Annotated in this window: 45 protein-coding genes and 2 pseudogenes (1 of these 47 only partly in view); 38 read left to right on the top strand and 9 right to left on the bottom strand. The window is 73.3% G+C overall.

Going from position 1 to position 57,671, the window contains the following annotated elements; genetic code table 11:
• Positions 1 to 958: the 5' portion of a molybdopterin-dependent oxidoreductase gene (locus AXF14_RS08870; RefSeq protein WP_236755452.1), read on the bottom strand. 617 nt of this gene lie to the left of the window's left edge; the window shows 958 of its 1,575 coding nt (coding positions 1–958); it begins with the start codon at positions 956 to 958; the stop codon falls past the left edge of the window.
• 469 nt (positions 959 to 1,427) lie between these two features.
• Between AXF14_RS08870 and AXF14_RS08875 the strand changes: the two genes are divergently transcribed.
• Genes AXF14_RS08875 through AXF14_RS08885 form a run of 3 tightly spaced genes read left to right on the top strand, consistent with a single transcriptional unit; the run spans position 1,428 to position 5,631 of the window.
• Complete coding sequence (locus AXF14_RS08875; protein WP_067942607.1) at positions 1,428 to 3,770, top strand: nitric-oxide reductase large subunit; 2,343 nt, start codon at positions 1,428 to 1,430, stop codon at positions 3,768 to 3,770.
• Entirely contained in the window at positions 3,770 to 4,693 is a 924-nt protein-coding gene (locus AXF14_RS08880) for a hypothetical protein (RefSeq protein ID WP_067942615.1), read from the top strand. Before AXF14_RS08875 ends, AXF14_RS08880 begins: the two co-directional genes overlap by 1 nt.
• Positions 4,690 to 5,631 (top strand): slipin family protein, encoded by a 942-nt coding sequence (locus AXF14_RS08885; RefSeq protein ID WP_084355475.1) that lies wholly within the window; start codon positions 4,690 to 4,692, stop codon positions 5,629 to 5,631. The genes AXF14_RS08880 and AXF14_RS08885 overlap by 4 nt, the downstream gene beginning before the upstream one ends.
• 88 nt (positions 5,632 to 5,719) lie before the next feature.
• On the opposite strand, the gene rarD is transcribed toward AXF14_RS08885, so the two are convergent.
• A complete protein-coding gene (gene rarD / locus AXF14_RS08890; RefSeq protein ID WP_084355476.1) occupies positions 5,720 to 6,709 on the bottom strand; it encodes an EamA family transporter RarD in 990 nt (329 codons plus the stop codon).
• Between the two features lie 116 nt (positions 6,710 to 6,825).
• On the opposite strand from rarD, the pseudogene rbfA reads away from it, so the two are divergent.
• From rbfA to AXF14_RS08925, 7 genes and pseudogenes are all read left to right on the top strand, one after another.
• Positions 6,826 to 7,284: pseudogene (rbfA, locus tag AXF14_RS08895) on the top strand (30S ribosome-binding factor RbfA); the annotation flags it as partial.
• A 188-nt stretch (positions 7,285 to 7,472) separates the two neighbouring features.
• The gene (truB, locus tag AXF14_RS08900) at positions 7,473 to 8,531 is read left to right on the top strand and encodes a tRNA pseudouridine(55) synthase TruB (RefSeq protein ID WP_067942617.1); all 1,059 of its coding nucleotides are present in this window, start codon (positions 7,473 to 7,475) and stop codon (positions 8,529 to 8,531) included.
• A gap of 100 nt (positions 8,532 to 8,631) precedes the next feature.
• Positions 8,632 to 9,081: a hypothetical protein gene (locus AXF14_RS08905; RefSeq protein WP_084355478.1), complete on the top strand. Its 450-nt coding sequence runs from the start codon at positions 8,632 to 8,634 to the stop codon at positions 9,079 to 9,081.
• Between the two features lie 28 nt (positions 9,082 to 9,109).
• Positions 9,110 to 10,150 (top strand): bifunctional riboflavin kinase/FAD synthetase, encoded by a 1,041-nt coding sequence (locus AXF14_RS08910; protein WP_067942619.1) that lies wholly within the window; start codon positions 9,110 to 9,112, stop codon positions 10,148 to 10,150.
• A gap of 181 nt (positions 10,151 to 10,331) precedes the next feature.
• Entirely contained in the window at positions 10,332 to 10,601 is a 270-nt protein-coding gene (gene rpsO, locus AXF14_RS08915) for a 30S ribosomal protein S15 (RefSeq protein WP_067942621.1), read from the top strand.
• A gap of 514 nt (positions 10,602 to 11,115) precedes the next feature.
• On the top strand, positions 11,116 to 13,494 hold the full coding sequence (locus tag AXF14_RS08920; protein WP_067942623.1) for a polyribonucleotide nucleotidyltransferase: 2,379 nt from the start codon (positions 11,116 to 11,118) through the stop codon (positions 13,492 to 13,494).
• Between the two features lie 172 nt (positions 13,495 to 13,666).
• A complete protein-coding gene (locus AXF14_RS08925; RefSeq protein WP_067942626.1) occupies positions 13,667 to 15,070 on the top strand; it encodes a M16 family metallopeptidase in 1,404 nt (467 codons plus the stop codon).
• A 36-nt stretch (positions 15,071 to 15,106) separates the two neighbouring features.
• Here AXF14_RS08925 and AXF14_RS08930 read toward each other — a convergent pair whose 3' ends face one another.
• Positions 15,107 to 15,403 carry a hypothetical protein gene (locus AXF14_RS08930; protein WP_067942628.1) on the bottom strand — a complete coding sequence of 99 codons (297 nt, stop codon included), beginning with the start codon at positions 15,401 to 15,403 and terminating at the stop codon, positions 15,107 to 15,109.
• Positions 15,404 to 16,895: 1,492 nt separating this feature from the next.
• Between AXF14_RS08930 and AXF14_RS14500 the strand changes: the two are divergent.
• Together AXF14_RS14500 and dapB are read left to right on the top strand one after the other, a co-directional pair.
• Positions 16,896 to 17,372 (top strand): annotated as a pseudogene (locus tag AXF14_RS14500) (YbhB/YbcL family Raf kinase inhibitor-like protein).
• Between the two features lie 173 nt (positions 17,373 to 17,545).
• Positions 17,546 to 18,298 carry a 4-hydroxy-tetrahydrodipicolinate reductase gene (dapB, locus tag AXF14_RS08940; protein WP_067942630.1) on the top strand — a complete coding sequence of 251 codons (753 nt, stop codon included), beginning with the start codon at positions 17,546 to 17,548 and terminating at the stop codon, positions 18,296 to 18,298.
• A 151-nt stretch (positions 18,299 to 18,449) separates the two neighbouring features.
• Here the strand turns inward: dapB and AXF14_RS08945 are convergent, their stop codons facing one another.
• On the bottom strand, positions 18,450 to 19,211 hold the full coding sequence (locus tag AXF14_RS08945; protein WP_084355479.1) for a GNAT family N-acetyltransferase: 762 nt from the start codon (positions 19,209 to 19,211) through the stop codon (positions 18,450 to 18,452).
• Positions 19,212 to 19,392: 181 nt separating this feature from the next.
• Here AXF14_RS08945 and dapA point away from each other — a divergent pair, with 181 nt between their 5' ends.
• Positions 19,393 to 20,289, top strand: a complete 897-nt coding sequence (dapA, locus tag AXF14_RS08950; RefSeq protein WP_067942632.1) for a 4-hydroxy-tetrahydrodipicolinate synthase — start codon at positions 19,393 to 19,395, stop codon at positions 20,287 to 20,289.
• 138 nt (positions 20,290 to 20,427) lie between these two features.
• On the opposite strand, the gene AXF14_RS08955 is transcribed toward dapA, so the two are convergent.
• The 3 genes from AXF14_RS08955 to AXF14_RS08965 form a co-directional block, all read right to left on the bottom strand.
• Entirely contained in the window at positions 20,428 to 22,194 is a 1,767-nt protein-coding gene (locus AXF14_RS08955) for an AMP-binding protein (RefSeq protein WP_067942634.1), read from the bottom strand.
• Between the two features lie 153 nt (positions 22,195 to 22,347).
• Positions 22,348 to 24,318, bottom strand: a complete 1,971-nt coding sequence (locus AXF14_RS08960) for an AMP-binding protein (RefSeq protein ID WP_084355480.1) — start codon at positions 24,316 to 24,318, stop codon at positions 22,348 to 22,350.
• Positions 24,319 to 24,433: 115 nt separating this feature from the next.
• A complete protein-coding gene (locus AXF14_RS08965) occupies positions 24,434 to 27,058 on the bottom strand; it encodes a HelD family protein (protein WP_067942636.1) in 2,625 nt (874 codons plus the stop codon).
• 278 nt (positions 27,059 to 27,336) lie between these two features.
• Here AXF14_RS08965 and AXF14_RS08970 point away from each other — a divergent pair, with 278 nt between their 5' ends.
• Both AXF14_RS08970 and AXF14_RS08975 read left to right on the top strand, forming a co-directional pair.
• On the top strand, positions 27,337 to 28,287 hold the full coding sequence (locus AXF14_RS08970) for a PAC2 family protein (RefSeq protein WP_067942638.1): 951 nt from the start codon (positions 27,337 to 27,339) through the stop codon (positions 28,285 to 28,287).
• A complete protein-coding gene (locus AXF14_RS08975; protein ID WP_067942640.1) occupies positions 28,284 to 29,588 on the top strand; it encodes an MFS transporter in 1,305 nt (434 codons plus the stop codon). The genes AXF14_RS08970 and AXF14_RS08975 overlap by 4 nt, the downstream gene beginning before the upstream one ends.
• An 83-nt stretch (positions 29,589 to 29,671) precedes the next feature.
• On the opposite strand, the gene AXF14_RS08980 is transcribed toward AXF14_RS08975, so the two are convergent.
• A complete protein-coding gene (locus tag AXF14_RS08980) occupies positions 29,672 to 30,439 on the bottom strand; it encodes a spermidine synthase (RefSeq protein ID WP_067944268.1) in 768 nt (255 codons plus the stop codon).
• A gap of 174 nt (positions 30,440 to 30,613) precedes the next feature.
• Here AXF14_RS08980 and dinB point away from each other — a divergent pair, with 174 nt between their 5' ends.
• From dinB to AXF14_RS09090, 22 genes are all read left to right on the top strand, one after another.
• Positions 30,614 to 31,879, top strand: coding sequence for a DNA polymerase IV (gene dinB, locus AXF14_RS08985; RefSeq protein WP_067942641.1), 1,266 nt, complete (start codon positions 30,614 to 30,616; stop codon positions 31,877 to 31,879).
• A gap of 121 nt (positions 31,880 to 32,000) precedes the next feature.
• Positions 32,001 to 32,381, top strand: coding sequence for a DUF3040 domain-containing protein (locus tag AXF14_RS08990; protein WP_067942643.1), 381 nt, complete (start codon positions 32,001 to 32,003; stop codon positions 32,379 to 32,381).
• Between the two features lie 286 nt (positions 32,382 to 32,667).
• The gene (mraZ, locus tag AXF14_RS08995) at positions 32,668 to 33,099 is read left to right on the top strand and encodes a division/cell wall cluster transcriptional repressor MraZ (protein WP_067942645.1); all 432 of its coding nucleotides are present in this window, start codon (positions 32,668 to 32,670) and stop codon (positions 33,097 to 33,099) included.
• A gap of 226 nt (positions 33,100 to 33,325) precedes the next feature.
• Positions 33,326 to 34,444, top strand: coding sequence for a 16S rRNA (cytosine(1402)-N(4))-methyltransferase RsmH (gene rsmH, locus AXF14_RS09000; RefSeq protein ID WP_084355481.1), 1,119 nt, complete (start codon positions 33,326 to 33,328; stop codon positions 34,442 to 34,444).
• Positions 34,441 to 34,929 carry a cell division protein FtsL gene (gene ftsL, locus AXF14_RS14505; protein WP_067942648.1) on the top strand — a complete coding sequence of 163 codons (489 nt, stop codon included), beginning with the start codon at positions 34,441 to 34,443 and terminating at the stop codon, positions 34,927 to 34,929. Before rsmH ends, ftsL begins: the two co-directional genes overlap by 4 nt.
• Before the next feature lie 6 nt (positions 34,930 to 34,935).
• Positions 34,936 to 36,768 (top strand): peptidoglycan D,D-transpeptidase FtsI family protein, encoded by a 1,833-nt coding sequence (locus tag AXF14_RS09010; RefSeq protein WP_067942649.1) that lies wholly within the window; start codon positions 34,936 to 34,938, stop codon positions 36,766 to 36,768.
• A gap of 109 nt (positions 36,769 to 36,877) precedes the next feature.
• On the top strand, positions 36,878 to 38,503 hold the full coding sequence (locus AXF14_RS09015; protein ID WP_067942650.1) for a UDP-N-acetylmuramoyl-L-alanyl-D-glutamate--2,6-diaminopimelate ligase: 1,626 nt from the start codon (positions 36,878 to 36,880) through the stop codon (positions 38,501 to 38,503).
• Entirely contained in the window at positions 38,500 to 40,017 is a 1,518-nt protein-coding gene (locus AXF14_RS09020) for a UDP-N-acetylmuramoyl-tripeptide--D-alanyl-D-alanine ligase (protein WP_067942652.1), read from the top strand. Before AXF14_RS09015 ends, AXF14_RS09020 begins: the two co-directional genes overlap by 4 nt.
• Positions 40,014 to 41,102, top strand: a complete 1,089-nt coding sequence (gene mraY / locus AXF14_RS09025) for a phospho-N-acetylmuramoyl-pentapeptide-transferase (protein ID WP_067942654.1) — start codon at positions 40,014 to 40,016, stop codon at positions 41,100 to 41,102. The genes AXF14_RS09020 and mraY overlap by 4 nt, the downstream gene beginning before the upstream one ends.
• A 320-nt stretch (positions 41,103 to 41,422) precedes the next feature.
• Positions 41,423 to 42,937, top strand: a complete 1,515-nt coding sequence (murD, locus tag AXF14_RS09030; protein WP_067942655.1) for a UDP-N-acetylmuramoyl-L-alanine--D-glutamate ligase — start codon at positions 41,423 to 41,425, stop codon at positions 42,935 to 42,937.
• Between the two features lie 218 nt (positions 42,938 to 43,155).
• Complete coding sequence (locus tag AXF14_RS09035) at positions 43,156 to 44,367, top strand: FtsW/RodA/SpoVE family cell cycle protein (RefSeq protein WP_236755460.1); 1,212 nt, start codon at positions 43,156 to 43,158, stop codon at positions 44,365 to 44,367.
• Positions 44,360 to 45,604, top strand: a complete 1,245-nt coding sequence (locus AXF14_RS09040; protein WP_067942657.1) for a UDP-N-acetylglucosamine--N-acetylmuramyl-(pentapeptide) pyrophosphoryl-undecaprenol N-acetylglucosamine transferase — start codon at positions 44,360 to 44,362, stop codon at positions 45,602 to 45,604. The genes AXF14_RS09035 and AXF14_RS09040 overlap by 8 nt, the downstream gene beginning before the upstream one ends.
• 83 nt (positions 45,605 to 45,687) lie before the next feature.
• The gene (gene murC, locus AXF14_RS09045; protein ID WP_150118537.1) at positions 45,688 to 47,103 is read left to right on the top strand and encodes a UDP-N-acetylmuramate--L-alanine ligase; all 1,416 of its coding nucleotides are present in this window, start codon (positions 45,688 to 45,690) and stop codon (positions 47,101 to 47,103) included.
• Entirely contained in the window at positions 47,100 to 48,260 is a 1,161-nt protein-coding gene (locus AXF14_RS09050; protein WP_084355483.1) for a cell division protein FtsQ/DivIB, read from the top strand. Before murC ends, AXF14_RS09050 begins: the two co-directional genes overlap by 4 nt.
• Positions 48,261 to 48,505: 245 nt before the next feature.
• Positions 48,506 to 49,822, top strand: coding sequence for a cell division protein FtsZ (gene ftsZ / locus AXF14_RS09055; protein WP_067942661.1), 1,317 nt, complete (start codon positions 48,506 to 48,508; stop codon positions 49,820 to 49,822).
• 90 nt (positions 49,823 to 49,912) lie between these two features.
• Complete coding sequence (locus AXF14_RS09060) at positions 49,913 to 50,749, top strand: purine nucleoside phosphorylase YfiH/LACC1 family protein (RefSeq protein WP_067942663.1); 837 nt, start codon at positions 49,913 to 49,915, stop codon at positions 50,747 to 50,749.
• Between the two features lie 188 nt (positions 50,750 to 50,937).
• On the top strand, positions 50,938 to 51,438 hold the full coding sequence (locus AXF14_RS09065) for a cell division protein SepF (RefSeq protein ID WP_067942665.1): 501 nt from the start codon (positions 50,938 to 50,940) through the stop codon (positions 51,436 to 51,438).
• Positions 51,439 to 51,453: 15 nt separating this feature from the next.
• Entirely contained in the window at positions 51,454 to 51,759 is a 306-nt protein-coding gene (locus AXF14_RS09070; protein WP_067942667.1) for a YggT family protein, read from the top strand.
• A gap of 207 nt (positions 51,760 to 51,966) precedes the next feature.
• Positions 51,967 to 52,662 (top strand): DivIVA domain-containing protein, encoded by a 696-nt coding sequence (locus tag AXF14_RS09075; RefSeq protein ID WP_067942669.1) that lies wholly within the window; start codon positions 51,967 to 51,969, stop codon positions 52,660 to 52,662.
• Between the two features lie 134 nt (positions 52,663 to 52,796).
• Positions 52,797 to 53,966, top strand: coding sequence for a signal peptidase II (gene lspA, locus AXF14_RS14905; RefSeq protein ID WP_417861866.1), 1,170 nt, complete (start codon positions 52,797 to 52,799; stop codon positions 53,964 to 53,966).
• Positions 53,963 to 54,883 carry an RluA family pseudouridine synthase gene (locus AXF14_RS09085; RefSeq protein ID WP_067942671.1) on the top strand — a complete coding sequence of 307 codons (921 nt, stop codon included), beginning with the start codon at positions 53,963 to 53,965 and terminating at the stop codon, positions 54,881 to 54,883. Before lspA ends, AXF14_RS09085 begins: the two co-directional genes overlap by 4 nt.
• A 191-nt stretch (positions 54,884 to 55,074) precedes the next feature.
• Positions 55,075 to 55,701: a GNAT family N-acetyltransferase gene (locus AXF14_RS09090; RefSeq protein ID WP_067942680.1), complete on the top strand. Its 627-nt coding sequence runs from the start codon at positions 55,075 to 55,077 to the stop codon at positions 55,699 to 55,701.
• On the opposite strand, the gene AXF14_RS13710 is transcribed toward AXF14_RS09090, so the two are convergent.
• Positions 55,698 to 56,546, bottom strand: a complete 849-nt coding sequence (locus AXF14_RS13710) for a hypothetical protein (protein WP_150118459.1) — start codon at positions 56,544 to 56,546, stop codon at positions 55,698 to 55,700. The two genes, AXF14_RS09090 and AXF14_RS13710, sit on opposite strands and share 4 nt — an antisense overlap.
• 100 nt (positions 56,547 to 56,646) lie before the next feature.
• Between AXF14_RS13710 and AXF14_RS09100 the strand changes: the two genes are divergently transcribed.
• Entirely contained in the window at positions 56,647 to 57,597 is a 951-nt protein-coding gene (locus AXF14_RS09100; RefSeq protein WP_067942684.1) for a 2-dehydropantoate 2-reductase, read from the top strand.
• Positions 57,598 to 57,671: the final 74 nt, after the last annotated feature.

Consider the following 57,671-nt stretch of genomic DNA (forward strand, 5'->3'; position numbering starts at 1 on the left):
TGGTGCGCTGGGTGGAGGAGAAGTGGTCGATCGTCAGCTTCTTGACGGGGCGGGTGGCGCCCCAGAGGACCCGCTGGCTGCGGCGCAGGTCGGAGAGCGTCCAGTAGGACTGGGCGATCCAGAGGGCCACGACGATCGCGACGGTGATGAGGACGATCGCGAGGGCCGAGCCCGCCCTGGCCGGGTCATAGTGGCCGTACACGATGTGCGTGAGGTTGTGGTCGCGGTGCACGACGAACACGAGGACGACGTGGACCAGGGCGAAGCCGAGGTAGATGACCAGGCCGAGGAAGTGCAGCGAGCGCGCCGTCTGACGGTTGTGCAGCATCTTCGCGTACCAGGGGAAGCGGCCGATGACGGCCGGGGACATGGCCGGACCGGTGATCATCATGAGCGGGGCGGCGATGAAGATGATGGCGAAGTAGGCGAGCTGCTGGAGCCCGTCGTACGGGGTGAAGTCGCACAGGGACGGGGCCTGCAGGTGCAGGTAGGTGAGCAGCGAGTGCCAGGCGTCGGGGAAGATGCTCCAGCTCGTCGGGACCAGGCGTCCGGCGAGGCCGAAGCCGATGAGGCAGCCGACGTAGATGAAGCCGTTGAGCATCCACAGCGTGGTGGCGATGCCGTGCCACGCGCGTCCCAGGCCGATCTTGGCGTGGCCGGGCAGGGCGATGAGGGGGGAGAGGTCGCGCTGGTCGTCGCGCGCCGTGAAGGCGCCCTCCTCCCACGGCACCTTGTCCTTGGTGAAGCGGATCCACTCGGAGCCCGGCGCGCACTGGTCGTTGAAGTACAGACGCGGGTGCGAGGCGAGGATCTCGATGCCGGAGCGGATGAGCATGCCCATGAGGATGAAGTTCACGAGGTGCGTGAAGCGGATCCACATGGGGAAGGTGTTCGTGTCGACGCACTGCTCCGCGGCGTCGGCCGCGGCCTGTGCGGCGTGGATGAGAAGGGGGGACACCGTCGTTCCTTCGGGGGAGGGGACCCGCCGGGGAGGCCGGTCCGTGGATGGCTCGAATTCTACCGATGGTCGCCGGTAAATTCTGGGGATCCGTGCAAGGGGCGTGCTGGCAGTGTGACACGACCGTGCATCTCGCGACCTTCTGACACCTGCATTGGGACCATCGTCCTGTCGTCCTCGCCGCATGCCGATGCGCGGCGCGGCGTCGACGTCGTCAGAGGCGGCCGGGGCGGGTGCGAACCGGCACGCTGGGACGATTCTGTGCGCCTTCCGTGCCGTAATTCCTGGCCGAGAGCGCTGTGCGCCCCCGTTCGACGTGATTAGATACGGATCAGTTCGGGGGAATTACCGGTGCGACGACGCCGCTCGGCCCTCGGCCGCCGTGAGCCGTCGCTCGCGGTCGAGACCATCGCGTTACCTTGGTCCCGACACCCCTGTCACGTCCCTTCCCCCACGGAGGTATCTCCCAATGTCAACCGTCGCTCAGACCGACGGGGCGCCGGGCCGCACCCAGCGCCTCATCGGGAAGGGCTGGATCCAGGCGGTCGCCCTCGTCATGCTCTTCGGCTTCACGGTCATGGGCATGCTCGCGTGGCGCACCTACTCGGACTCCATGCCCCAGCCCGAGAAGGTCGTCACCGAGTCCGGTGAGACCGTCTTCACCACCCAGGACATCACCAAGGGCCAGGAGATCTTCCAGGCCCGCGGCCTCATGGAGTACGGCACGATCGTCGGCCACGGCGGCTACCTCGGCCCGGACTTCACCGCCCAGTACCTCCGCATGGAGGCACTGTCCGTCGAGAAGCAGCTCGAGCAGGCCGGAGACGCCAACGCCGCCGAGAGCATGAAGACCATGCTCCGGACCAACCGCTACGACGCCGGGACCGGCACGCTGGTCTGGACCGACGAGCAGGTCGAGGCCTACGACCAGGCCGTCGAGTACTACACGAACATGTTCGGGCCCGACGCCCAGAAGAACGGCCTCAAGCCCGACCTCATCACGGACAAGACCGAGCTCGAGCAGGTCACCGCCTTCTTCGGCTGGACCGCCTGGGCCTCCGCCGCCGACCGCCCCGGCAAGGACTACTCGTACACGAACAACTGGCCGGCCGAGCCGCTCGTGGGCAACTCGCCCACCGGCGACCTCATGATCTGGTCCGTCATCTCCCTCATCGTCCTCATCGGCGGCATCGGCATCATGTTCGCCGTCTACGGCCGCTGGAGCGCGAAGATCGGCTGGCACTCCGAGGAGGCCCCGGCCCTGTCCTTCCGCCAGCCCGGCGAGATCGGCCTGACCAGGTCCCAGCGCGTCGTCGCCTGGTTCGTCTTCACCATCGCGGCGCTGTTCGTCGTCCAGACCCTCGTCGGGGCCCTGGCCGAGCACTACCGCGCCGACGTCCTCAGCTTCTTCGGCTTCGACATGGCCAAGTGGATCCCGTACTCGCTGGCCCGCACCTGGCACGTCCAGCTCTCCCTGTTCTGGACCGCCATCGGCCTGCTCGCCGCCGGCCTGTTCATGACGCCCTTCATCGCGCGCCGTGAGCCCAGGAAGCAGCACGTCCTCACGTGGGTCCTGCTCATCGCGGCGGCCGCCGTCGTCGTCCTGTCCTGCCTCGCCGAGGCGGCCTCCGAGCACGGCCTGTCCTGGGCCAAGGGGCCGATCTTCGCCCAGCAGTGGGAGTACCTCGACCTGCCGTTCCTCTTCCAGGTGCTGCTCACCGCGGCCCTGTTCGTGTGGGTCTTCATCATCTACCGCGCCATGCGCGGCCGCCTCAAGAACGAGCACGTCGCCAACATGCCGTGGCTCTTCATGTTCTCCGCGCTGGCCATCCCGGCCTTCTACGCGGTCGGCATGATGGCCCGCACGACGACGCACCTGTCCGTCGCCGAGTTCTGGCGCTTCTGGGTCGTCCACCTCTGGGTGGAGGACTTCCTCGAGCTCTTCACCACGGTCATGGTCGCGTACTTCTTCGTCCTCATGGGCGTCGTCCGCGAGAAGATCGCGCTCGGCATCATCTACATGGACATCATCCTGTACTCGGCCGGCGGCGTCATCGGCACGATGCACCACCTGTACTTCTCCGGCACCCCGGTGGAGAACATGGCCTTCGGCGCCTTCTTCTCCGCGGCGGAGGTCATCCCGCTGACCTTCCTCACCGTGGAGGCCTGGGCCTTCATGCAGCTCGGCGCCAACCGCCAGGGCAAGGAGGCCAAGCCCTTCCCGCACCGCTGGGCCGTCATGTACCTCGTCGCCGTCGGCTTCTGGAACTTCCTCGGCGCCGGCGTCTTCGGCTTCCTCGTCAACCTCCCGATCGTCTCCTACTACGAGATCGGCACTGCCCTGACGGCGAACCACGCGCACGCCTCCATGATGGGCGTCTACGGCTTCATGGCCCTGGGCCTCGGCATGTTCGCGCTGCGCTACCTCATCCCCGAGGACAAGTGGCCCGAGCGCCTCGCCAAGGTCTCGTTCTGGAGCCTCAACATCGGCCTCGCCTGGATGTGCTTCGCGACCCTCTTGCCGCTCGGCATCCTCCAGCTCAACGAGGCCGTCGGCACCGGCTACTTCGAGGCCCGCCAGCTCACCTACATCACGAACCACACGAACACGATCATCGAGTGGGGACGCATGCCGGGCGACCTCATCTTCATCCTCGGCGGTGCCCTGCCGTACCTCTACATCGCCTTCCTCGGCGTCAGGAACTGGCGCCACGGCAGGACGGTGGAGACCTTCGCGGAGGACGCCCTCTACGAGGAGCTCGACACCACGCCCAAGGCGTGGAAGGGCGAGCGTGCGGAGCTGAACGACTGATGCCGGTCCCCGACCTGAGCGTGTGGCTCGTCGCCGTCTACGCACTGGTCCTGCTGGGCGTTGCGTGGCTCGTGGATGTCCTCGGGTCGCGCAGCGCCCGGCGCTCGCTCAACTGGCGCCAGGCCGACTTCGTCTACCACGACGACGTCGACGGGTGGCGGTGCCACGAGGACCAGTGGCTGTGGCCCACGGCCTTCGACCCGGACAAGCGGGTCATCCGCTACGAGGGCGCCCACGCCATCTGCGGGCGCTGCCCGTCGAAGGACACGTGCTCGCCCACCCCGGGGCCCCGCGAGATCACCAAGCCGGTGGACCCGTGGCCCTACTCCGAGGCGGGTCGCTTCCACCGCGGCGTCGCCCTCGTCATCGCCACGGTCGGCTGCTTCCTGTGCCTGTTCCTCATGGTGCTGTTCCGGGGTGCGGCGGACCGCGTCCTCCTGGGCGCGACCTTCGCGCTCATGATCGGCGGGACCTACCCCCTGGCCCGGCACCTGTGGAGCACCCCGGACAACGCTCCGAAGAACCTCCCGCACGTCGGCTCCGCCGAGCGCGTCACCGCCGACGCCGCACGCCGTGCGGGAGCCGCCGCGCCCGTCCCGGTCACCATCGGCGAGCGCCCCAGCGGCTACCGATCCGTGCGCGAGGCCGCCGAGCGCATCGCGCAGGCGAAGACCGAGTCCCGCTCCACCGGGCGGGCCGTCAAGGTCTCCTTCCTGCGCGACGGCGCCGACGCCGATCCGAGCGCCGCCCCGGAGCCCGAGCTCGCGCACCTCGCCGCCGTCCGCTCCCGCAAGAGCCGCTTCGCCGGCCTCAGCGGCACGGCCGGCCAGGCCTCGACGACCGAGGAGCCGCGCCGGTCCTGGGCCTCCGCCTGGAACCCGGCCACCACCACGTCCACCTCCAGCGAGGAGTCCCTCTCATGACCATGCCCGTCGCGCTCATCATCGTGGTGATCGTGCTCATCATCCTGCTGCTCGTCTTCGGTCTGAAGATCGTCAGCCAGTACGAGCGGGGCATCGTCTTCCGGCTCGGCCGCCTCCGGCCGATCGCCCAGCCGGGCCTCCACTTCGTCGTCCCGCTCTTCGAGCGCATGGAGCGCGTCGACACCCGTGTCGTCACGCTGACGATTCCGCCCCAGGAGGTCATCACCGAGGACAACGTGCCGGCGCGCGTCAACGCCGTCGTGCTGTTCAACGTCATCGACCCGGTCAAGGCCGTCATGGAGGTGGAGAACTACGCGATCGCGACCTCCCAGATCGCCCAGACCACGCTGCGCAGCGTCCTGGGGCGCGTCGACCTCGACACGGTCCTCGCGCACCGGTCGGCGCTCAACGCGGACCTGCGCGACATCATCGAGGCCCAGACCCAGCCCTGGGGCGTCGAGGTGAGCGTCGTCGAGATCAAGGACGTCGAGATCCCCGAGCAGATGCAGCGCGCCATGGCGCGTGGCGCAGAGGCCGAGCGCGAGCGCCGGGCCAAGGTCATCAACGCCCACGGCGAGCTCCAGGCCTCCGAGGAGCTCCGCCAGGCGGCTGACACTCTCTCGAAGTCGCCCGCCTCGCTCCAGCTGCGCTACCTGCAGACGCTCCTCGAGCTCGGCGCCGACCAGAACTCGACGGTCGTCTTCCCACTGCCCATGGACCTCATCGGCCCGCTCGTCAAGCGCTTCGTCGGCTCCGACGACGCCGAGGACGCCTCCGCGCAGGGGGACGAGCCCTCCGCCGACCAGCGCGACGCCGTCGCCGAGGCCGAGCGTCTCTCGCAGCCCTCGGCTCCGGCCGACCTGCGCAGCGTCCGCGAGGCGGTCGAGGCCGCGGCCTCGGAGACGAGTCTCCCCGACGAGGAGCGCCCCGCGTTCTGACCCCGGGAGCGCCCCAGGGCGTCACCGACGGCGAGAGGGCCGCAGCACCGTGCAGGTGCTGCGGCCCTCTCGCCGTCCGTGCGAGCGGTCAGGCGCGCTCGCGCACCCTCGGCCGCCGCGCCAGCTGGCCCAGCAGGTCGACGGCGAAGACCGCGACCCCCGCCCACACGAAGCACATGGCGATCCAGCGCGCCGTCGAGATCTCCTCGTGGAAGACGCCCCAGGCGAGGAGGAACTGCATGATCGGCGCGATGTACTGGGACAGGCCGACGACGCTCAGCGGCACGCGTGCCGTGCCCGCCCCGAAGAGCAGGAGCGGGATCGCGGTGAGGGGGCCGGCGAGGAGCAGCAGCACGAGCAGGAGAGGCGAGGCCTCAGGACCCTGCATCGCGCCCGCCCCCGTGGCCTGCAGCCGGCCGAGGTAGACGAGCGCCACGGGTGCGACGACGAGGCTCTCCACGGTCAGCCCGGTGAGAGCGTCGACGCGGCTGCTCACGCGCTTCTTCACGAGCCCGTAGAACCCGAAGGTCAGTGCCAGGCCGAGGGAGACCCAGGGCAGCGAGTGCTGCATCGCCACGAGGATGAGGACGGCCACCGAGGCCAGCGCGATCGAGATCTCCTGGGCGGGTCGGAGCCTCTCGCCGAGGAAGACCGCCGCGAGGGCGACCGTGACGAGCGGGTTGATGAAGTACCCGAGCGCCGCGTCGGCCGTGTGCCCGGCGTTGACGCCGTAGACGTAGATGAGCCAGTTCGCCGTGACGAGGAACCCGGAGACCGTGAGCGTCCCCAGCAGCCGCGGCGTGGTGAGAACGGTCCGCAGCCGGCTCCAGCCGCGGCGGACGGCGACGAGGACGAGGCAGGTGGCCAACGTCCACAGGACCCGGTGCCCGATGATCTCGACGGCACCGGCGGCGTCGAGCAGGCGGAAGAACAGTGGGAAGAAGCCCCACAGCACGTAGCAGCCGACGACCATCGCGAGGCCCGCGCCCGAGCGCGTCTCCGCGGTCGTGGTCCCCGGGGCGCCGCCGGTCGAGGTCTCGGGCCGGTTGTCGGGGGAGGGCGCGGGGGAGTGGGTCATACTGCTTCCGTTCGCGGTCGGGCGAGGGGGATCCTATCGACGCCGCCGCCTCCCTAAGATGGTCCGGCCGCGCCCCGAGACGCGGCAGCCGACGCCCCGAACCCGAGGAGAAACCCATGGCTGACGCCGCTCGCGCCCGCAAGGTCGCCGACCGCATCCACCAGACCGTCGCCCGCCTCCTCCAGGGCAGGATCAAGGACCCGCGCCTCGGCTTCGTCACCGTCACCGACGTCAAGGTCACCGGCGACCTCCAGCACGCCACGATCTTCTACACGGTGTACGGCACGGACCGCGAGCGGCGCGAGTCCGCCGCCGCGCTGCGCTCGGCCACCGGCCTCATCCGCTCCGAGGTCGGCAAGGCCCTCGGCATCCGCCTCACCCCCTCCCTCGAGTTCCAGCTCGACGCCCTGCCCACCCAGGCCAAGACCTTCGAGGACGCCCTCGCCCAGGCCCGCGCCAAGGACGAGGAGATCGCCCGCGCCTCCGAGGGCGCCCAGTACGCCGCCAGCGAGGACCCCTATCGCCACGACGACGAGGACGAGTGGGACGAGGACGACGAGAGCGCCGGCGGCGAGCGCGTGCTGGTGCGTGACGACGCCGAGGACGGCGACACGGCCGAGGACGTCGTCCGCGCCGAGCTGCTCGCCGAGGACGACGTCGTCGGTGACGACGACGAGCGGCTCGCCGAGGGCGTCGAGGACGAGCCGGAGACGGATGACGCCCCAGGCGACGCCGGGGACGTCGACCCCGAGGACTCCGTCCGGTGAGCCGCCCCGAGGTGCCCCGCGGCGCCGTCACCGCCGCCGACGGACTCCTCGTCCTCGACAAGCCGACCGGCCTCACCAGCCACGACCTCGTCGCGCTCACCCGGCGCATGGCGGTCACGCGTAAGGTCGGCCACGCCGGCACCCTCGACCCGATGGCCACCGGCGTCCTCATCCTGGGGATCGGCCGCGCCACCCGCTTCCTCACCTACCTCGTCGGTGCCGACAAGACCTACGAGGCGACCGTCCGCCTCGGCCAGGAGACGCTGACCGAGGACGCCGAGGGCGAGGTGACGGCCGGCGCCGGCTGCGCCGCCCCCGGTGCGCCCGGCTCCCCGCTCGACGGCCTCGACGCCGCCCTCGCCGCCCTCACCGGCGACATCGAGCAGGTCCCGAGCGCCGTCTCCGCCATCAAGGCCGACGGCGTGCGCTCCTACGCGCGCGTCCGCGGGGGCGAGGACGTCGAGCTCCCCGCCCGCCCCGTCACCATCCACGCCCTCACCCCGCTCGACGAGCCGCGCCCCGCCGTCGCCGCCGACGGGACCGCCGTGGTCGACCTGAACCTGCGCGTGACGTGCTCGTCCGGCACCTACGTCCGCGCCCTCGCCCGCGACCTGGGGCGGGCCCTCGGCTGCGGCGGTCACCTCACGGCCCTGCGTCGCACCGCCGTCGGCCCCTTCACCCTCGACGACGCCCGCGCTCTCGAGACCGTCACCGCAGAGGTCGCCGACGGCGCCACCGCGGCGGAGCGCGGCGAGGACCCCGCCGGGCTCGCCACGACACCCCTGGAGGAGGTCGCGCGCCGCTGCTTCGACGCCGTCGCCCTCACCGAGGCGGAGGCGCGCGCCGTCGGCCACGGCCAGCCGCTGCCCGCCGAGCTCCTCGACCGCGCCGAGCGCCTCGACGCCCCCGTCATCCCCAAGCACCTCCGCGGTGCCGACGGCGCCCAGGAGGCGCGCGAGGTCGTCGCGGGGTTCGCCCCCGACGGCGGCCTCGTGGCACTGTTGACCCGCAAGGGCTCTCGAACGAGGCCCCTCCTCGTCCTCGCGCCCGCCTGAACCCGGGCCGGTCCCCGGACCGGACCTCGAGCCCGGCGCCGCACCGACGACCGCCGGCCACAGCCACGACACCCACGCAGCACGACCCCAGGAGACGACGATGAGCGAGCAGACCGACCAGACGCAGCAGACGGAGACCGCCGGCGGCTGCGGGTGCGGCTGCGGCGGTCACGGCGACCAGGGCGCACCGGCCGCCGACGAGCGCGCCGCCGCCCCCGTCGTCGCCCAGCCGCTCGGGGCCGGCTACACCGCACCCGAGCCCGTCACCGCCTCCTCCATGGAGGCCGCCGACCCCACCGGCATCGCCGCGAACGTCATGAGCGTCCTCGCCGACGGCACCGTCCAGGTCGCCGTCCCCGCCGACGGCGACGCCGCCGCGGCCGACGCCTCCGCGGGCGTGGTCCCCGGGCACAAGGCCGGCAACATCCTCGGCCTGCGCGACGTCTCCGCCGCGGGCAACGGCGGCGGCTGCGGCGGGCACGGTCACCACCACCACGACCACGTCCACGGCGAGCAGGCCTCCGGCGGCTGCGCCTGCGGCGCCCACTGACCGGCCGACGGGGACGGGGCGAGCAGGCGTGCAGGTCTGGTACGGGCCCGAGCAGGTGCCACCGACCCTCACGGGAGCGGACGGCACCGGGAGCGTCGTCACCATCGGAGTCTTCGACGGCGTCCACCGCGGCCACCAGGCGATCCTCGGACGGGTCGTCGCACGCGCCCACGAGGTCGACCCCGAGGGCGAGCGCCCGCTCGCCGTGGCCATCACCTTCGACCCGCACCCCGCGCGCGTCCACCGCCCCGATTCCGGGCTCGAGCTCGTCGCCTCCCTCGCCGACCGCCTCGAGGGCCTCGCCGCCGCCGGCCTCGACGCCGTCCTCGTCGTCCACTACACACTCGACTTCGCCGACCAGTCGCCCGAGGACTTCATCCGCACCTGGATCGAGGGGCTCCTCGGCGCCCGCGCCGTCGTCGTCGGCGACGACGTCCGCTTCGGCCGCGGCAACGGGGGCGACGCCGCCACGCTCACCCGCATCGGCGCGCAGGACGGCGTCGACGTCGAGATCGTCTCCGACGTCGTCTCGCCCGAGGGACGCCGCTGGTCCTCGACCTGGGTGCGCGAGCTCCTCGAGGGCGGCGACGTCGCCGGCGCCGCCCGCGTCCTCGGTCACCCGCACCGCCTGCGCGGCACCGTCGTCCACGGGCTGCGCCGTGGCCGCGAGCTCGGCTTCCCGACCGCCAACCTCGACGCCGCGAGCGTCGGAGTCGTGCCTCCCGACGGCGTCTACGCGGGCTGGCTCGTGCGCGAGCCCGGAGCCGGCGAGTCCCGAGGGGCGGGGGAGGAGCGGCTGCCCGCGGCCATCTCCATCGGCACCAACCCGACCTTCGACGACGTCCCGGAGCGGACCGTCGAGGCCTACGTCCTCGGTCGCGCCGACCTCGACCTGTACGGGCAGGTCGTCGCCATCGAGCTCGTCGAGCGGCTGCGCCCGATGCTCGCCTTCGACGGCCTCGAGCCGCTGCTGACCCAGATGGACCAGGACGTGCGCGACGCCGCCCGTGCCCTCGAGGTGCCCGAGCCCGAGCGGCTGCGCGTCCGCCCTGAGGACGTCACCGCCTGAGCCGGGAGCGGACCAGGCGCCGGGTCGTCCTGAGACCGAGCCCACGGCGCTCGGCGCCGTTCCGGCGGTCGGGGCGCGTCCGGACGCTGGTAGGGTTGGCGGGCCGTCGATCGGCCGCGGACGTGTCATGCCCGGGAGAACAAGCCCCGGCGCTCCGCGCAACGAGAAAGAGGAGCAAACCGTGTCGGTTTCCCCCGAGCGCAAGAAGCAGATCATCGCCGAGTACGCCACCCACGAGGGTGACACGGGCTCCCCCGAGGTCCAGGTCGCCGTTCTGTCCGAGCGCATCTCCAACCTCACCGAGCACTTCAAGACCCACACGCACGACCACCACTCGCGCCGCGGTCTCTACCTCCTCATCGGCAAGCGCCGTCGCCTCCTCGACTACCTCATGAAGGAGGACATCGAGCGCTACCGCGCCCTCATCGCCAGGCTCGGCATCCGCCGCTGAGCCCGCGCGAGCGCAGCTCGAGCCCGTCGCCCCGGCCCCGCCTCCCCTGGGAGAGCGGGGTCGGGGCGCGTTCGCGCCCCGGAGCGGCGCCTGCTCGGGGAGTGAGGGCGGGGAGGCCGTGAGTCGGCCGTGGGGCGGGGCGCCGAGGCGGCGAGCGGGGCCGGGCCGCGCGCCCGCGCCGCGTCCCATCTCACGGGGGAGAACGTCCCGGCTCCCGCGAGATCGCGCGCCCCCACGGTAGGATCGCAGGGTCCGCGTCGCGCGTGGGCGCCGGGGTCGCCCCGGGCCGACGGCGCGACCGCAGGGGCAGGGCGCGTCGCCCGCCTCTTGCGCCGCGGACCCGGCGACGGGGAACGACCCCGGCCGCCGGACGGCAGGGCACGTCGGTTTTCGGTGGTGGCCTCCGGAACGGTGCGCGGGCGAGTCGCCCGCACGGGCTGGGCCCGAGCCGCTCCGTGGGCCTCGATCGAAGGCCACGGTCCTGCCCCGATCGACAGAAAGAGACACATCACCGATGTTCCTTGATGACCCTGAGGTCACCGCCGCCGAGGCCGTGATCGACAACGGCTCCTTCGGCAAGCGCGTCGTCCGCTTCGAGACCGGCCGCCTCGCCAAGCAGGCCGCCGGCTCCGCCATGGCCTACCTCGACGGCGAGACCGCCATCCTGTCCGCCACCACCGTGGGCAAGCACCCCAAGGACCAGTTCGACTTCTTCCCGCTCACCGTGGACGTGGAGGAGCGCCAGTACGCCGCCGGCCGCATCCCCGGCTCCTTCTTCCGCCGCGAGGGCCGCGCCGGCACCTCCGCCATCCTGGCCTGCCGCCTCATCGACCGCCCGCTGCGCCCGTCCTTCGTCAAGGGCCTGCGCAACGAGGTCCAGGTCGTCGAGACCGTCCTCGCCATCCACCCCGACGACGCCTACGACGTCCTCGCCATCAACGCGGCCTCGATGTCCACCCAGATCGCCGGCCTGCCCTTCGCCGGCCCGGTCGCCGGCACCCGCCTCGCCCTCATCGACGGGCAGTGGGTCGCCTTCCCGCGCTGGAGCGAGCTCGAGCGCGCCACCTTCAACATGGTCGTCGCGGGCCGCGTCCTCGAGGACGGCGACGTCGCGATCATGATGGTCGAGGCAGGCGCCACCGAGAACGCCTGGGACCTCATCCAGGCGGGCGCGACAGCCCCCACCGAGACGGTCGTGGCCAGCGCCCTCGAGGCCGCCAAGCCGCACATCAAGGCCCTCTGCGAGGCCCAGATGGAGGTCGCCAAGCACGCCTCCAAGCCCACCGCCGAGTTCCCGCTCTACCTCGACTACACCGACGAGCAGTACGACGCCGTCGAGAAGGCCGCTGAGCAGTTCGACCTCGCCGGCGCCATCGCCACCGAGGGCAAGCAGGCCCGCGACATCGCCACGGACGCCGTCCGCGACCAGGTTATCGGTTCCCTCGCCGAGCGCTTCGGAGGTGAGGACGACATCAAGGCCCTCAAGGCGGCCTTCAAGTCCGTCACCAAGAAGCTCGTCCGTCACCGCACCCTCACCGAGGGCATCCGCATGGACGGCCGCGGCCTCAAGGACATCCGTACCCTGGCCGCCGAGGTCGAGGTCCTGCCCCGCGTCCACGGGTCCGCCATCTTCGAGCGCGGCGAGACCCAGATCCTGGGCGTCACCACGCTCAACATGCTGCGCATGGAGCAGCAGATCGACGACCTCTCGCCGATCACGCGCAAGCGCTACATGCACCAGTACGTCTTCCCACCCTTCTCCACCGGCGAGACGGGCCGCGTCGGCGCCCCGAAGCGCCGCGAGGTCGGCCACGGCGCCCTCGCCGAGCGCGCCCTCGTCCCGGTCCTGCCGAGCAAGGACGACTTCCCCTACGCCATCCGTCAGGTCTCCGAGGCCCTCGGCTCCAACGGCTCCACCTCGATGGGCTCGGTCTGCGCCTCCACGCTGTCCATGCTCAACGCGGGCGTGCCGCTCAAGGCCCCCGTGGCGGGCATCGCCATGGGCCTCATGCACGAGGAGATCGACGGCGAGACCAAGTGGGCCACGCTCACCGACATCCTCGGCTCCGAGGACGCCTTCGGCGACATGGACTTCAAGGTCGCCGGTACCCGCGACTTCATCACCGCCCTGCAGCTTGACACCAAGCTCGACGGCCTGCCCAGCGAGATCCTCGCCGGCGCCCTCGGCCAGGCGCGCGACGCCCGCTTCAAGCTGCTCGACCTCATCGACGCCGCCATCGACGGTCCCGACGAGATGGCACCGACGGCTCCTCGCGTCCTCACCGTCCACATCCCGGTGGACAAGATCGGCGAGGTCATCGGCCCCAAGGGCAAGATGATCAACCAGATCCAGGAGGACACCGGCGCGGACCTCACGGTCGAGGACGACGGCACCGTCTACATCGGCGCCTCCGACGGCCCCTCCGCCGAGGCCGCCCGCGACGCCGTCAACGCGATCGCCAACCCGCAGATGCCGGAGATCGGCGAGCGCTTCGTCGGCACAGTCGTCAAGACGACCACCTTCGGCGCCTTCGTCTCCCTCACCCCCGGCAAGGACGGCCTCCTGCACATCTCGCAGATCCGTCGCCTCGTGGGCGGCAAGCGCGTGGAGAACGTCGAGGACGTCCTGGGCGTGGGTGACAAGGTCAACGTCGAGCTGGCCGAGATCGACCAGCGCGGCAAGCTCAGCCTGCACGCCGTCCTCAACGAGGAGCAGCAGGCCGCTGAGGACGAGGCCAGGGCCCACCGCTCCGAGCGCGGCGACGACGAGGGTGAGCGCCGTGAGCGTCGCCCGCGCCGCCGCTCCGGCGAGGGCGAGGACGGGGAGCGCCGTGAGCGCCGCCCGCGCCGTCGCCGCACCCGTACCAACGAGGACTCCTCGGACGCCGAGTGAGGCAGCGCTGACGCAGCCGACCGGGCGCCCTGCGCGCCCGTGAGCAACGGCGGGAGCCGGGGCCACCCCCAGGGGCGGTCCCGGCTCCCGCCGTTCCCGGTCCTCTACGCCGTCGGCGAGGCGTGAGGAGGCCGACGGCGGGCAGCGGGCGCCCGGCCGCTAGGCTCACCAGGTGACCAGCAGCCGCACGACAGACCTCCCCAGCACCTTCGCCGACGAGGGGCGCAGCACCGGCGACTTCGAGGCCTCCTACGACGAGGTCGCGCTCGTCCGCGGGCGCGCCGGCGACCCCGCCACCGAGCTCACCCTCACCGACGACGGCGCCACCCTGCGCCGCTCCGTCCTGCCCGGGGGCGTCCGCGTCATCACAGAGTCCGTCCCCGGCCTTCGCTCCACGGCGCTCGGCACCTGGTTCGGCGTCGGCTCCCGCGACGAGGTCCCCGGCCAGGAGGGCTCGACCCACTTCCTCGAGCACCTCATGTTCAAGGGCACCGCCACCCGCGACGCCCGCGGCATCGCCGAGGCCTTCGACATGATCGGCGGCGAGTCCAACGCCGCCACCTCCAAGGAGCACACCTCCTACTACGCCCGCGTCCAGCGCCGTGACTCCATGGAGGCCCTCGACGTCATCACCGACATGGTGACGTCCTCGCTCCTCACCCCCGCCGAGGTCGAGACCGAGCGCGGCGTCATCGTCTCCGAGCTCGCCGACGCCGCCGACGACCTCCTGGACGTCGCCCAGGACGCCTTCAACCGCGCCGCCTTCGGGGAGGACACGCCGCTCGGTCGGCCCATCGGAGGCACTCCCGAGGCCGTTCGCTCCGTGCCGCGCGACGCCGTCTGGGACCACTACCAGCGCAGCTACGCCTCCGACTCCCTCGTCGTCGCCGTCGCCGGCGCCGTCGACCACGACGAGGTCTGCGACCGGGTCCTCTCCGACCTCGCCGCCGCCGGGTGGGACGCGAGCGCCGACGCCGTGCCGCGACCCCGCCGCTTCGAGACCGTCGGCCTGGACACGCCTCCCGTCCACGACGTCACCGTCGTCCGCGACGCCGAGCAGTCCCACGTCCAACTCGCCTGCCGCGGGATCCCCGTGCGCGACGAGCGACGCTGGGCCATGAGCGTCCTCACCACCATCCTCGGCGGCGGCATGTCCTCCCGCCTCTTCCAGGAGGTCCGCGAGAAGCGGGGCCTGGCCTACACGACCTATGCCTTCGACTCCTCCTACGCCGGCGCCGGCGCCTTCGGCCTCTACGCCGGCTGCGCCCCGGAGGACGTCGAAGAGGTCTGCGCCGTCATGGTCGGCGAGTTCGAGCGCCTCGCCGAGGGCGGCGTGAGCGAGCGCGAGCTCGCCCGGGCCCGCGGCCAGATCCGCGGCGCGATGGTCCTCGGCGGCGAGGACTCCCTCGCTCGCATGGGGCGCCTCGGCCGAGGCGAGGTCGTCACCGGCCGCCTGCGCTCCATGGGGGAGAACCTTCGCCGCCTGGACGCGGTCACCGCCGACGACGTGCGCGCCCTGGCAGCCCAGCTCGCCGCCCAGGAGCGCTGCCGTGTGGTCGTCGGCCCGGGTGCCTGAGGTGAGGGACGGCGAGTACGCGGTGACCGCCCACGGTCAACCTTGTGCCTGCCTTGTTCGAATCCGCTGAGGCTGGAGCACGGCAAGGACGAAGAAGAGGATCGCGCCGATGACCCATGCTGCGACCATGCCCGTGGGATGAGTGAGGGCGACCGCGATCATGACTCCCAGTGCCACGGCGGCAATCGCCTTCAGGGCTGGCAGGCCGGTGGCGACTGCGAGTGCCGTGCTTGTGGCGGAGATTGCGACGGCGATTGTCACCGCTCGTTGCGGGGTATCCCAGTTCAGGTGGACGAGAACCCCGCTCAGGACGGCGATGGCGGCGACCGACAACGACGATACTATGTTTTTTTTCGCCCTTTTTTTGTCGTGTTGCAACGTGGTTCGACGAAGTTTGTTATGCACAAGACTCCCTCCATCCACAATATGCTTTGGTACAGCATTTGTTAACGGTGAGGGCTGCCGGGCACCATACGGCCGCGCAGGCGAGACAGAGCTGCCAAGGTGACCGTGGGTTGCACGTGAGACCGCATGGCCCGCACGCATTGAATACGCAAGTCTTGTTGTAACTTGAGCAGACGCAGGTGTAGCAGGCTCCTTTTTTGCTGCACGTGGACTGGACGCATCCCGATGCTGCCGTTGTTCCGGCTAAGTAAAGCGTTTGTGATGACGCGCTCTGGATGGATGACGTGGTCTGAATTGATGGTGTGCCTTGGGTGAGTGTCAAGGTGCGGTCAGTGCCGGTGCTCGTGGCGAGGAGGTTGAACGTCTCGTTGGCCTTGTTGGGTTGCTCGAATATCATGATGTTGGTCTGAATGTTCGCATCAACCTTTGTGCGGTATACGGCAATCATTACCGTTGACAGATCGACCGCAAGGGCCTGAGTTGTTCCGCCGCCTGTCAGGTCATGGTTCACGAGATGGACGGAATCGTATTCATCTGAACCTGCCAGAATAGAGTTCAGTTCCGTCTCAGTGTCATCTCTGGAAGCATAAACGTGTATCAGTGCGTCATCGCGAGAGAAGGCGCTGTCTAGAAGTTTCCGCAACTCTCCGTCGTGGGCGAGAAGCGGCCTGAGTGCCGCGAGCGCTATGTTCGGTGGCTGTTTGTTAGAATCCTTGATGCTGTGACCGGCCATGACGTCTGATGTAACTCCCGCTGCGGAAGCTGTCGACGTTGTCCCTCCTAGCAGGGCTGCACCTCCGATGATGCCGAAGGCTAGTCGCATGAACGGGCGGCGCATGATCCTGACCTCAGAGAGGCGGGGGGACGATTCGATTCGTAGCTGCCCGAGGTGTGTTGCGAGCCGGGCTGTCATGGTGATACCGACTCTGCGGACAAGTGTCCATCCGAGAGCTAGACCGGTCCACCCCTGCACACATCCTTGTTCAGTGACTTCGACGAGGGTTGGGGTCCAAGGGGCGTCCGGGCCGAGCGCGTCGCGTCGCCAACGAGCCATCGCGGGGTCGTTTAGTGCGATGATGTCGAAGTCTTTCCCCCCTTCTTCCTTCACATCTTGCCGCACCTGGCGCGCCAGGGTTCGGCATGTGCTGCATGACGAGTCGTAGCCGAGGTACAACATTGGAGCTTCCTTGAGTGTGGAACAAGGTGAGAGAAGGATATGCTGGTGATGGTGTGATGGTCGACACCCCGATGAGACTCAGGGCGGATGCTCGGAGGCACGATTTTCGGGGCGCGCGGCGATGATGTCGTTGCTGCTGGTCGACGCGCGTGTTGCTAGGGACTGCCGCTAGGGCGTGGCTATGAACATACGCATTGCAGTGACATGCGTCACCGGGTGCATGGAGGCCGCCGGGGACAGACCATGAACTCGCCTCAGGCCACGCAGTTGACGCTCAGCTCCGACTGCATTGACGACGGCAGCCGCTGCGGAACGCGATACACCGGACGGGGTGAGGACGTCTCGCCGGAGCTGCGGCTGCACGGGCTGGATGCCTGCGCCGAAACCTTGGCCGTCACGCTGGAGGACCTGACCCATCCGCTGTTTGGAACCATGGCGCACTGGGTGGCGTGGAACATCCCCGCGGGAGAACTGATTCCCGAGGCCATCCCGCCGGGTCGAGTCAGTCCCGGCACCGAGATAGTCCAGGGGATCGCCTAGGGCCTGCACCGGTACCGCGGACCGAAGCCTCCACGCGGCACCACCCACACTTACCGCTTCACCGTACATGTACTGGACGACCTCCTCTGGCTCTCAGGCAGGAACCGCCTGGCCGGACTGAAGCGGGCCGTCGCCGGGCACGTCCTCCAGCAGGCCGAGCTGGTCGGCACCTTCGAGTGACCAACGCCTGCTCTCAACCGCGCGCTGTTCTGATGTCCAGATCCGGGACAAACGAGCTTGAGGCACTTACAGGTGGCCTCCAGATCGTTGGAGTCACGCGGTTTCACGACTTGCCGTCAGCGGCGTCTGCGGCGTTTGTCCCGAATTTGGACAACTCTCATTAGGATGCCTGCATGAGTACTGCCGTTGCCGTTGTCGGCGCCGCTGGGCGCATGGGATCCACCGTCTGCCAGGCCGTCGAGGACGCCGAGGGCCTCGAGCTCGTCGCGCGTCTCGACACCGGTGACGAGATCACCTCGGAGACCTTGAACGGCGCCGAGGTCGCGGTCGACTTCACCGTCCCCGACGTCACCGAGGCCAACGTCCACGCCCTCGTCGACGCCGGCGTCGACGTCGTCGTCGGCACCACCGGCTGGAGCGAGGAGTCCTACGGGCGCGTGCGCGAGCACCTCGCTCGCCCCGAGGCCGCCGGTCGGAGCGTCCTCATCGCCCCGAACTTCGCCCTCTCCGCGGTCCTCGTCATGTCTTTCGCGGCGAAGGCGGCCCGCTACTTCGAGTCCGCCGAGGTCATCGAGCTCCACCACCCGAACAAGGTCGACGCCCCCTCGGGCACCGCCGTCGCCACGGCCCAGGGCATCGCCGCCGCCCGCGCCGAGGCCGGCCTCGGCCCGGTCCCGGACGCGACGCGGTCCGACCCCGACGGCGCCCGTGGCGCCGTCGTCAACGGCATCCACGTCCACGCCGTGCGTCTGCGGGGGCTCACCGCCCACGAGGAGGTCGTGCTCGGCAACGAGGGCGAGCAGCTCACCATCCGCACGGACTCCTTCGACCGCGCCAGCTTCATCCCGGGCGTCGTCCTCGCGGTGCGCGAGGTCTCCGGCCGGGGAGGCCTCACGATCGGCCTCGACAAGCTCCTCGACCTCTGAGGCGCGCCGGCTCCTGCACTGAGTTCGGTCAGTCCGCGCGCTGAGTTCGGTCGGCGGTCGTCCGCGGACGGCACTCGTGCGTCGCTCGGGCATGACCGAACCGAGCTCGCGGCGCCGTACGACCGAGCTCCCGGTAGGTGGGCCCGGGCGGTCAGAGGGCCGCGGCCCAGCAGTCCTCGGTGACGCCCTCGCCCACGGGGAGCTCGCGGTACGACTCGGTGCGCTCCAGGCCGCAGGCCGTGAGCAGCCCGGCGACCGACCCGTCGCCGCGCACCGCCCACTGCAGGAGGACCCGTGCCCCGTCCTGCTTGGCGTAGTCCGTCGCCGCGGCCAGCAGCCGGGAGCCGTGCCCCTCGCGCTGGTGCTCAGGGAGGACGCCGAGCGCGGTGATCTCCGCGGCAGGCTCCGGCTCGCGCACGGAGGCGGGCGCGTCAGCCGCCTCCTTCTCGTCGACGGCGCCCTGCGTGGGCGCGAGGGCGACGATGCCGACGACCTCGTCCCCGAGCGTCGCGACGAGGACGTGGTGACGGCTGCTGGGCGGCTCGACGACGGCGCCCTCCCAGCCGGCGGCGAGGACGGGCGCGGAGATCATCGCGGTCACGCCGGCCGGCAGCGGGGCGCCGCCGTGCGCGGCGGCGTGGGCCGCGCCGAGGGAGGCGCGCATCGCGGAGGCGTGAACCGTCCCGATCGCCTCGAGGTCCCCAGACGTCGCCTCGCGGACGAAGCCACCGGCCTCGACCGGGTGCGAGTGCCCGCCCTGGGACTCGAGCCCGCCTCGAGCGGCGGCGGCCAGGCCGGAGGAGAAGTCCGAGTCGAAGACGCTCGGGGCCTCGGGGTCGTGGTGGCCGGCGTGCGGACCGGCGGGGCCGTGGGCGTGCTCGGGGGAGGAGCCGGTGCTCTCGGGAGTCGTCATGGCCGCGAGCCTATCGTCCGGCGCCGGGGCACCGGACGGAGGCCGCGCAGCTGGTGCGAGTGCGTCGTCCGCGCGCGTCCAGGGCGTCGACGCCGTCGTCGGCCGCGGCCTCGTCCCGGGGCCAACGTCCAGCCAGCGGCGACCGCGGGCGCTCCGGCGGCGCCGTCGCTACCCTGTCGTCATGAGCTCACTCCCGGGCAGGTCCTTCGGAAGCGTCGGCGTCGCCATGGTCACGCCCTTCACCCCGGAGGGCGAGATCGACGTCGAGGCCGCCCAGTCCCTCGCCGTCACCCTCGTCGAGGACGGCGCGGACATGATCCTGCTCGCCGGCACCACCGGCGAGGCCCCGACCACGCACCTGCCCGAGAAGCAGACCCTGCTGCGCGAGGTCAAGGACGCCCTCGCCGGGCGCGCCATGCTCGTGGCGGGCGCCGGCTCCAACGACACCGCCCACGCCGTGCGCGTCGGCGTCGGCTCCGAGGCCGCGGGCGCCGAGGGCCTCCTCATCAACGCCCCGTACTACAACCGCCCCAGCCAGGAGGGCGTCTACCGGCACATCATGGCCGTCGTCGAGGCCACCGACCTGCCGGTCATCATCTACGACATCCCCGGCCGCACCGGCGTGCGCATCACCGACGAGACCCTCGCCCGCCTCGCCGAGCACGAGCGCGTCCTCGCGGTCAAGGACGCCACCGGCGACGTCGAGCAGGGCTTCCAGCGCATGGAGGCCACCGGGCTCGAGTACTACTCCGGCGACGACGGCCTCAACTTCGCCTGGCTCGCCCACGGCGCCTCCGGCGTCATCAGCGTCGTCGCCCACGCGGACGCCCACTCCTGGCGCGAGATGGTCCAGGAGGTCGACGAGGGCGACCTCGCCGGCGCCCGCGCCGTCGCGCAGCGCATGCGCCCCCTGACCCGCGCCATCATGGGCGGTGGCCAGGGCGCCGTCATGGCGAAGGAGGCGCTCCTGCTCCAGGGGCGCATCCCCTCGGCCGAGCTGCGGCTCCCGCTCGTGCGCGCGAACGAGGCCGAGGTCGGCGAGCTGCGCCGCGTCCTCAACGCCGCCGGCCTCCTCTGAGCACGAGGGAACGACGCGCCGTCGCGGCCCCCTCGCCCAGGTCGGAGCCAGAGGCGGACGTCCTCGGCAGGGGAAGACTCCGTCGGCGCCACAGTTCGCCGAGTGCGTCGTCCTCCGCGGGGGACCGGCGCCCCTCGCTCAGTCGCGAGCGGTGACGAGGTCGCGGACCTCGCGGCGCGGCGCCTTCCCGATGACGGAGCGCGGCAGCGCGTCGATGACCTCGAGGCGCCGCGGCAGCGCGTAGTGGGGGAGCGTCCGCTCCGCGAAGGCCCGCACGGACTCCAGGGTCACGGAGCCCTGCGTCGCCCCCGGCTCGAGAACCACGGCGGCGACGACGGTCTCCCCGTTCGCGCCCCCGTCCACGCCGACGACGGCGACGTCCGCGACGCCCTCGTGCCCGCGGATCGCGTCCTCCACCTGCGAGGGGTAGACGTTGAAGCCGCCGGTGAGGATGAGCTCGCGCTTGCGGTCCGCCATCCAGAGGAAGGAGTCCTCGCGGCGCACGACGTCCCCGGTGCGCAGCCAGCCGCCCGGCAGCATCGAGGCGGCGGTGGCCTCCTCGTCCCCCCAGTAGCCGACGAAGACCTGCGGGCCGCGCACGAGCAGCTCGCCGGGCTCGCCGTCAGGCACCTCGACCTCGGGGTCCGGTTGCTCGGCGTCCGGGTCGATGATGCGCACGTCGGTCGAGGGGAAGGGCAGGCCGAGGGCGCCGAGGCGCCGGTCGGTGCTCATGGGCGTGCCGGCGACGATGGGGCTCGTCTCGGTCATGCCGTAGCCCTCGATGAACAGGCCGCCGGTCGCCGCCTCCCAGCGGGCCCCGACCTCGGGCGGCATGGGGGAGGCGCCGCAGACGACGTAGCGCAGGGAGGACAGGTTCGTTCCCTGCTTCTCCGCGGCGGCGAGGATCCGCTCGAACATGACGGGCACGCCCACGAAGAAGGTGAGCGGGCGCCGCGCCTGGGCCCGCAGGACCTCGGGCACGTCGAACTTCGGCATCATGACCTGGCTCGCGGCCTTCTGGACGGCGCAGAACAGGTTGAAGGTGAGGCCGAAGGCGTGGAAGAAGGGCAGGAGGCACAGGAAGGACTCCCCGCCCTCGTGGAGCATCGGCACCCAGGCGATGGCCTGGTTCGCGTTCGCCCGCAGGTTGCGGTGGGTGAGCATCGCGGCCTTGGGCGTCCCGGTCGTGCCGCCGGTGTGGAGGAGGACGGCGACGTCGTCGCCGGCGGGGTAGGGCCAGGAGCCGGGGATCCGCTCGGCGCGGGCGACCGCGCGGTCCCAGGAGCGCACGCCGGCGGGCAGGGACTCGGCGCGCATGGAGGAGCGCGTGGCCCGGGCCCGCTTCACGGGCAGGCGCAGGGCGGCGCGGAGCCTGGCGGGCAGCGCCGCAGACATGTCGACGGAGAAGACGGTGCGGCCGGCGAGAGGGTCGACGGCGTCGGCCTCGGGACCGGTGCCGCCCGCGGCGCGAGAGCGCGGGTCGAGGACGAGCTCGACGCCCTTCTCCCAGGCGACGACGACGTCGGCGCCGTGGTTCTCGAGCTGGGCGCGGATCTCCTCCGCGGGGGCGAGGGGGTTGTGCTCGGCGACGATCGCGCCGATGCGCAGCGCCCCGTACATGAGGGCGACGTGCTGGGGGCAGTTCGGCAGGAGGACGGCGACGCGGTCCCCGCGGTGCACGCCGGCGTCGCGCAGCACCTGGGCGGCGCGCTCGGAGGCGGCGAGGAGCTCGGCGTAGGTCGTCGTCGCGCCGAGGAAGTCGATGGCGACGCGCTCGGGGTAGAAGGCGGCGGCGGTCTCGAGGAGCTCGGAGAGCGGGCCCTCGGGGACCTCGATCGTCGCCGGGATGCCGGGCTGGTAGTGCGGGCGCTGGTACTGGGCGGCGTCGTCGCGGGTGGTGGTCACCGGGTGGGCTCCTCGTAGGCGCGGTGGGGCGGCTGGGTGTGTGGTCGTGGCGGTGCGCCGCGGGGTGGCACGGCGTGCGCCGTCGGCCGGTCGGCGCACGGTCGGGACACGCGCCACGCCGACGGCGACGGGCCGTGGCGCGGGGCCGGGCGGTCAGCCCTCGGTGCCGGATGCGGCGTCGTCGGGCTCGGTGCCCGGGGCGGCGTCGTCGGTCGCCGGGGCGGCCTCGCTGGAGCCCGTGGCCCCCTGGCCGGCGATCTCGCCCGCCCGGCCGAGGCGGCCGACGAGGGCCGTCGCGGCGCTCTGGGAGGCCGAGGCGGCGGCGCTCGCGGCACCGGAGGCGGCCTCGCGCGCCGAGAGGAGCTCGTCGCGCACGACGCGGCGCAGCACCTTCCCGATCTGCGAGCGCGGCATCTCGGAGAGGATCTCGACCTGTCGGGGCAGGGAGTAGTGGGACAGGGTCTTCTCGGCCCACTCCCGCACCTGCTCGAGGGTGACGGTCTGGCCCTCCTTGGGGACGATCGCGGCGACGACCCGCTCGTCGCCGGCGTCGCCCTCGCCGCCGGGCAGCCCGACGACGGCGACCTCCTCGACCTGCGGCATGGAGCGCACGGCCGCCTCGACCTCGGTCGGGTAGATGTTGAAGCCGCCCGAGATGATGAGCTCCTTGCGGCGGTCGGCGATGACGTAGAAGCCGTCCTCGGCCTGGCGCACGAGGTCCCCGGTGCGCAGCCACCCGCCGGGCAGCATGACGGCATCGGTCTCGGCCTCGTTCTCCCAGTAGCCGGCGAAGACCTGCGGGCCGCGGACGATGAGCTCGCCGACCTCCCCGCGGGCGACCTCGGCGGCCGGGTCGGAGGACTCCGGGTCGACGAGGCGCACGTCCGTGGACGGGAAGGGCACGCCGAGGGCGCCGGGGCGGCGCTCACGGGAGATCGGGTTGCCGAGGATGATCGGGGCGGTCTCGGTCATGCCGTAGCCCTCGATGATGACGCCGCGGGTCTCCTGCTCCCAGGCCTCGGCGACGGACGTGGGGTTGGCGGCGGCGCCGCACACGGCGATCTTGCAGCTCGACAGGTCCGCGCCGGTCTCGCGGGCGCGCCTGACGATGCGGTCGAACATGACGGGGACGCCGGGGAAGAAGGTCGCCGGGCGGCGCTTCCAGGCCTGGAGGACGAGGTCCCCGCCGAACTTGGGCAGGACCACCTGGGTCGCCGCGATTCCGACGGCGCACAGGAGCGACAGGCTCAGCCCGAAGGCGTGGAAGAAGGGCAGGACGGCGTAGAAGGTCTCCTCGCCGACCTCGCAGGTCTGGGAGGCCCAAGCCAGGCTCATCTCCGCGTCGGCGCGCAGGTTGCGGTGGGTGAGCATGACGGCCTTCGGGGTGCCCGTGGTGCCGCCGGTGTAGAGGAGGACGGCGACGTCGTCGACGCCGGGCAGCGGGAGGTCGGGGTCGACCTCGGGGGTGGCGGCGACCAGGTCGTCCCAGGAGCGCACGCCGGCGGGGACCGGGGCGCGCAGCTCGCGGCGCTGCGTGCGTGCGGCGGCCACGGGCAGGCGCAGCGCGAGGCGGCTGCGCACGGGCAGGCCTCGGGAGAGGTCGACGGACAGGACCCGCAGCCCGTCGAGCCCCGCCTCGCTCATGGACCCGGAGGCGGAGACGAGGCGGTCCAGCGTCTTCTCCCAGGCGATGACGACGCGGCCGTGGTGGATGGCGATCTGCTCGCGGATCTGCGCGGCGGGGGCCAGCGGGTTGTGCTCGGCGACGACGGCGCCGATCCGCCAGGCCGCGTAGGCGAGGACGACGTGCTGGGGACAGTTCGGCAGGATGAGGCCGACGACGTCGCCGGGCTTGACGCCGAGGCGGCGCAGGGCCTCGGCGGCCTTGTCGACGCGGTGCTCGAGCATCCGGTAGGTCGTCGTGGCACCCATGAAGTCGAGGGCGACGCGCTCGGGGATGCGGCGGGCGGAGTCGGCGAGCATCATCGACAGGGGCTCGGTCACCGGCGCGATGACGGCGGGGACGCCCGGTGAGTAGTGGGGGCGCAAGTAGTGCTCGGAGGCGTTCTCGTCCGCGGACGCGGGGGTGTCCTGCGCGGGGCGGGGTGCGCTGGAATCGGTCACGGGTTCCTCATTTCCGACGGCGTCGGTGCGGCCGCGGCGCGGGGCGACGCCGACGCGGCTGGCTACCGACGCAACCGTAACCTACGGTTCCGTAACCTCGCATCGGCGGACGCTGTCAGGAGCCTGTGGCGTCCCGCTCAGACGCCCGGGAACCCGTGCGGGGACGGGCTCGGAGCCCGGCCGGCAGCGGCTCCCGGGAGAGCACCCGCAGACGGCGCGTCGGACGCGTCATCGCCACGTACAGGTCGCCCGGGCTCACCGCCCCGATCCGCGCCGGGTCGAGGAGCACGACGACGTCGAACTCGAGGCCCTTGGACAGGACGGGCCCCATGACGGCGACGCGCGAGCGCAGGACGTCCCCGCCCGGCGCCTCCATCGCGGCGGCCAGCGACGCGTCCTCGCCGAGGAGCCGTGCCGCCTTCGGCGCGTCGGGCGTGATGACGGCGATGCGGCCGCCTCCGGCGCCGACCTCGGCGTCCAGGGCGGAGACCTCCTCGCGGACGGCCGCGCGCAGGGCCTGCGCCCAGGCGCCGTCGTCGGGGGCCGGCGCGTCGTCCCGGGTGACGACGAGGCAGTCAGGCAGGTCCCGCACCGAGCGCACCGGGTAGACCGGCGGCGCGCCGAGACCCGTGACGACCCGGTCCGCCGTCTCCATGATCGTGGCCGGCGTGCGGTAGCAGACCGTGAGGACCTCCTCGCGCAGCGGCGTCGAGGCCGCGCGACGGCTCCGCGGGCTCCGGCCGCCCGCCCGGCCGCCCGGCCGCCCTCCCCGCGCAGGACGCCGGTCCGGGCGGCCCCGCGACGCGGCGTCGTCGGAGTCGTCGGAGGGCGCCGTCCCGAGCTCGGCGAGGACCTCGCCCCACGAGCCAGGAGCCGTCGGCCCCGAGTACTGGGCGAGGTCGCCCACCACCGTGAAGGAGCGCACGGGGCAGCGCCGCGCGAGCGCCCGCCAGGCCATGTCGCCCAGCTCCTGCGCCTCGTCGACGACGACGTGCCCGTAGGTCCACGTCCGGTCCGCCCGCGCCCGCTCCGCGAGCGTGAGGGAGGGGCCCGAGTCCGCGACGCGGTCCGCGAGCATCTCCGCGTTGACCATGCCGCCGCCGAGGTCCTGCGACTCGATGGCCTGGGCCGCGTAGGCGACGAGCTCCTCCCGTCGGCGCGCCTCCAGGCGGGAGCGGCGGGCCTCGGCGTCCTCGCTCGGGCCGAGCAGCTCGGCGAGCTCGTCGATGAGCGGCACGTCCGCCGCCGTCAGCTCAGCCCCCGGACGGCGCTCGAGGAGGGCCCGGTCCGCCGCGGTCAGCTCGGGGGCGAGGCGCTCGAGCAGCGTCGGGCGCGCCCAGAGGCGCTCGAGGAGACCGACGGGCGTCGTCGGCATCCAGCACAGGTTGATCTCGCGGCGGGCGTCGCGCGCGGTGCGCACGTCCTCGCGGATCCAGGCGCGCGTGTCCGCGTCCGAGGCGTCCTGGTTCGTGGCCGCCGCGAACTGGTCCGTGAGCCGCTCCAGCAGCCACAGCACGAAGGTCTCGCGCGCCAGGTTGTGAGGCTTGCCGGAGCGCCGGGCGCGCGCCATCGCCTCGCGCACGTCCTCCGGTCGCAGCTCGAGGCGCGTGCCCTGGACGACGACCTCGCGAGGCCCGTCCGGGACGCGCTGGAGGCCCCGCACCGCGCGGCGCAGGACCTCCGCCCACACGCCGCGCCCCTTGACCTCGGCGACGGTGGCCGGCTCCGAGCCGCGGGCGCGCACGCCCGGCACGAGGTCCGCGATGGTCGTCGCCACGACGCCGGTCTCACCGAGCGAGGGCAGGACCTGCTCGACGTAGCGCAGGAAGGTGCGCGAGGGGCCCACGAGGAGGACGCCGGAGCGCTCGAGGCGGGCCCGCTCGGAGTAGAAGAGGTAGGCGACCCGGTGCAGGGCGACGGCCGTCTTGCCCGTGCCCGGACCGCCCTGGACGACGAGGACGCCCTTGCCGTCGGAGGTGACGATCCGGTCCTGCTCGGCCTGGATCGTCGCGACGATGTCGCCCATGCGGCCGTCGCGCGCGGCGCTCATCGCGGCGATGAGCGCCCCCTCGCCCTGGAGCTCCTCGGCGGAGACCCCGCCGGACCGGGCCGCGCCCGCCGCGCCGTCGGAGGCGACCGACGGGCCGGTGACGGCCGAGGCGTCGATGAGCTCGTCCTCGAGGCCGACGACGGTGCGCCGGCGCGTGTCGATGTGGCGGCGCCGCACGAGGCCGAGCGGGCGCGAGGCCGTCGCCTGGTAGAAGGCGCGTGCCAGCGGGGCGCGCCAGTCGAGGACGACCTCGCGGTGCTGGTCGTCCTGCAGGCCGATGCGGCCGACGTAGTGGCGCCGCCCGCCGTCGGTGACGGGGGAGGGGGCCGGGCGCTCGGCCCCGGGACGCGCACGGTCGGAGGCCTCGGCGACGGCGTCCTCGGCCATGTCCATGCGCCCGAAGACGAGGCGGTCCTCGACGCCCTCGAGCGTCGTGACCTGGTTCGTGTAGTGGACCGCGTAGGCGTCGCGCTCACCACGGGACTGGTGCGTCCCCGTGACGCCCTTGGCCTCCGTGGCGGCCAGCGACCGGCGCGCGGCGGCCAGCTGGCGGTCGAGCTCGCCGTAGGCCGTGTCTACGACCCGCTGCTCGGCGGCGACCTCGCGCTCGCGGACGCTCCCGGCGTCCGGTGCGCCCGCGGCCGCTGCGGCGTCGTCGGGTCGGGACGGTGACTGGCTGGCTGCGCTCACGAGGCCTCACTGGGTCGGGTCCTGGCTGCCCGGCCGGCGGACGGCGCGCCTGGTGTCGCCGTCCGGCCCGATCGGGTCGGTCCATTATTCTCCTGCCCGGGCCCCCGCGCCGACGCCCAGGGCGAACGCCGCCCCGCCGTGACCGGATCGCCGCCGGTGAACGGGGTCGGGAACAGGCGGGTCGCCGCCCGCGTTGGACCGAGCGCGTCCCGTCCCCGACGGGCGCCTGGGGCCGACGGACCGAACGGTCCCTGACACGGAAGGAGGGCCACGCACCGATGACGCCGATGTACACCGTGGAGCACGCCGCGGACGAGCCGGTCTCCCCGCGCGTCCTCATCCACCACCTCGACGGGGCCATGGACGCCGGGCACGCCGGCGCGCTCGCCGTCGAGCAGCTCCTCATGACCCTGCCCCACGAGCGCCTCGCCACCTTCGACGCCGACTCCCTCGTCGACTACCGGGCGCGGCGCCCCACGATGACCTTCTCGACCCACACGTACACGGACGTCGAGATGCCCGAGATCGCCCTCGACCTCCTCCAGGACGACGACGGCGCGGACCTCCTCCTCCTGCACGGCTCCGAGCCCGACTACCGCTGGCACGAGTTCGCCGGCGCCGTCACCCACCTCGCCCTCACCATGGGCGTCACCCAGGCCATCGGCCTGGCCGGGATGCCGATGGCGGTGCCGCACACGCGCCCCACCTACGTCCACCACCACGGCTCGCGCCCCGAGCTCCTGCCCGAGCAGCCCGACTTCTACGGCACCGTCGAGTTCCCCGGCGCCCTCGAGGGCCTCCTCGAGCTGCGCCTGGGCGAGGTCGGCCTCGACTCGCGCGGCCTGACCGCCTCCATCCCGCACTACGTCGCGCGCGACGACTACCCGGCCGGCGCCTCCGCGCTCCTCACCGCCGTCGCCGAGGTCACCGGCCTCGCCCTCCCGCTCGGCGACCTCGAGGCCGCCGCCGCGATCAGCCGTGCCGAGATCGACGCCCAGAGCGCCGACCAGCCCGAGGTCGCCGCGGTCGTCGCCGCCCTCGAGGCCCAGTTCGACGCCTTCGCCCCGCCGCGGGTGGACACCGACCACCTCGCCGAGATGCTCGAGGTCCCCTCCGCCGACGAGATCGGCGCCCGCCTCGAGGCCTTCCTCGAGGCCAACGACCGGCCGGCGGACGCCGACGGCGGCCCGCAGGAGCCCCACCCGCAGGACGGCGACCAGAACCGATGAGCGCGGACGCTGCGGCGGGGCAGTCCCTCACGCTCGACCCCGACCGACGGCCGGGCGGTCGGGCCTGGACCGTCTTCACCATCTCGGTCCTCGTCTACGTCATCGCCGTCGCCGGCCGCACGAGCTTCTCCGTCGCCGTGCCCCTGGCCGGGGACCGCTTCGGCGGGGGATCCGCCGTCCTGGCGCTCTTCGTCGTCCTCCAGCTCGGCGTCTACGCCCTCGCCCAGGTCCCCGTGGGGCTCCTCCTGGACCGCTTCGGCTCGCGCCGAGTCCTCGCGTGCGGCGCCCTCGTCGTCGCCGCCGGGCAGGCGGGCCTCGCCCTGGCCCACTCCCTGCCCACCGCCATCGTCGCCCGCGTCCTCGTCGGCGTCGGGGACGCGACCGCCTTCATCGGCGCCATTCGCCTCATCCCGGCCTGGTTCGCCCTCGGGCGCGTCCCGATCATCACCCAGCTCGTCTCCATCCTCGGCCAGCTGGGGCAGATCGTCTCCGCCTTCCCCTTCCTCTCCCTCCTCCACCGGGGCGGCTGGTCGACGGCCTTCAACGTCATGGGCGGCGTCGGCGTCGGGGCGGCCGTGCTGGGCCTGGCCCTCATCCGCGACAGCGCCGCCCCCGACGGGGGAGGCCACCGTCGTCGCCCGGTCGGCGGGGGCCGGGAGAGCGTCTGGACGACGATGACCGCCGTCGCCCGGCAGCCCGGGACCTGGCTCGGCTTCTTCAGCCACTGGATCGGCATGTTCCCCATGGCGGTCTTCACCCTCATGTGGGGCCTGTCCTGGATGACGGAGGGCATGGGCCTGGCCACCTCGACCGCCTCCTGGGCCATCACCGTCTCCACCGGCGCCGGCGTCCTCGGAGGCCTCCTCGCGGGCACCCTCTCGGTGCGCCTGCCCGGCCACCGCTCGACGATCGTCCTCACCACCGGGCTCGTCTCCCTCGCCGCCTGGACCGTGGCGCTCCTCAGCCCGAGCCACCTCCTGTCCGCCATGGTCGTCGCCTGCGTGTGCGGCGTCACCGGCCCCTTCTCCGGCATCGGCTTCGACTCCGCGCGCTCCTTCAACGAGCCCGGCCGCTGGGGCACCTGCACCGGCATGGTCAACGTCGGCGGCTTCACAGCGACGATCCTCGCCGTCGAGCTCGTCGGCCTCGTCCTCGACGCCACCGGTGGCCGTACCGACGCCGACTTCCGCGTCGCCTTCGCCGCCACCGCCCTCGTCTGGGTCATCGGGATGGGCGGGGTCGCCGTCTCCCGGGCCCTCACGCGCCGTCGGATGCGTGACGGCGCCGTCGCCTCCTTCTGAGGGGGTGGCCCCGTCGGCGGGTGCCGTGGCGGTGCCGGCCGGGAGGCCCCGGGCCCCGGGGGCCGGCGACGCCGGGCCGCTGCTCAGCGCGGGAGCGCCGGGGCGTCCGGACGCCAGGTCCGCACCGGCAGCGGCAGGCGCCGCACCGCCCGCTCGATCTCCTCGAGCTCCTCGGCCGCGAAGGACTCGGGCCGGGCCGCGACGACGAGGTTCCCGTGCCGGCGCCCGCGTGCCACCGCCGCGTCCGCGATGACGACGGCGCCCCCGAAGACACGCCGCACCGCCGCGAGCTCCGCGCCCGCGTCCTCCCTCGGTGCCGAGGCCGTGTTGGCGAGGTAGACCCCGCCCGGAGCCAGCGCCTCCCGGCACGCACGGAGAAACTCCTCCGAGCGGCACGAGACGGGGACCGCCCCGGCGGCGAAGACGTCGCGCACGACGACGTCCCACTCGCCCGGCCGCAGCGTCGGCGCGACCTGCGCCGCGTCGCCCACCCGGATCCGGAGCCTGGGGGAGCGGGGCAGGTCGAACCACTCGCGCACCCGCTGGGCGAGGACCGCGTCGATCTCGACGGCGAGCTGCGTCGACCCCGGACGCGTCGTCTCCCATGCGCGGGCGAGCGCGCAGCCGGCTCCGCCCAGGTGGACGGCCCGCACGGGCCCGGCCCCGGGGCGCAGGACGCCGAGGACGGCGTCCATCTGCTGCTGGTACTCGAAGTCCAGGTGCGCCGGGTCTCGCAGGTCGATCCAGGAGGACTCGGTGCCGTCCAGGAGCAGGAGGATCCCGGTCTCCCGCACCTCGAGCTCGGCCGTCGCGAAGGTCGTGGAAACGGGGCCGACGGGCAGCGCGCTCAGGGACGGCGCGTCCGCCGGGCCCCGGCCCGCTCCCGGTCCGGCGCCCTCGCGCCCCTGCTTGCGTGTCACAGCCGCACGTTAGCCTGTGTCTGCCGCCGAGAGCGCCGACGGGCGCCGCCGACGGACCCCGGCGCCCAGCCGGAGCGGCGACCACGCGCGGGAGGAGGGAGAGCCGTGAGCCGAGCACCACGCGCCGCCGAGGCGCGACGCCCCTGGGGCGAGGACGACTCCGCCACCCCGATCCTCCACGTCGACATGGACGCCTTCTTCGCCTCCGTCGAGCTCCTCGAGCACCCCGAGCTGCGCGGCCGCCCCGTCATCGTCGGCGGCGCCAGGGGCCGCGGCGTCGTCTCCGCCGCCACCTACGAGGCCCGCCGCTTCGGCGTCACCTCCGCCATGTCCATGGCCGAGGCCGCCCGCCGCTGCCCCCAGGCCGTCGTCCTGCCCGTCCGCCACGGCGTCTACTCCGAGGTCTCGCAGCGGGTCATGGCGATCCTCGGCGAGGTCACCCCCGTCCTGGAGAAGGTCAGCGTCGACGAGGCCTTCCTCGACGTCTCCGGGGCCCGGCGCCGCATGGGCAGCCCCACCGCCATCGGGCGCTGGATCCGCTCGGAGGTCCGCGACCGCCTCGGCCTGCCGACCTCGGTGGGCATCGCCTCCACCAAGTTCGTCGCCAAGCTCGCCTCCTCCCACGCCAAGCCCGACGGCCTCCTCCTCGTGCCGCAGGCCGCCACCCAGGACTTCCTCGACGTCCTGCCGGTCGGCGCCCTGTGGGGCGTGGGAGAGAAGAGCCAGGCCGTCCTCGAGCGCTGGGGCATCCGGGACGTGCGCACCCTCGCCGCCACCGACGAGCGACGTCTGGAGAAGATCCTCGGGCCGACTGCCGGCCGCCACCTGTGGGAGCTCTCCCACGGAATCGACCCGCGTCCCGTCTCCCCGGGCCGGGAGGAGAAGTCCGTGGGCACCGAGTCCACCTTCTTCGACACCATCACCGACCGCGAGCACGCCCGCCGCGTCCTCCTCGACCAGTCCCACCAGTGCGCCGCCCGCCTGCGCGCCGCAGGCCTGCGGGGGCGCGTCGTCGTCCTCAAGGCCCGCGGGGCGGACTTCACCACGGTGACCCGCTCGCGCACCCTCGGCGACCCGACCGACCTCGCCCGCGACGTCTTCACCGTCGTCGAGTCCCTCTTCGGCGCGCTCCCGACCCCCGGCGGCGGCTTCCGCCTCCTCGGCGTGCGGGTCGAGGGCCTGTCGCGGGCCGACGACGGCGTCCAGCTCCTCCTCGACGACGACCCCCGCCGTGGCGCCCCGGAGCGGGCCGCCGACGCCGTCCGGGAGCGCTGGGGACGCGGTGCTCTGGCCCCGGCGAGCCTCCTGCGCCCACGCGACGGGGAGGGGCGCGCCGGGGGCGGGGGCGCTCGCGGCCAGGACCCGGCGTGACCCGCTACGCGAGCGGGTTTCCCACCGGCGCGCCCCTGCGCCTATCCTGGGAGCACCGCGTCCCCGGGGCACCGGTGCCCACCGGCGCCCCGCGCGGCAACGATGACGGAAAGGGGGAGCCATGGCCCTGTCGGAGCGCGAGCAGCAGGTGCTGCGCGACCTCGAGGAGCAGCTCCACGACGAGGACCCCGCCCTCGTCGACTCCATGGACGACGCCGGCCGGGAGCTCGGCCGCCTCTCGCCCCGCCACGTCGGCGGCGGCATCGCCCTCATCCTCCTCGGCCTCGCCGTCCTCGTCGGCGGCGTCGCGGTCGGCCACGGCATCGTCTCGATCCTCCTGGGCGTCGCCGGCTTCGGCCTCGCGGTCTGGGGTGTCACGATGATGCTCACCCGGGCCCAGGCCCCCGAGCCCGAGGCGCCCCGCCGCCAGCAGGGCTCCCGCTCCAGCTTCATGGACCGCCAGTCCGAGCGCTGGGAGCAGCGCCGCGACCAGCAGCGCTGAGACGCCCCCACCTTCCTCCACCCCGGACCCCGAACGCCGTCCTCCCCGCCGGGAGGGCGGCTTTCTCGTGCCCACGGGCCCCCGACGTCGTCTCCGGCGCCCGTGGGGAGTCGGAGTGACCGAGCGCGCGTGACGATTCCCTCCACCGCACCCCACCCCGGGATTGCGCTGCAATGACGCCACTCGTGATCCGATCGTGACACTCCTGCGGCCTACGTGGGGGTGGAAGGGGAGGGAAGTGGAGTAGGGTGGAGCCATACGGATCGTCGAGGGGAAGGAGACCCGGATGTTCCTGGGTACCCACGCCCCCCGGCTCGATGAGAAGGGCCGCCTCATCCTCCCGGCGAAGTTCCGCGAGGAGCTCGCCGGCGGCATCGTCCTCACCCGAGGTCAGGAGCACTGCCTCTACGCCTTCACGAGCGCGGAGTTCGAGCGCATGTACGCCCAGCTCCGCGAGGCCCCCCTCGCCCAGAAGCAGGCGCGCGACTACGTCCGCGTCATGCTCTCCGGCGCCGACTCGCAGATCCCGGACAGGCAGGGACGCATCACCATCCCCGCCCCGCTGCGCGCCTACGCCGGGCTCGGCCGCGACCTCGCCGTCATCGGCGCCGGGGCCCGCGTCGAGATCTGGGACGCCGCCGCCTGGGAGGCCTACCTGGCCGACCAGGAGCAGGTCTTCGCCGACCAGGCCGAGGAGATCATCCCCGGCTTCTTCTGAGCCGACCCGTCCGCGACGGCCCGCCCGCCGCCACCCACAACACAAGCAGCACGCAGGCACGGCGCCCCGGCGCCGCCCACGGCCCGTCCCGTGAGGTCTCCGCCCGCCGCGCAGTCCGACGTCACTTCCCCGGCGCCGGAACCTGCGGGAGGAGTCCTGGCGGAACGGGCCCGGGCCACCACCCGCGTCACGAGCAAGCCTGACCACGCCACCGAGGAGGACCGCGATGACCGACGCAGCGCAGCGCCACGTCCCCGTCCTCCTCGAGCGCTGCCTCGACCTCCTCGGCCCCGCGCTCGAGGGCGACGACGCGCCCGTCGCCCCCGTCCTCGTCGACTGCACCCTCGGCATGGGCGGTCACACCGAGGGCGCCCTCGCCCGCTTCGAGAACCTCACCGTCGTCGGCATCGACCGCGACCCCGAGGCCATCGCCCTCGCCTCCGAGCGCCTCGCACGCTTCGGCGACCGCTTCCGCGCCGTCAACACCACCTACGACCACGTCGACGACGTCGCCCGCCAGGCCTCGCCCTACGGCGACGGAACCGTCGACGCCGTCCTCATGGACCTCGGCGTCTCCTCCCTCCAGCTCGACGACGCGGAGCGCGGCTTCTCCTACGCCCGCACCGCGCCGCTCGACATGCGCATGGACCAGTCCCAGGGGCGCACGGCCCAGGAGATCCTCGACACCGCCGACGAGCGCGAGATCGCCCGCATCCTGCGCACCTACGGCGAGGAGCGCTTCGCGCCGCGCATCGCCCGCACCATCGTGCGGCGCCGTGAGGACGGCGAGCCCGTCACCACGACCCAGGACCTCGTCGACGTCGTGCGCGCCTCCGTCCCCGCCGCCGCCCGCCGCACCGGCGGCAACCCCGCCAAGCGCACCTTCCAGGCGCTGCGGATCGCCGTCAACGCCGAGCTGGAGGCCCTCGAGGCCGCCGTCCCGCGCGCCCTCAACTCCGTGCGCGTCGGCGGCCGCCTCGTCGTCGAGTCCTACCAGAGTCTCGAGGACCGCATCGTCAAGCAGGCCATGGTCGCCGGCGCCACGACGAACGCCCCCGCGGACCTGCCCTTCGTCCCCGAGGACGCCGCCCCGTACCTCGAGCTCGTCACCCACGGCGCGGAGCGCGCCGACGACGACGAGCAGGCCCGCAACCCCCGTTCCGCGCCTGTGAGGCTGAGAGCCGCGACGCGCCTCCGGCCCGCCTCCGACGCACCGGCGCCCGAGCCTGGTACAGGTACGGGGGGAGCCCGCAGGGAACGACCACGGCCCGCCCCGAGCCGCCGGAGCGGCACCCGATCAGACGCACGAGACCACGCACGATCCCGAGGAAGGAGGAGCCGATGAGCGCCGCCGCCAGCACCGCCACCACGACGAGCACCGAGACGCCGTCGCGTCGCCGCGCGCGCACCGCGCCCGTGCGACGCACCGCCGGCGCCCCCACCGCCCGCGCGCGCCGTCCCCGCGTCCGCCGCGAGGCCTCCGAGTCCGAGCAGCCGCAGCTCTACGTCGTCCGCGGCCTCGCCCCGGCCCGTTCAACGCTGCCCTTCATCCTCCTCATCGTCGCCATCCTCATCGGCGCCCTGGCCACCTCCATGGTCCTCAACGCGCGCATGGCGGACACCGCGTACAAGATGCAGAAGGCCCAGATCGAGCTCAACGTCGTCAACGACCACATCGACACCGTCCAGGGCGAGGTCCTCGATGAGTCCTCGCCCGAGCAGCTCGCCCAGCGCGCCGCCGCGCTCGGCATGGTGCCGGCGCAGGCCCCCGGGGTCGTCGACCTCACGAGCTCGACCGTCTCCGGTGGCACCGCCGCCTGGTCGGAGTAGGTCGGCGTGAACCCCAGCCGCCGTCGAGCCCTCCAGTTCTTCGGCGTCGCCGGCTTCGCACTGCTCACCGGGAAGACCGCGTGGCTGCAGGCCGTCGACGGCCCCGCCCTCGCCGCCCAGGCCAAGGCCGAGCGCACCGTCACCTGGATCAACCGCGCCGCCCGCGGCGACATCAAGGGCCGTGACGGCTCGGTCCTCGCCTCCTCGACGATCTCGTACGACATCGGCGTCAACCAGGTGAAGATCGGCCAGTACGAGCAGACGTCCACCGACGGCTCAGCCTCCACCGACGGCGCCCCGGCCGTCGTCGGCCACGGCGCCGTCGCCGCCGCCAAGCAGATCGCCCCGATCCTCGGCGTCGACGCCCAGGAGCTCGGCGCCAAGATGGTCGGCACCTCCACCTACGCCGTCATCGCCGAGAACGTCGACCCCGACACCTGGCGCCGCATCAACGCCCTCGACATCCCCGGCGTCGAGCCCGACCAGCGCATCCGCCGCCTCTACCCGGCCGGCAAGGTCGCGGGCAACGTCGTCGGCTACACCCACGAGGGCGCCAACCGCCAGCTCGTCGGCTCCGCGGGCCTCGAGCTCACCCAGAACAAGAAGCTCACCGGCACCAACGGCAAGGGCAGCGTCGAGATCGGCAAGACCGGCGCCATCATCCCCACCGGGGACCGGACCGACGTGCCCTCCGTCGCCGGCCAGACCGTGCGCACCACGATCAACCCCGACCTCCAGGCCGTCGCCCAGGACGCCCTCGACGAGGTCGTCAAGGTCCAGAACGCCGACTGGGGCACGATCGTCGTCATGGAGCCGAGCACCGGCAAGCTCCTCGTCCTGGCCGACTCCAACTCCGTCGACCCCTCCGACCCCTCGGCCACCGACGCCGACGACCGCGACGCCCGCAGCGTCCAGGCCGTCTTCGAGCCCGGAAGCGTCGGGAAGGTCGTCACCTTCGCCACCGCCCTCGAGGAGGGCTACCTCACCCCGACGGACTCCTACACGGTCCCCTACCGGTGGACCGCCTCCAACGGGCAGACCTTCCAGGACTCGCACGAGCACGCCGTTGAGTACCTCACGAGCTCGCAGGTCCTGGCCGAGTCGTCCAACGTCGGCACCGTGCAGATCGGCGAGAAGGTCCCTGACGACCTCCGCTACCAGTACATCGAGAAGTTCGGCTTCGGCTCGCTCACCGGTATCGAGATGCCCGCCGAGTCCGCCGGGCTCCTCTACCCGCCCGCCAAGTGGGACGACCGCACCCGCTACACGACCATGTTCGGCCAGGGCTACGCGGGCACCTCCCTCCAGGCCGTCCAGGTCCTCGCCACCGTCGCCAACAAGGGAGTGAGCGTCCCGCCGCGCGTCATCGACGCCTGGATCGACGCGGACGGCAACGAGACCGCCCAGGAGTCCGGCGAGGGCACCCAGGTCATCAGCGCGGACACCGCCACCACCCTCACCGAGATGCTCATCGGCGTCACCCAGGCGGGCGGCACCGCCGAGGAGGCCTCGCTCGACGGCTACCTCGTGGCCGGCAAGACCGGAACCACCGAGATCCTCACCGAGTCCGGCACCGTCGCCTCCTTCGTCGGCTTCACGCCCGCGCGCGACCCCGCCATCGCCGTCGCAGTCATCGTCTACAAGCCGGACGGCACCTACGGAGGCACCGTCTCCGCCCCCGTCTTCCGCAAGGTCGCCATCGCCGCGCTCCACCAGCTCGGCATCGCCCCCGACCCGACCGTCATCGCCGCGCAGGCCGCCAACGACGCCGAGGCCCAGGCCGAGGCCAAGGCCCAGAAGGCGGCGCAGCAGGAGGCGCAGGAGCGCAATGCGGACTGACCACGACCCGCACGGCGGCAACGGCGCGACGCGCGTCTCACCGCACCGCTGAGCCGCCACCCGCCCACCGGGCGGCCAGCATCACGACGCCACGATAGATTGAGGAACCATGAGCAACCACGCCTACGAGTCGGCGGCGGCCCTGCGCCCCCACCGCCTCGAGCCGACCGCCCTCTCCGAGCTCGCGGGCCGCTTCGGCCTCGCCGTGGCCCCGGGGGCCGGCGGCGTCGAGCGCGTGAGCGTCGTCGGCGTCAGCGTCGACTCCTCCGACGTCGCCGCCGGTGAGCTCTTCACCGCCATCCCCGGCTTCAAGCGCCACGGCGCCGAGTTCGCCGCCCAGGCCGTCGACGCCGGCGCCGTCGCCGTCCTCACCGACGCCGCCGGAGCCGAGATCGTCCTGCGGGACCGCCCCGGCACCCCCGTCCTCGTCACCGAGGACCCGCGCGCCGTCGTCGGCCCCCTGGCCGCCGAGGTCTACCGCCATCCGAGCGAGCGCCTCACCGCCACGGCAGTGACCGGCACCAACGGCAAGACGACCACCTCCTACTTCGTCGAGGCCATCCTCGCCGCCCACCTGGGCGGCTGCATGCTCGCCGGCACCGTCGAGCTGCGCGTGGGGGAGCAGCACGTCGAGTCCCCGCGCACCACCGTCGAGGCGCCCGTCCTCCAGCGCCTCATGGCCCTCGCCCTCGAGGAGGGCGTCCCCGCCGCGAGCCTCGAGGCCTCCAGCCAGGCCCTCGACCTGCGCCGCATGGACGGCACCGTCGTCGAGGTCGCCGGCTTCACCAACCTCCAGCGCGACCACCTCGACTACCACGAGACGATGGAGCGCTACCTGGAGGCCAAGGCCATCCTCTTCACCCCGGAGCACGCCCGTCGCGCCGTCGTCTGCGTCGACGACGAGTGGGGCGTCCGCCTCGCCGAGAAGGTCGCCTCCGACGCCGCCCTCCAGCTCGACCGCGTCCGCGCCTACCCCGGGGAGGCGGACACCGACTGGTTCGTCACGGACGCCGCCGTCTCCATGACGGACTCCGCGACGACCTTCGTCCTCCACGGGCCCGAGGGCGAGGAGATCGCCGCCTCCTGCCCGCTGCCCGGCCTCGTCAACGTCCAGAACGCGGCCCTCGCCCTCGTCATGACCATCCGCGCCGGCGTCCCCGCCGCCACCGCCGTCGAGGCCCTCTCCCAGGCGCACAACATCCCCGGCCGCATGCAGCGCATCAGCCAGCGGGACGGCGAGCGCGGCCTGTGCATCGTCGACTTCGCGCACACGCCGGACGCCATGCGCCTCACCCTCGAGGCCGTCCGCGCCATCACCCCGGGCCGCCTCATCGTCGTCTTCTCCTCGGACGGGGACCGCGACCACGGCAAGCGCCCCATGCTCGGGGCCGTCGCCGCCGAGCTCGCCGACGTCCTCGTCCTCACCGACGAGAACCCGCGCAGCGAGGACCCGCAGACCATCCGCGACGCCATCCTCGAGGGCGTCCGCTCCGTGCGCCCCGACCTGCACGACGTCGAGCAGGTGACCACCTGGCGCGGCGACGCGGTCAAGCGCGGCGTCGAGCTCTGCGGCCCCGAGGACACCGTCATCGTCACCGGCAAGGGCCATGAGCCCTTCCTCGAGATCGGCGGCGAGTTCATCCGCTACAACGACGCCCCCGTCATGCGCGAGGCCGTCGAGGCCAAGTGGGGGCCCATCGCCTCCGACGCCGCCGGGAAGGGCTCACGGGCATGATCGAGCGCAGCCTCACCGAGCTCGCCGCCATGGTCGGCGGCGAGATCCTCGACGCGGACGGGACCGGGGACGCCCCGGTCGTCGCCTCCGTCGTGACCGACTCCCGCAAGGCCGGTCCCGGCGCGCTCTTCGTCGCCATCGCCGGCGAGCGCACGGACGGCCACGCCCACCTCGGCGGCGTCCTCGCCGCAGGGGGCGCGGCCGCCCTCGTCTCCGACCTGCCCGCCGCCCGCGCCGCCCTCGACGCGGCCGGCGTCGCGCCGGACGACGCGGACGGAGAGCGCCGCACGCTGCCCCTCATCCTCGTCGAGGACACGGTCGAGGCCCTCGGACTGCTCGCCAGGGCGCACCTCGCCGACCTGCGCGAGCGCGCCGCCTCCCGCGGGAGCGAGCTCACCGTCGTCGCCATGACCGGCAGCGTCGGCAAGACGACGACGAAGGACCTCACCCGCCAGCTCCTCGCCGCCCAGGCGCCGACCGTCGCGCCGATCGCCTCCTTCAACAACGAGATCGGGCTGCCCCTCACGGTCCTCGAGACTGACGAGTCGACCCGGTACCTCGTCCTCGAGATGGGCGCCTCCGGCTTCGGGCACATCTCCTACCTCACCGGCATCGCCCCGCTCGACGCCGCGGCCGTCCTCATGATCGGCCACGCCCACATGGGCGGCTTCGGCTCCGTCGACGGCGTCGCCGAGGCCAAGTCCGAGATCGTCCAGGGCCTCCTGCCCGGCGGCACCGCCGTCCTCAACTACGACGACGAGCGCGCCTGGGCCATGCGCGCGATCGCCCCCGGCCCGGTGCTGGCCTTCTCCGCGAGCGGCGACCCGGCCGCCGAGATCCGCGCCGAGAACGTCGAGGCCGACGCCCAGGCGCACGCCGTCCTCGACCTCGTCGCCCCCGGCGCGCCGACGACGCGCGTCCGGCTCGGGCTGCCCGGCCTGCACAACGTCGGCAACGCGCTCGCCGCGGTCGGCCTCGCGATCGCCGCGGGAGTCCCTGCCGCCGACGCCGTGGCCGCACTCGCGGGAGCACGGATCGAGAGCCCCCACCGTCTCGACGTGCGCACCGTGGGCGCGCCCGACGGCGGCGATATCCTCCTCATCGACGACTCCTACAACGCCAACATCGACTCCATGTCGGCCTCCCTGGCCTCCCTGCCGGCCCTGGCCGGGGAGCGGCGCCGCGTCGTCGTCATCTCCGAGATGCTCGAGCTCGGCGAGTTCTCGGACGCCGACCACGCACGCACCGGCGAGCTCGTGGCCGACGCCGGCGCGAGCCTCCTCGTCACCATCGGGGAGGGGGCCGCCCCGGCCGCCGAGACCGCCCGACGGGCCGGCGTGGGCGAGGTCGTCGAGCTTCCCGACGCCGACGCCGCCCTGACGCGGATCGACGCCCTCGTGCGCGCCGGCGACGCCGTGCTCGTCAAGGGCTCCAACGGCTCGGGCGCCTGGCGCGTCGCCAACCACCTCGCTGAACGACCCGTCGAAGGGACACCGGGAGGCACCGACCGATGACCGCCATCCTCATCGCCGCCGCCGTCGGCATGGTCGTGACCCTGCTGGGCACGCCCGTGCTCATCGGCTTCCTGCACAAGCGGCAGTACGGCCAGTTCATCCGCCAGGACGGACCGCAGGGCCACTTCACCAAGCGCGGCACGCCCACGATGGGCGGCCTCGTCATCATCATCGCCACCGTCCTCGGCTACGCGATCGCGAACCTCTCGGAGCTGCGCACCCCGCGCGCCAGCGGCGTGCTCCTCCTCTTCCTCATCGTGGGCCTGGGCCTCATCGGCTTCCTCGATGACTTCGAGAAGATCTCCAAGCAGCGCTCGCTGGGCCTGACGCCCTGGCAGAAGATGCTCGGCCAAGCCTTCATCGGCATCACCTTCTCCGTGTGCGGCCTGTTCTTCGCCGACCGCAACGGCCTCACCCCAGCCTCGACCCGGATCTCCTTCGCGCGGGACACGAACCTCGACCTCGCCTTCGCGGGCGTCGGGCTGGGGATCGTCCTGTTCATCCTGTGGTCGAACTTCCTCATCACCGCCTGGTCCAACGCCGTCAACCTCACCGACGGCCTCGACGGCCTCGCGGCCGGGTCCTCCGCCATGGTCTTCGGCGCCTACACGCTCATCGGCGTGTGGCAGACGAACCAGTCCTGCCTCTACGGGCACGCCGACGTCGTCGTCACCACCTGCTACCAGGTGCGCGACCCGCGCGACCTCGCCATGGTGGCCGCGGCCCTCATGGGCGCCTGCTTCGGCTTCCTGTGGTGGAACGCCTCCCCGGCCAAGATCTTCATGGGGGACACCGGCTCCCTCGCCCTCGGCGGCGCGCTCGCCGGGCTGTCGATCCTCACGCGCACGGAGTTCCTCGCCGTCGTCCTCGGCGGGCTCTTCCTGGCCGAGGTCATGAGCGACGTCATCCAGATCGCCTCCTTCAAGTCCACCGGTAAGCGCGTCTTCCGCATGGCCCCCCTCCACCACCACTTCGAGCTGGGCGGCTGGAGCGAGGTCAACGTCGTCATCCGCTTCTGGATCATCGCCGGCGTCTGCGTCGTCGCCGGCCTGGGCATCTTCTACACCGAGTTCCTCCTCTCCTGAGACAGTGCGCACGACCCCTCGCGCACGATCCGCTGCGCGAGGGGTCGTGCGCGCCCGCTCGGCGCGGCACGCGAGCCCCGTACGGGCCCGTGCGGACCCGCTGCGCGCGTGACGTCGACCGCCCCGCGCGTGTGGCTCCACCTCCCTCCCAGGTCGATGGGGGAGCATCGGACCAGGCGCCGGGTCTCGCCCGACGCCGCCCGACGCCCCGCCGCCGACCCGCCAGCGCGGGCCGCCGTGCCGACGACGCACCTTCCGAGCCCCCCGGCGCCCGGCCGCACGGCCCCGCCGGCCGCACACAGACAGGAACGAGAGACCCCGTGACGAGCAGCGGCACCAGCACCCTGAGCACGAGCGACCTCGCCGGCGCGCGCGTCGGCGTCGTCGGCCTGGGCCGCACCGGACTCGCCGTCGTCGACGTCCTCACCGCCCTCGGCGCGCAGGTCACCGTCCTCGACGCCCGCGAGAGCGCCGTCGACGAGGCCCGCGCCGCCCACCCCGGCCTCGCCGAAGCCGTCTCGGGCGACGACGACGCCGTCGCCGAGGCCGCCACCTCCTCGGACCTCCGCCTCCTCGTCGTCTCGCCCGGCGTCCCCGCCACCGGCCCCGTCCTCACCGGCGCCGCCGCCGCGGGTCTGGAGACCTGGAGCGAGATCGAGCTCGCCTGGCGCCTCCAGCAGGCCCGCGACCGCGAGACCGGCCGCACCGTCCCGTGGATCGCCGTCACCGGCACCGACGGCAAGACGACGACCGTCGGCATGCTCTCCGCCATCCTCACCGCCGCCGGTCTCAACGCCCCGGCCGTCGGCAACATCGGCGTCCCGACCATCAGCGTCGTCGCCGAGGGACGCGCCGACGCCCTCACCGTCGAGCTCTCCAGCTTCCAGCTCCACACGACCCGCACGCTCAGCCCGCTTGCCGCGGCCTGCCTCAACCTGGCCCCCGACCACCTCGACTGGCACGGCGGCTACGAGGCCTACGGCGCCGACAAGGCCCGCATCTACGAGCACGCCCAGCGCGCCGCCGTCTACAACGTCGCCGACCCCGCCACCCAGGCCATGGTCGACGGCGCCGACGTCGTCGAGGGCTGCTACGCCGTCGGATTCACGCTCGGCGTGCCCGCCCTCGGACAGGTCGGCGTCGTCGAGGACATCTTTGTCGACCGCGCGATGCACGCCGACCGCTTCCGCGCCGGCCTCGAGCTCGCCACCCTCGAGGACCTCGCCCACCTCGCCCCCGGCGGCGAGGCCGACCGCCTCCCCGCCCACGTCGCCGCCGACGCGCTGGCCGCCTCCGCCCTCGCCATGGCGCACGACGCCGTCGCCGCTGACCCCGCCGCCGTGCGCGAGGGCCTGCGCACCTTCCGCCCCGGCGCCCACCGCCTCGTCACCGTCGGCAGCGCCGACGGCGTCACCTGGGTCGACGACTCCAAGGCCACCAACCCCCACTCCGCCCAGGCCGCCCTCACGAGCCTGCCCGAGGGCACCGGCGTGTGGATCGCCGGCGGCGACGACAAGGGCGCCGACTTCCACGAGCTCGTCCGCGCCGTCCGCCCGGCCCTGCGCGGCGTCGTCGTCATCGGCCGCGACGAGGGGCCGCTGCTGGCCGCCCTCGCCGACGAGGCCCCCGACGTCCCCCTCACGCGAGTCCCCGACGGCACCTCCCAGGCCGTCATCGACGGCGCCGTCGAGGTCGCCGCCGCCATGGCGCAGGACGGCGACACCGTCATGCTCGCCCCCGCCTGCGCCTCCTGGGACCAGTTCACCTCCTACGGCGAGCGCGGCGACATGTTCGCCGCCGCCGTCGCCCGCCGGACCGCCGGGGAGCGCGGATGAGTCCCGCCCGCACCAGCCGTCCCGCCGCCCGGCAGGGGCGGCGCCCCGCACCGCGCACGGCGTCTCGCACCGCGACCTCCGGGAGCACGGCCTCCGCCACGAGCACGGCGTCCGCGGTCAGCGCCTCGGAGCCGCAGGATCCCCGCCGCCCCCGTCGCAGGCTGCGGCCGGGGTCGCCCGCCGCCTGGTGGCACCGCGTCTCCGGACCGGACGGCCCCGTGCGCGGCGAGAGCCCCGTCGTCACCTACTACGTGCTGCTCGTCGCGACCTTCATGCTGCTCTTCATCGGCCTCATGATGGTCTACTCCGTCCAGTCGGTCTCCAGCGCCGCCTCGGGGACGAACAGCCTCGTCGCCTACGCCAAGTACCTCGTCTTCGCCGTCGTCGGCGTCGTCGGCATGCTCACCGTCTCCCGGGCCCGCATGTCCACGCTCAAGAAGGGTGCCTGGTGGGTCATGGCTCTCGCCCTCATCCTCCAGTGCCTCGTGTTCGTGCCCGGCGTCGGCATCGACATCATGGGAAACTCGAACTGGATCAAGCTGCCCGGCGGCTTCACCCTCCAGCCCTCGGAGTTCATCAAGCTCGGCCTGTGCCTCGTCCTGGGACGCACCGCGTGGAAGCACGCCGCGGACATGCGCGGCGGCGTGCGCTCCTGGGCGGAGACGAAGCCCTTCCTCCTGCGCGTCGGCGTGCCCGTCGGCCTCGGCGTCGGCCTCGTCCTCGCCGGCGGCGACATGGGAACCTCGATCATCATCGTCATGGCCGCCTTCGGCGCGCTGTGGATGGCCGGGCTGTCGCGCCGGTGGTTCGTCGGCGTCGGCTCCCTCGGGCTGCTCGGCTTCGCCGTCATCTCCACCGTCAAGACGAGCCGTCGTGCCCGCATCACCGCCTGGCTCAACCCCGACGGCTCCGACCCCCTCGGCCTGGCCTACCAGCCGAACCATGCCCGCTACGCCCTCGGCACCGGCGGGCTCCTCGGCGTCGGCCCCGGCGGGTCCCGCCAGAAGTGGGGCTACCTCACCCAGGCGGACTCCGACTACATCTTCGCGATCGTCGGCGAGGAGCTCGGCCTCGTCGGCACCGTCCTCGTCATCGCCCTCTTCGTCGCCGTCGCCTGGTGCTGCGTGCGCATCATGCGGCGCAGCCGCGACCGCTTCTCCGTCGTCACCGCGGCCGGCCTCATGACCTGGATCGTCGGCCAGGCCCTCGTCAACATGTGCGTCGTCACCGGGCTCCTCCCCGTGCTCGGCGTGCCTCTGCCCCTCATCAGCGCCGGCGGCTCCGCCCTCATCGCGGTCCTCGGCGGCATCGGCGTCCTCCTCGCGCTCGCGCGCCACGAGCCCGGGGCCGAGGAGGCCCTCTCCGCCCGTGCCGGCTCCGTGCGCCGCACCCTGTCCGTCATCACCCCCCGCAGGAGGAACCGTGCCTGACACGCCCCAGAACGAGCCCACCGGATCCCGGCCGCTGCGGGTCCTCCTCGCGGGCGGCGGCACCGCCGGCCACGTCAACCCGCTGCTGGCCACCGCGGCCGCCCTGCGCGCCCCGGCCACCGGGGGAGACCCCGCCACCGAGATCCTCGTCCTCGGCACCCGGCAGGGCCTCGAGTCCCGCCTCGTCCCCGAGGCCGGCTACGAGCTCTCCTACGTCCCGCGCGTGCCCCTGCCGCGGCGCACCAGCCTCGACCTCCTGCGCCTGCCGGTGCGCCTGCGCCAGGCGGTCGCCACCGCCGGGCGCGCCATCGAGGCGGTCGGCGCCGACGTCGTCGTCGGCTTCGGCGGCTTCGTCTCCACCCCCGCCTACCTGGCCGCCCGCCGGGCCGGCGTGCCCGTCGTCATCCACGAGCAGAACGCCCGCCCGGGCCTCGCCAACCGCCTCGGGGCACGCTGGGCCGCTGCCGTCGCCCTCACCTTCGCCTCGACGCCCCTCAAGGCCGCCTCGGGCACCACCGCCGTCACCGGTCTGCCCCTGCGGCCCGCCGTCGGCGAGCTCGTCGCCCAGCGCGGCACCGAGGAGGGCGCCCGCGTCGCCCGCCTCACCGGGGCGACCGCCCTCGGCCTCGACCCCGAGGCCACCACCCTCCTCATCACCGGAGGCTCGCTCGGCGCCCAGCACCTCAACGAGGTCGTCGCCGCGGCCCTCGGAGACCTCCCCGAGGGCCTGCAGGTCCTCCACCTCACCGGCAAGGGCAAGGACGAGCCCGTCCGCACCGCCCTCACCGAGGCCGTCGACGCCGGCCGCGCACCCGCGGACCTCGCCCGGCGCTACCACGTCCTCGACTACCTCACGGCCATGGAGCAGGCCTACGCCTGCGCCGACGGCGTCATCTGCCGCTCCGGCGCAGGCACGGTCGCCGAGCTCACCGCCCTCGGCCTGCCCGCCCTCTACGTCCCCCTGCCCATCGGCAACGGCGAGCAGCGCCTCAACGCCGCCGACGTCGTCGCCGCCGGGGGAGGCCGACTCGTCGCCGACGGCGACCTCGTCCCCGCGGACGTCGCCGGCTTCGCCACCGAGCTCGCCGACGACGAGCGCCGCACGACCACGGCCCGCGCCGCCGCCTCCACCGGCGTGCGCGACGGCGCGGCCCGTCTCGCGGCGCTCGTGCGCGCCACCGCCCAGCAGGCTCAGGGCGCCTCGGCGTCCGAGCAGAAGAAGGAGAAGAACGCGTGAGCACCACGACGAGCGGAACCGAGCCGGAGGACGCCGCGCTCACGGGGCGCGCCTTCCACCTCATCGGCGTCGGCGGCGCCGGCATGAACGTCGTCGCCCAGCTCCTCGCCTCCCGCGGCGCGCGAGTCACCGGCTCCGACGCGAACGGCGGCCCCGCCTTCGAGCACCTGCGCGAGCTCGGGCTGGACGTGAGCCTCGGCCACGACGCCGCCCACCTGCCCGAGGACGCCACGGTCGTCGTCTCCACCGCGATCAAGGAGAGCAACCCGGAGCTCGCGGCCGCCCGCGCACGCGGCCAGGAGGTCATCCACCGCTCCCAGGCCCTCGCCCTGGCCGCCGAGGGCCGCGCCTTCGTCGCCGTCGCCGGCGCCCACGGCAAGACCACCACCTCCGGGATGCTCGCCGAGGCCCTCACCGCCGCCGGCGCGGACCCTTCCTTCGCTATCGGCGGGGCCGTCCGGGCGCTCGGCACCGGGGCGCACCTCGGCACCGGCCCCGCCTTCGTCGCCGAGGCCGACGAGTCCGACAAGTCCTTCCTCAACTACGCGCCGACCATCGAGGTCGTCACCAACGTCGAGCCCGACCACCTCGACAACTACGGCACCGCCGAGGCCTTCGAGGCCGCCTTCGTCGACTTCGCCGCCCGCCTCGTGCCCGGCGGCCTCCTCGTCGCCTGCGCCGACGACCCCGGCGCCCACCGACTCGCCGTCGCCGCCGCGGCGGACGGCCACCGCGTCCTCACCTACGGCACCACCTCCGCCGCCGACGCGCCCCACGGCCCCGTGCCGGGCGCCGAGGGCCACGTCCGCCTCGAGATCACCGGCCGCCGAGGCTCCGGCACCACCGCCCGCCTCACCCGCACCGGCGCCGACGGCGCCACGACCGCCGGCCCGGTCGACCTCGAGCTGACCGTCCCCGGCGACCACGTCGCCCTCGACGCCGCCGGGGCCTGGGCCGCGGGCCTCGAGCTCGGCGTCGCCCCCGAGGCCATGGCCGCCGGCCTCGCCGAGTTCGGCGGCACCGGCCGCCGCTTCGAGGACCGCGGTGAGGCCGACGGCGTCCGCGTCGTCGACGACTACGCCCACCACCCCACCGAGGTCGCCGCCCTCCTCGCCACCGCCCGCGAGGTCGCTGCCGAGCGCGGCGGACGCGTCCTCGCCCTCTTCCAGCCGCACCTGTTCTCCCGCACCCGCAACTTCGCCGACCGCTTCGCCACGGCCCTCGAGGGCGCCGACGTCGTCGTGCTCGCCCCGATCTACCCGGCCCGCGAGGTCCAGGAGGACTTCCCCGAGGTGACCGGCGCCACCGTCGCCGACCTCGTGCCCGGAGCCCGCTACGTCGCCGAGCGCGCCGCCGCCGCCGAGGCCGTCGCGGACGCCGCGCGCCCCGGCGACCTCCTCCTCACCGTCGGCGCCGGCGACGTCACCGAGCTGGCCGACGTCGTCCTGGCGCGCCTGCGGCGTCGCGAGTCCCTCACCGGGGAGACCACCGCCCGATGAGGAAGCCGGTTCGTCCGCGTCCGGGGAGCCAGGGCTCGCCCGAGGACGCCCCCGAGGAGCTCGTCCGACCCGGCCGCGCCCCCGCCGCGGGGACGGCGGGCACCGCCGACTCCGGGGACTCCGCCGACTCGTCCGGCTCGGCCGACTCCGCCGACGGCACCGGCCGGTTCGCTCGCGCGTCCCGCCGCGGTCGCACGGGCACCGCGCCCTCGGCCTCCTCGAGCCGCTCGACCGCCTCCGCGGCCTCGAGCGCGGAGCCGCCGTCGGCCACGACGCCGGAGCTCCCGCCGCGCCGCGATCCCGACGCCCTGGAGCCCGGGCGCCGCTCCCTGAGCCTCTTCGGGCGCCGCGCCGGCCGCGGCGCGGTCGCCACCGGCGAGGAGCGGGGGAGCGGGACCGTCGCCCCGCCCGCCGACCGTGTCGTCTCGACCGGCCTCACCGACCGCCTCGAGGAGCGCCGCCGGGCTCTGCGCTCGCTGCGCCTGCGCCGCCTCGGCGCCGGGGCGGGCGCCGTCGTCCTCGTCGCGGTGCTCGTCTGGGCGCTCCTGTTCTCCCCGCTGCTCGCCCTGCGCACCTCGGCCGTCTCGGTCAAGGGCTCGGACGGCACCGTGACGCCCGCCCAGGTCCGCAAGGTCCTCGAGGCGGACGAGGGCACCTCGATCCTCCGGCTCAGCACCGGGCGCGTCGAGGAGGAGGTGACCGACGCCCTCGTGCGCGTGCGCTCGGCCCAGGTCTCCCGCGACCCGCTCCACGGTCTCACCGTCACCCTCACGATGCGCGTTCCCGTCGCCGCCCAGCAGACGGACGCCGGCTGGAAGGTGATGGACGGCGACGGCGTCGTGCTCGAGACCGCCGAGGAGCAGCCCAGCGGCGTCGTCATCGTCGCCGCCGCGGACGGCCAGGACGCGCTCACCGGCACCCAGGTCAAGGCCGTCGCCAAGGCCGTCGGGTCCCTCGACAAGACGACCCGCGGCCAGGTCGCCCAGGGCACGGCCTCCTCGACCGGGCAGGTGACCCTCACCCTCACCTCGGGGGCGACGGTCGTGTGGGGGGACACCTCCGAGTCCGCGCTCAAGGCGCGGGTCCTGGCGGTGCTGCTCGAGCAGGGCGCGCAGACCTACGACGTCTCGAGCCCCCGCACCCCGACGACCTCCTAAGGGGGCGGGCGGGGCCCACGGGACCGGCCGTCCGGCGGGACCGCCCCGGCCGGTCCCGTGCGGCGCGCGGGGGATCGGCGGGCGAGAGGACGGACACGCCGCGCCCGGATGGCGCGAGCGGTGCGAGCGCGATAACGTTGCCCCCGTCATCGACGGAATGACATAAGTATAAACCTTCACCTGAGGTTGAGGGTTGGCACCGGGGCTCCACCAGGGGAGTCCCACTGAGCTCGTGGAGGCAGACAGTGGCTGAGTCGCAGCACTACCAGGCAGTCATCAAGGTGGTGGGCGTCGGCGGCGGCGGCGTCAACGCCGTCAACCGCATGATCGAGGCCGGCCTTCGCGGCGTCGAGTTCATCGCGGTCAACACCGACGCGCAGGCCCTGCTCATGTCCGACGCCGACACCAAGCTCGACGTCGGCCGCGACCTCACCCGCGGCCTCGGCGCCGGCGCCGACCCCTCGATCGGCCGCAAGGCCGCCGAGGACCACGAGGACGACATCAAGGAGGCCCTCGACGGCGCCGACATGGTCTTCGTGACCGCCGGCGAGGGAGGCGGCACCGGCACCGGCGCCGCGCCCGTCGTCGCCAAGGTCGCCCGGGCGCTGGGCGCCCTCACCATCGGCGTCGTCACCCGCCCCTTCGCCTTCGAGGGCCGCCGCCGCGCCAACCAGGCCGAGGACGGCGTCCAGAACCTCCGCGACGAGGTCGACACCCTCATCGTCATCCCCAACGACCGCCTCCTGCAGATCGCGGACCGTAACATCTCCGTGGTCGACGCCTTCAAGCAGGCCGACCAGGTCCTCCTCCAGGGTGTTCAGGGCATCACCGAGCTCATCACCACCCCCGGCCTCATCAACGTCGACTTCAACGACGTCAAGTCCGTCATGCAGGACGCCGGCAGCGCCCTCATGGGCATCGGCTCCGCCACCGGCGAGGACCGCGCCCTCACCGCGACCGAGCAGGCCATCGCCTCCCCGCTGCTGGAGACCAGCATCGACGGCGCCCACGGCGTCCTGCTCTTCTTCCAGGGCGGCAGCGACCTCGGCCTCTTCGAGATCTCCGAGGCCGCCAACCTCGTCCGCGAGTCCGTCCACCCCGAGGCCAACATCATCTTCGGCAACGTCGTCGACGGCGCCCTCGGCGACGAGGTCCGCGTCACCGTCATCGCCGCCGGCTTCGACGAGGAGCCCGTCGCCGCGGGCAAGGCCGAGAAGACCGCCGCGGTCGCCCAGTCCGCGCAGTCCCCGGCCCAGCCGGCCCAGCGCCCGGCCCAGACGCGCTCCACCTCGAGCCTGCGCCCGGCCCCGTCGGCGGCCTCCGCGTCGCTCGCCGGCTACTCCCGAGCCTCCGTCGTCGAGCCCCCGGCCGTCCGCTCGGCCCAGTCGGCCGCCGCCGCCCCGGGCTACCGCACGGCCGCCCCGAGCGCCGCCTCCAGCGAGGTCCCGGCCTACGTCGACGACGCCGCCCCGGCGCAGCGCCGTCCCGAGCTCGACGTCCCGCCGGTCATCGGCCGCGACGCCGAGCCCGACGACATCGACCTGCCGGACTTCCTGCGCTGACCGCACGCCTCCCCGACGCCCGGCGACGGCCCACCTGGAGGGCCACGACCGACCGGTGCGCCGCGCGGACGGCCGTGTGACACTGGTGCCATGCGCACCAGCACCACGCGTGACGACCTCCTCATCGAGGTCGACCTGGGCCCCCGTGCCCGCGGGTACTTCACGACCCGCGGCACGGGGGCCCCGTCCGTCCCCGAGACCTCCGATGATGCGGGGGAGGGCGACTACGCCGGCCTCAACCTCGCCGCCCACGTCGGCGACGACCCCGCCCGCGTCGCCGCCTCCCGCCGCCTCCTCGAGGAGGCCCTCGGCCTCGAGCCCGGCGGGATCGCCTGGATGAACCAGGTCCACTCCGCCACCGTCGCGCGCGCGGTGCCCGGGGACGTCCCGACCGCCGACGCCCTCCTCCTCGACCTGCGCGGTGGCGACGGCGCCCACCCGCAGGCGGCCGCCGTCCTTGTCGCGGACTGCGTGCCCCTCCTCCTGGCCTCCGACGACGGCGCCGTCGTCTCCGCCGTCCACGCCGGCCGTTGCGGCATGCTCGACGGCGTCGTCGAGGCGGCCCTCGGAGCCATGGCCGAGGCGGGTGTCGAGCCGGCCTCCGTCCACGCGGCCATCGGGCCCTGCGTGTGCGGACGCTGCTACGAGGTCCCCGCGGCCATGCGCGACGACGCCGGGCTCGTCGAGCCCGCCAGCGCCTCGACGACGAGCTGGGGCACCCCGGCTCTTGACGTCGCCGCCGGCGTGCTCGCCCAGCTCGAGCGCAGCGGCGTCACCTCCATCTCGCGCGTGGGCGTCGGCGCCCACGCGGGGGAGGGGCCCTGGTGCACCCTCGAGGACGAGCGCTTCTACTCCTACCGCCGTGACGGCGTCACCGGCCGGATCGCCGGCGTCGTCGTCGCCGCCCCGCCGGACCGGCAGGGCTGAGCGCCCCGCCGGGGCCCAGGGGCCGGCAGGGCTCGAGCGCGTGACGGCGGGCGCCGGCTCGGGCGTGACCTGCGCCCCGCCCAGGTCACGATGACACGCCGGGGCGAGATGAGGTCCCGGTTTCCGCGCAGCCGATAACGTCTGCGTGTCCGGGCCGCCAGGGATCCGGACGGACAAGGAGCCGAACGATGAGCGCGCTGCGCAAGATGACGAACTTCCTGGGCTACTCAGAGCCCGCCGAGGACTCCTACGCGGACGAGCGCTACGCCCCCGCCGAGGAGGGCTACGCCGAGGACGGGTACGCCCACGCGGGCGCCTCCTCGTACCTGCCCGAGCAGGAGACCGGCGAGTACGAGGCCTACGACTCCTACGAGGACGAGTCCGTGCCGCAGCCCGTCGCCGTCCCGGACCTGCGCCGCATCGTCACGGTGCACCCCTCTACGTACAACGAGGCCCGCGTCATCGGCGAGTCCTTCCGCGACGGCGTCCCGGTCATCGTCAACCTCACCAACATGAGCGAGTCCGACGCCCGCCGCATGGTCGACTTCTCCGCCGGCCTCGTCTTCGGCCTCCACGGCGCCATCGAGCGCGTCACCCCGCGCGTCTTCCTCCTCACCCCCGCCAGCGTCGAGATCGACGGCGGCGACGGCGCCGAGGAGCCCCACGGCCGCTTCTTCAACCAGTCCTGAGCGAGGGCGCCGCACTTGAGCGTCCTCTCACCGATCCTCTCGATCATCTCGAGCCTCCTGGGGCTCTACCTGCTCGTCCTCCTGGTGCGCGTCATCCTGGACTGGATCCAGCTCTTCGCGCGCCAGTGGCGTCCGAGCGGCGTCGTCCTCGTCATCGCGAACGTCGTCTACGGACTCACCGATCCTCCGCTCAACTGGCTCCGTCGGGTCGTGCCCGTGCTCCGCATGGGCGCCATGGGGATCGACCTGTCCTTCCTGGTGCTGTACTTCGCCGTCGTGCTCGTCCAGAACCTCCTGGGCTTCACCGCGCGGCTCGTGTGACCCGACGCGGCGCGCAGCGGACTCCTCCCGTCCGCGACCCGGGTCGCCGTCCCTCCGACGCCCTCGCCGAGATCCTCGGCGGGGGCGTCGTCGTCACAGGCTCCTCCCAGCGCCCTGATGGGGCCCCGCAAGGGTTTCGGGTACGCTGTTGTCACGAGCGGCTACCGGTCGCACGAGCAATCTTCCGCACAACATGAGGTGACGACTATGACGCTGCTTGCAGACGACGTCCTCAACAAGAAGTTCACGGCGACCAAGTTCCGCGAGGGCTACGAGCAGGACGAGGTCGACGAGTTCCTCGACGAGGTCGTCGAGGCCATGCGTCAGCTCGAGGCCGAGAACGCCGACCTCAAGGCCAAGCTCGAGGCCGCCAACGCGCGCGTCGAGGAGCTCAGCGAGGGCGGCTCCACCGCCTCCGCCGTGACCCCCGTCGAGGAGACCAGCGCCGTCGCCGACGAGCCCGCCGAGGTCGTCGTCGAGGAGGAGGTCGTCGAGGAGACCGCCGAGCCGGTCGCCGAGACCTCCGCCCAGCAGGCCGCCCCCGTCGCGGCCGCCCCCGTCGCGGCCGCCGCCCCCGCGGCCGCCAGCTCCGCCCCGACCGACGCCGCCGGCATGCTCGAGCTCGCCCAGCGTCTCCACGACGAGCACGTCGCCAACGGCAAGGCCGAGGAGGAGCGCCTCATCTCCGAGGCCAAGGCCTCCAGCGAGCAGATCCTCAAGGACGCCGAGGACCAGCGCAACCGCACCCTCGCCCAGCTCGAGAAGGAGCGCTCCGGCCTCGAGCACAAGATCGACGAGCTGCGCCGCTTCGAGTCGGACTACCGCACCCGCCTCAAGAGCTACCTCAACAACCTGCTCACCCACGTCGAGGACGGCGACGACTCCGCCTCGCCGAGCCTGTGAGCCCCTCGCGGCGCTGAACCGCCCCGCCCTTGCCCGGCTGGCGAGCCGGCACCGCACCCACCGTCGAACGAGGGCGGCGACCCGCACCCGGGTCGCCGCCCTCGCCGCAGCCACCGCCCCTGGAGGACCACCACGTGACCACCGAGCCCGAGCAGCACGGCTCCCGACGACGCGCCCACGGCCAACGCGCCAAGGGCCCGGCCGACGCCGGACCCGCGACGACCCGGACCTCCCGGCCCCGCAGCTCCAGCGCCTCGCACGGCGCCGACGCCGAGCCCTTCGCCCGGACGCACCCGGCACCCGGCGGCCGGGCCGTGCTCGCCCTCCTGTGGGGCGTCGCGGTGGCCGTCGTCGCCGCCGACCAGCTCACCAAGCTGTGGGCCGTCGCCGCCCTGTCCGACGGGCACCGCGTCAACGTCCTCGGCGACTGGCTCACCCTCTACCTCATCCGCAATCCCGGGGCCGCCTTCTCCTTCGCGACCGGGCAGACGTGGATCTTCACCATCATCGCGGTCGCGGTGGCCGTCATCGTCGTCCGGGTCTCCCACCGGCTGGCCTCGCGGGCCTGGGCCGTCACCCTCGGCCTCGTCCTGGGCGGCGCCGTCGGCAACCTCATCGACCGCCTCGTGCGCAGCCCCGGTGTCCTCCGCGGCCACGTCGTCGACTTCATCTCCTACGGGAGCCTCTTCATCGGCAACGTCGCCGACATCGCCATCGTCGTCGCCGCCTTCACCATCATGGCCCTCTCGCTCGTGGGCCTCGGCCTCGACGGCTCCCGCGCCTCGGGCGAGCGCCGCGACGGGGAGAAGGCCGCCGTCGCCGTGCTCGGCGAGGGCGCCGCCAGCCCCCGCAGCGCCTCGAGCGCGTCCACGGCCGAGGCCGCGGAGCCCGCCGCCGGGGACCGCCCCGCCCTCGAGCTCGCCGACGCGGCGGGCGAGACGGCCGACGGCGCCGCGGGCGCGGCCGACCAGCGGCCCGGCGAGGACCCGGACCTCGGCTCCAACGGCCTCGAGGACGCCGAGGACGCCGAGGAGACCCGCGCAGCCGACGGGCTCGCCCCCGAGGAGGCCGAGCAGGACCGCGCCGCCGACGCGGCCACGGGGCACGACGACGCCGCGACCGCCGTCGGCCGGAGCCTCGACGAGGACGTCACCGGCGTCGAGCACGCCAGCCTCGAGTCCGAGCCCGACGAGGCCCTCGACCCCGTCGAGGCCCCGGGGGACGGCCCGTCGCAGGACGCCGTCGCCGCTCAGCGCCGCCGCGCCGAGGCCCTCGAGTCCGAGGACGAGGTGCCACTGCCGTGAGCCTGCGCCTCATGCCCGTGCCCGACGGCTTCGTCGGCGAGCGCGTCGACGTCGCCCTGTCCCGCATGACCGGCCTGTCCCGCTCCAAGGTCGGCGAGCTCTGCGCCGACGGCGGCGTGCGCGAGGGCGGCCGCGCGCTGGGCAAGTCCGACCGGCTCACCGAGGGCGCCCTCCTCGAGGTGGACCTGCCCGACCCGAGGCCTGCCGAGCCCGTCGCCACGCCCGTCGAGGGCATGGGGATCCTCTACGAGGACGAGGACGTCGTCGTCGTCGACAAGCCCGCCGGCGTCGCCGCCCACCCCTCCATGGGCTGGGACGGCCCCGACGTCCTCGGCGCCCTCAAGGCTATGCACGTGCGGGTCGCGACCTCCGGCGCCGCCGAGCGCCAGGGCATCGTCTCCCGCCTCGACGTCGGCACCTCCGGCTGCATGATCGTCGCCAAGGGGGAGCGCGCCTACTCCGTGCTCAAGCAGGCCTTCCGCGAGCACACGGTCGAGAAGATCTACCACGCCCTCGTCCAGGGGCACCTCGACCCCACCTCCGGCACCATCGACGCCCCCATCGGGCGCCACCCCAGCCGCGAGTGGAAGATGGCGATCATCGACGGCGGGCGCGAGTCCGTCACCCACTACGACGTCATCGAGTCGATGCCCGCCGCCGACCTCGCCGAGGTCCACCTCGAGACGGGGCGCACGCACCAGATCCGCGTCCACATGTCCGCCGTCGGGCACCCCTGCGTCGGCGACGAGACCTACGGGGCCGACGCCGAGCTCACCGCCCGCACGGGGCTCGTGCGCCAGTGGCTCCACGCGCGCCGGCTCGGGATCGCGCACCCCATCACGGGGGAGTGGATGGTCTTCGAGTCCGAGTACCCCGACGACCTCGCCCACGCCCTCGACGTCCTCCGTCTGCCCTGAGGCGCGCCCTCTCCCTCCAGATCGGGACATCCTGACCTCGAGATCGGGACATCGTGGCGGTCCGGTGGCGCGTCCCTCCCCACCCCTCACCGAGTTCGGTCGATCGGCGCGCCGAGCTCAGTCGGTCGAGGCGGCGTGCCGGTCGACGGCGCCGCCTGGCACGATCCGGACGCGACAGGCAGGATGACGGCATGACCGCGAGCGACGTCCTCAACCCCGAGCACCCCGGACACCCCGCGCTGCGGATCGAGCCGCTGACCGCCGTCGTCGAGCCCATCGTCTTCGCCACCGCCCGCGGGGACGACGCCGACCCCGCCCTCGACCGGATGCGCCAGGGCGTCGCCGACGTGCGCCTCGAGGTCTTCGTCGGCGAGCAGGACATCCCCTTCATCGAGGAGATCGACGCGCGCGACTTCGAGCCGACCACCTGGCACGTCCTCGCCTCAGGTGCCGACGGCGTCCCGCTCGGTGCCGCCCGGCTCCTCGTCGAGCCGGAGCACCCGGGGCGGGTCCACCTCGGGCGCCTCGCCGTCCGTCTCACGACCCGCCGGACCGGGCTCGGCGCGCTCCTCGTGGCCGCCGTCGAGGAGGCCGCCCTCGAGCACGCCGCCGCACCGCTGGATGCCGAGGCCGCCGCCGCGGCCGGCGTCGCGCCCGGAACCCGCGGCGTCACGGTCGTCCTGTCGGCGCAGGAGCAGGCGATGGGCTTCTACGAGCGCTGCGGCTACCGCACGATGACGGGCGAGCGCTACCTCGACGCCGGCATCTGGCACCAGGACATGGCGCGGACCTTCGCTGTCGCAGGGGCGTTGTCCTAGGCCTCCCGGATGAGCACCGGACGGACCAAGACGCGAGTTTCGTCCGAGTCATCCTCGGCGGGGGCGAACCCACAGACCCGGCCCAAGATCCTGACTCGAGGATTCAGAGCGTGAATGGAATCAACCCATGGCTGCCGTCTCTCTGGCGTATTGAGGTTATTCATGCGCGTCTCAAGGATATGGTCGAATTTGTCGCACGGGGTGAAAGGGAGGTCGACTTCCTCGCCCTCAATTTCGTCCTCAGCCTCGATCGCCTCCGTGGGGAAGTCGTAGTCGGTGGCGAGAATGCGAGTGAGTCCTTCCGGGCTGGATGGGAACCATCCTTCCGCCTCAATTCGTTGCTTCCGAATATCCCTAGACCATCCGCTGTAGTTGTCGGCGGACCCGAGCGCCTGGAGGCGTATCGGGGTAGTCGATGGCGACGCCCGATGCCATAATTTCTCCAGCCACCTTGGGTGGGAGTGCCGAAGAACCGCGTCGCCGCAGCCCATGTACATCGTCACTTCGTACCGCTCGGAGTACGCGACGTTAAGGACTGGGACGCAGCCATGGCTCCAACCGCGCACATCTGTGTGGACATAAGTTCCAATGGTGCCCTCGTCAACTTCCTCGATCGGAGTGAGATTGACTCTGCTTAGGATGTATCGGGTGAGTGACTCGTCGTCTGGCTGGTGCTTGTCGATGACGGATGTGCCTATCGATGTCGCCGCCTCGATCGAAATTCTGGGTAGAGCTGCGGAAGAATTTCCCGAGACAGATGTGCTATTGGATACTTCTTGAGCCCATTGGTCGATCGATATGCCGGTCGCTTCCTCGAATGCGCGACCTGATAGACAGAGTGACATTGCCGCGCTCCTCTGCGGTGCCGGATTGAACTAACGCTGATACTAATGACCTGTCCTGTAGGTTGGCAACGTGATTGTCTCGGCGGACGGGAGGGCTGGCATGAGGATCGTCGTCATCGGGGCCGGAGGCATCGGCGGCTGGCTCGGAGCACGGCTCGCGGCCGCCGGCGAGGACGTCGGCTTCCTCGTCCACGGGGCGACGCTCGAGGCGCTGCGCGCCGGCGGGCTGACGCTGCTGGGCCCGGACGGGGAGACGGTGGCCAGGGCCGAGCGCCCCCTCGCCTCCGATGACGCGAGCTCCCTCCTCGATGCCCTGGGCGGACATCCAGACGCCGTCCTCGTCACCACCAAGGTCGACGCCATCGCCGACCTCGGCCCCGCCCTCCGTACCCTCACCGGTCCGGAGACCACAGTCATCTCGACGCAGAACGGCGTCGACGCGCCGCACCTGCTGGCCGACGTCGTCGGCGCCGAGCACGTCGTCCCCGGCGTCGCCCGTGTCTACGCCCAGGCCGTCGAGCGCGGCACCATCGCTCTGCGCTCCGGGCTCGAGTCCCTCCAGGTGGGGGAGTCGGACGGCTCGCGAAGCCCGCGCGTCGATCGGCTCGTCGCGGCGCTGCGGGTGGCCGGGCTGCGCTCGAGCACCCCGGACTCGATCCTCGCCGAGCTGTGGCGCAAGGCCGCCTTCGTCGTCCCCCAGGGCGGCCTCGGCGCCGCCGTCGACGCCCCCATCAGCGAGCTGCGGACCACCTACCGCGACGCCTACCGCGCCATGATCCAGGAGATCGTCGATGTCGCCGCCGCGCAGGGACACGCGCTCGCGGCCCCCGGCGAGGCACCCTACGCCGACCAGGTCCTGGCCTTCGCCGACGAGCAGCCCGCCGACGCCACCACCTCCATGCAGCGCGACATCGCCGCCGGGCTGCCCAGCGAGCTTGACGCCCAGGTCGGGGCCGTCCGCAGGGCGGGCGACGACGCCGGGGCGCCCACGCCGGTCCACGACGTCGTCGCCGGGGTCCTCGGGCCGCGCGAGGCAGCCGCGCGGGGCTGAGCCTCGGCGTACTGAGCCGGTCCGCGGACCGAGCTCACCGCGCGGATCGACCGAACTCGGCACAGGGACGCGCG

The sequence above is a fragment of the Actinomyces radicidentis genome (assembly GCF_001553565.1).
Lineage (GTDB): Bacteria > Actinomycetota > Actinomycetes > Actinomycetales > Actinomycetaceae > Actinomyces > Actinomyces radicidentis.

Excerpts from the sequence above, each read along its gene's own strand:
- AXF14_RS08875 (WP_067942607.1), top strand. The coding sequence starts at position 1,428 with ATGTCAACCGTCGCTCAGACCGACGGGGCGCCGGGCCGCACCCAGCGC.
- AXF14_RS08880 (WP_067942615.1), top strand. The coding sequence starts at position 3,770 with ATGCCGGTCCCCGACCTGAGCGTGTGGCTCGTCGCCGTCTACGCACTG.
- AXF14_RS08885 (WP_084355475.1), top strand. The coding sequence starts at position 4,690 with ATGACCATGCCCGTCGCGCTCATCATCGTGGTGATCGTGCTCATCATC.
- rarD (WP_084355476.1), bottom strand. The coding sequence starts at position 6,709 with ATGACCCACTCCCCCGCGCCCTCCCCCGACAACCGGCCCGAGACCTCG.
- AXF14_RS08905 (WP_084355478.1), top strand. The coding sequence starts at position 8,632 with ATGAGCGAGCAGACCGACCAGACGCAGCAGACGGAGACCGCCGGCGGC.
- AXF14_RS08920 (WP_067942623.1), top strand. The coding sequence starts at position 11,116 with ATGTTCCTTGATGACCCTGAGGTCACCGCCGCCGAGGCCGTGATCGAC.
- dapB (WP_067942630.1), top strand. The coding sequence starts at position 17,546 with ATGAGTACTGCCGTTGCCGTTGTCGGCGCCGCTGGGCGCATGGGATCC.
- AXF14_RS08945 (WP_084355479.1), bottom strand. The coding sequence starts at position 19,211 with ATGACGACTCCCGAGAGCACCGGCTCCTCCCCCGAGCACGCCCACGGC.
- dapA (WP_067942632.1), top strand. The coding sequence starts at position 19,393 with ATGAGCTCACTCCCGGGCAGGTCCTTCGGAAGCGTCGGCGTCGCCATG.
- AXF14_RS08970 (WP_067942638.1), top strand. The coding sequence starts at position 27,337 with ATGACGCCGATGTACACCGTGGAGCACGCCGCGGACGAGCCGGTCTCC.
- AXF14_RS08975 (WP_067942640.1), top strand. The coding sequence starts at position 28,284 with ATGAGCGCGGACGCTGCGGCGGGGCAGTCCCTCACGCTCGACCCCGAC.
- AXF14_RS08990 (WP_067942643.1), top strand. The coding sequence starts at position 32,001 with ATGGCCCTGTCGGAGCGCGAGCAGCAGGTGCTGCGCGACCTCGAGGAG.
- mraZ (WP_067942645.1), top strand. The coding sequence starts at position 32,668 with ATGTTCCTGGGTACCCACGCCCCCCGGCTCGATGAGAAGGGCCGCCTC.
- rsmH (WP_084355481.1), top strand. The coding sequence starts at position 33,326 with ATGACCGACGCAGCGCAGCGCCACGTCCCCGTCCTCCTCGAGCGCTGC.
- ftsL (WP_067942648.1), top strand. The coding sequence starts at position 34,441 with ATGAGCGCCGCCGCCAGCACCGCCACCACGACGAGCACCGAGACGCCG.
- AXF14_RS09015 (WP_067942650.1), top strand. The coding sequence starts at position 36,878 with ATGAGCAACCACGCCTACGAGTCGGCGGCGGCCCTGCGCCCCCACCGC.
- AXF14_RS09020 (WP_067942652.1), top strand. The coding sequence starts at position 38,500 with ATGATCGAGCGCAGCCTCACCGAGCTCGCCGCCATGGTCGGCGGCGAG.
- mraY (WP_067942654.1), top strand. The coding sequence starts at position 40,014 with ATGACCGCCATCCTCATCGCCGCCGCCGTCGGCATGGTCGTGACCCTG.
- murC (WP_150118537.1), top strand. The coding sequence starts at position 45,688 with ATGAACGTCGTCGCCCAGCTCCTCGCCTCCCGCGGCGCGCGAGTCACC.
- AXF14_RS09050 (WP_084355483.1), top strand. The coding sequence starts at position 47,100 with ATGAGGAAGCCGGTTCGTCCGCGTCCGGGGAGCCAGGGCTCGCCCGAG.
- AXF14_RS09060 (WP_067942663.1), top strand. The coding sequence starts at position 49,913 with ATGCGCACCAGCACCACGCGTGACGACCTCCTCATCGAGGTCGACCTG.
- AXF14_RS09065 (WP_067942665.1), top strand. The coding sequence starts at position 50,938 with ATGAGCGCGCTGCGCAAGATGACGAACTTCCTGGGCTACTCAGAGCCC.
- AXF14_RS09075 (WP_067942669.1), top strand. The coding sequence starts at position 51,967 with ATGACGCTGCTTGCAGACGACGTCCTCAACAAGAAGTTCACGGCGACC.
- AXF14_RS09090 (WP_067942680.1), top strand. The coding sequence starts at position 55,075 with ATGACCGCGAGCGACGTCCTCAACCCCGAGCACCCCGGACACCCCGCG.
- AXF14_RS13710 (WP_150118459.1), bottom strand. The coding sequence starts at position 56,546 with ATGTCACTCTGTCTATCAGGTCGCGCATTCGAGGAAGCGACCGGCATA.
- AXF14_RS09100 (WP_067942684.1), top strand. The coding sequence starts at position 56,647 with ATGAGGATCGTCGTCATCGGGGCCGGAGGCATCGGCGGCTGGCTCGGA.